This window comes from Xanthomonas sp. LMG 12461, from assembly GCF_009192935.1.
GTDB classification, from domain to species: Bacteria; Pseudomonadota; Gammaproteobacteria; order Xanthomonadales; family Xanthomonadaceae; genus Xanthomonas_A; species Xanthomonas_A sontii.
The window spans coordinates 1-54,428 of the sequence record NZ_NQYT01000036.1 but is presented as its reverse complement, the minus strand read 5'-3'; the positions used below and the strand labels follow the sequence as shown (position 1 = coordinate 54,428).

The following is a 54,428-nucleotide window of genomic DNA, read 5'->3' as shown; positions in this document are numbered from 1 at the left end:
CGAACTGCCCTTCGAGCTGGCGCGAGACCTTGTCGATCTTGGCCGGATCGTTCTGGGTAGAGGCGTGCAGGTCGAAGGGAGCGGCCGAGATACGCATGTCAGATCACCTCCAGCTCCGCGCTCAGGGCACCGGCCTGCTTGAGCGCTTCCAGAATCGCGATCAGGTCGCCAGGCGCGGCGCCGACCTCGTTGACCGCCCGCACGATCTGATCCAGCGAGGTGCCGCCCTCGAACTTGAACATGCGGCTGCCTTCGTTGGTGGCGGTGATGGTGGACTTGGGCGTGGCCACGGTCTGGCCGCCACTCAGCGCATTGGGCTGGCTGACCTGGGTGCCTTCGCTGATGGTCACCGTCAGCGAGCCGTGCGAGATCGCCGCCGGGCTGACCCGGACCTGCGAGCCGATCACCACCGTGCCGGTGCGGGCGTTGACCACCACCTTGGCCGGTGCCGCACCCGGCGACAGCTCGACGTTCTCGATCCGTGCCAGCAGGCCGATCCGCGCGCTCTGGTCGGTGGGCGAACGCACCGCCACGGTGGAGCCGTCCACCGCATGCGCGCTGCCGGGGCCGAAGGTGCTTTCCAGCGCCGAGACCATGCGCGAGACGGTGGTGAAATCGGGCTGGTGCAGGTTCAGGGTGATCTCGCCGGTGTTGCCGAACACGTCCGGCAGCGCACGTTCCACCGTCGCGCCGTTGGGGATCAGGCCGACGCTGGGCACGTTCACCGAGATCCGCGAACCGTCCTTGCCCTGCGCGCCGAAGCCGCCGACCACCAGGTTGCCCTGCGCGACCGCATAGACCTGGCCGTCGGCGCCCTTCAGCGGCGCCATCAGCAGGGTGCCGCCGCGCAGCGAGATGGCGTTGCCGATCGAGGAGACGGTGATGTCGATGGTCTGGCCCGGCTTGGCGAACGCCGGCAGCTGCGCGCTGATCGCCACCGCGGCCACGTTCTTCAACTGCGGGTTGACGTTGGCCGGCACGTTGACGCCCAGCTCGCCGAGCATGTTCTTCAAGCTCTGCACGGTGAAGGGCGCCTGGCTGGTGCGGTCGCCGCTGCCGTCCAGGCCGACCACCAGGCCGTAGCCGACCAGCGCGTTGTTGCGCACGCCGCCGACCTGGGCCAGGTCCTTGATGCGTTCGGCCGCGGCCGGCGCGGCCAGGCCGGCGCACAGGGCGACGGCGGCGAGCAGGCGGCAGGGCAGGGACAGGAGAGTCATGGCGGGCCTCAGTACGGCGAGATGCGCGAGTTGAAGAAGCGGCTCAGCCAGCCCATCGCGTTGGACTGCGCGACCGCGCCGCGGCCGCCGTAGGCGATGCGCGCTTCGGCCACCTTGCTGGAGGGAATGGTGTTGTCCGGGGCGATGTCGGCGGCGCGGACCACGCCCTGCACCTGCACCAGTTCGTCGCCCTGGTTCAGCCGCAGGTTCTTCTGGCCCTGGATCACCAGGTTGCCGTTGGGCAGGCGCTGCATCACGGTCACGGTGATGCTGCCCTGCATGGTGTTGCTCTGCGCGGTGTTGCCCTTGCCGGCGAAGCTGCGGTCGCCGCTGGTGGAGTTGTTGAGGATGTTGGTGCCGTTGACGGTGAGCGGCGCGCCCAGCAGCGTCGGCGTGGCCATGGTCACCGCATCCTTTTTGCTGATGCTGGTGTTGGCGGTGCTGCTGGCGTTGGTGCTTTCGACCAGGGTGATGGTCAGCAGGTCGCCGACGTCGCGGGCGCGACGATCGGAGTACAGCTGCAGGCCGGGGCCGGCGGCGTAGATCGCACCCGCGGTCGGCTGCGCCTGCGGCGCCATCACCGGCACGATCGGCGCCATCGGCGCGTACGGACGCACGTCGCCGGCGGCCACGCCCAGACCGGCGCAACCGCCGAGCAGGACCGGCAGCAGCAGCGCGGCGGAGAAGGAGAGAGAGGACAGGCGCGACATGGCGGATTCCGGAGGCGAGGGGATCAGACGTTGTTGTTCAGATAGCCGAGCATCGAGTCGGTGGTGGAGATGGCCTTGGCGTTCATCTCGTAGGCGCGCTGGGTCTCGATCATGCTCACCAGCTCTTCCACCACATTGACGTTGCTGCCTTCCAGCGCGCCCTGCGCGATCTTGCCGAGGCCGTTGAGGCCGGGCGTGCCGTTCGTCGCCGGCCCGGAGGCGGCGGTTTCCACGTACAGGTTCTGGCCCTGGGCCTGCAGGCCGGAGGGATTGATGAAGTCGGTCAGGGTCAGCGCGCCGACCTGCAGCGCCGCGGCGGTACCGGCGACTTGCACGCTCACCGTGCCGTCGGAGCCGATGGTCACCGACTGCGCGCCTTCCGGGATCTGGATGCCCGGCTGGATCGGGTAGCCGCTGTTGGTGACCAGCTGGCCCTGCGCATCGATCTGGAAGCTGCCGTCGCGGGTGTAGGCCGAGGTGCCATCCGGCATCTGCACTTCGAAGAAGCCGCGGCCGTTGACCATCACGTCCAGGGCGCGATCGGTCTGCTGCTGGCTGCCCTGCTCGAAATCCTTGGCGGTGGCGACCACGCGCACGCCGGTACCCACCTGCAGGCCCGAGGGCAGCTGCGTCTGCGAGGAGCTGGCGCCGCCGGGCTGCCGCAGCTGTTGGTACAGCAGGTCCTCGAAGTTGGCGCGGTCGCGCTTGAAACCGGTGGTGTTGGTGTTGGCCAGGTTGTTGGAGACGACCGACATGCGCGTCTGCTGCGCATCCAGTCCGGTCTTGGCGACCCACAAAGCCTGATTCATGACCCGAGTTCCTCTGATGGTGGCCCCGGCACGACGCGCCGGGGGCGCAGGGAGTGATGCATGTGCCGTGCCAAACCGGCGCCGCTGGCGCCGAGGCTCGTCTTAGCCGTTCAGACGCAGCAGGGTGTTGGCCGACTGCGCGTTCTCGTCGCCGTTCTTGATGACCTTCACCTGCATTTCGAACTGGCGCTGCAACTGGATCATCTGCACCAGCGCGCCGGCGGCATCGACGTTGCTGCCCTCGAGTACCCCGGTTCGCAGCGAATTGCCGGTGGCCGGCGCAAAGGCCTTGGCCGGATCGTCGCTGACATTGCGCATCAGGCCGTCGGGCCGGCGCGTGAGCTGGTCCGCCGGCGCCTGCACCACCTTCAGCGTGGCGATGGTGCTCATCGCGGTGGGCGCTTCGCCCAGCGGCACGATCGACACCGTGCCGTCGTTGCCGATCTCCAGCGACTGGTGCGGCGGAATCGCCACCGGATTGCCCTGGTCGTCGAGCACCGCATGGCCGCTGGCGGTGACCAGCTGGCCGTTCGGGGTCAGCGCCAATTCGCCGCCGCGCGTGTACGCCTCCTTGCCGTCGGCGGACTGCACCGCCAGCCAGCGATCGGCATCCAGCGACAGATCCAGCGGATTGCCGGTCTGGTGCTGCGCGCCGACGTCGCGGTTGAACCCCTGGTCGATGTGCAGCGCATCGATCCGCGACGGATAACCGGCGCCAGGAATCCGATAGGCCTCGGTATTGGCCAGCGCCGCCTTGAACCCGGAGGTCTCGACGTTGGCCAGGTTGTGCGACACGGTGGCCTGCGCCTGCAGCGACGCGCGGGCGCCGGTCATGGCGACGTAGAGGGCTTTGTCCATTGGAGGGAACCGGGAATGGGGAATCGGGAATGGCGGAAAGCGGGAGGTCGGTGGCGGGAACCGCGTTTACGATTCCCGATTCCCCGTTCCCGATTCCCGGCGGTCGTCAACGCATATTGATGATGGTCTGCGTGACCTGATCCTGGGTCGAGATCACCTGCGAGTTCGCCTGGAAGTTGCGCTGGGCCACGATCATGTTGACCAGCTGCTCGGTCAGGTCGACGGTCGAGGATTCCAGTGCGCCGGACTGCACGCTGCCGAAGTCCGAGGTCGCAGGCGAGCCGGTGCGGGCGATGCCCGAGGCCGAGCTTTCCGCCCAGGCGTTGTCGCCGAGCGAACTCAGGCCCTGCGGATTGACGAAGTTGGTCACCGCGATCTGGCCCAGCGCCTTGTCGGCGTTGTTGGAGTAGCGCGCGTAGACGATGCCCTTCTCGTCGATGCTGATCGAGTTGAGCTTGCCGCTGGCGTAGCCGTCCTGGGTCGCGCCGCGCAGGGCGAAGGCTTCGCCGTACTGGGTCGACCCGAACACGTTGAGGGTCAGCGACAGGGTGCCGGCGCCGGTGGCGGGGGTGAAGGAACCCAGCGGAATCTTGCCGTCGGCCGGGCTGACCAGCGCGCCGCTGTTGGAGAACTGCAGCGTGCTGGCGCCGCCGGCGGCGACGCCGTCCACGTAGTTGTAGACGGTCCACTGGTTGGGCGTGGCGGTCTTGACGAAGTACGAGGTCTGCACGTGGGCCACGCCCAGCGAGTCGTAGACGGTGGTGCCGCCGCTGGAGTTGTTGTAGCTGTTGGCGTCGTTCGGATCGAACGTGGCCACGGTCGGCGGCTGGGTGTTGCCGGGCAGGGTGAAGGTCAGGTTGACCGTGCTGCTCTGCTTGGGCGGGCTGTCGGTGGTCAGCAACTGCAGGTCGGTCAGCGTACCGGCCGCAAAGCCGTTGCCGTTGCTCGCCGGCGGGAACACCTGCAGCCGCGCGCCCTGCGGATTGACCACATAGCCGTTGGCGTCGGTCTGGAAGTTGCCGGCGCGCGAGTACACGCGGGCGCCGTTGTTGGACAGGGTGAAGAAGCCGGAGCCGGAGATGGCCAGGTCCAGGCTGCGCCCGGTCGGATCGATGGTGCCCTGCGAGAACTGCTGGGCGACGTTGCTGACGCGCACGCCCGAACCCACCGCGTTGCGCGCCAGGCCGTAGCCGTTGAGCGTGAACTGGTCGGCGAACTCGGCGCGCGAGCCCTTGAAGCCGGTGGTGTTGGCGTTGGCGATGTTGTTGGCGGTGACGTTGAGGTCGGTATTGGCCGCCCTGAGGCCGGACAGCGATGTATTGAAACCCATGGTGGACTCCTGTGGATGTCGGCGTGGCGTTAGCTGACGCGGAGGACGTTGGTCAGCGGCGTGGTGCCGAGCCCGGTCAGATCGAGATAGATGCCGTCCGATCCGATGATGGCGCTCTCGACCGGCGCCTGGACGTAGGTGGACAGGGACAGTTGGTTGCCCTGGGCATCGGTCTGCCCAGCGGTGATGCTGTAGCTGCCGGCCGGCATGCGCTTGCCGCTGGCGTCGGTGCCGTCCCAGGCGAAATCGAGCTGGCCGGCCTTGTCGGCGGTGAGGCTGATCTTCTTGATCGGCTGGCCGGTGGCGTCGCTGACGGTGACGTCGACCACGCCGGCGGCCTTGGCCGCGACCAGGCCGCCGGTGCTGCCCTCGGCGCCCAGCGGCAGCGTCGCCGACGGCACCAGCACCTTGTGTCCGATCAGGTTGGCGCCGCGCAGCACCTGGTCGGTGCTCATCGACGAGGACAGCGCGGTGACGGTCTTGTTGAGGTCGCCGATGCCCTGCACGGTCGACAGCTGCGCCATCTGCGCGACCATCTGGCTGTTGTCCATCGGCTTGAGCGGATCCTGGTGCTGCAACTGCTCGGTCATCAGCTTCAGGAAGTCCGCCTGCTGCAGCGCCTTGTTCTTGGTGGTGCTGGTGTTGGCCGAGGCGCTCAGGCCCAGGCTGGAATAGGTGTCGGTGGAGGTGGTGACGCTGCTCATGGAAGCGGTCCTGGGACGTGACGCGGCGGAAGGAGGGCGGATCAGCGGCCCATGGTCAGAGTGGCCAGCGCCAGTTCCTTGGCGGTGTTGAGCACCTCCACGCCGGCCTGGTAATTGCGCGAGGCGGAGATCAGGTTGACCATCTGCGAGACCGGGTCCACATCGGGCGAATAGATGTAGCCCTCGGCGTCGGCGAGCGGATGGCCGGGTTCGTAGCGCTTGATCGGCGGTGCGTTGGTCTGGGCGATTTCCTTGACGTTGACCGAGGTCAGGCTGCTGTCGTGCGGGTTGCGCACCGCCTGGAAGATCGGCTCGATCGGCTTGTAGGCCGCCTCGGCCGAACCGGCCACCGAATCGGCGTTGGACAGGTTGCTGGCGATGGTGCTCATGCGCACCGACTGCGCCTGCAGCGCGGAGCCGGCGACGTCGAAGATCGGCAGGTTGCTCATGCTTATTGGCCCGTGATCGCGGTGAGCATGCTGCGCACCTTGGATTCGAGGAAGCTCAGCGAGGCGCGGTACTCCAGCGCGGCGCGGCCGTAGGCGGCGCGTTCGGCGTCCGGATCGACGGTGTTGCCGTCCATGCTGGGCTGGCTGGCCGCCCGGGTGATCTGGAACGGATTCAGGCCATCGCCGCCGACCGCGATGTGGCGGCTGTCGTCGACCGCGAGCTGGGTGCCTTCGCGCTGTCCCTGCGCGGCACGCATCGCCGCGTCGAAATCCAGGTCCTGGGCCTTGTACCCGGGCGTGTCGACGTTGCTGAGGTTGCTGGCGATCAGCTTCATGCGCTGCTCGCGCAGCGGCAGGGCGTCGCCATGGACGCCGAAGTAGGCTGTGATCGGATTGGACATGGCACGATCCCGCGGTTCGTTGCCGAAACCACAGGCAAGGCGCGTGCCAAAGGCGGGCGCGGGGGCCCGTGAGATCAGGGGTTGCCTCGGGAGGCGGGGGACGCCCGCGCTCTATTAGAACGTCAGGCAGGCCGCGCAGCGAGACGCGGCGCCCGGGTCAGGCGGCCGCTTGCGCTGCCGCGGCGACCACCCGCAGCCGGGTCAGCACGTACTCGGCCAACTCGTTGGGGCTGTACTTGGCAACGAAGGCATTGGCGCCCACGCGCTCGACCATCGCATTGTTGAACACGCCCGACAGCGAGGTGTGCAACAGCACGTACAGGCCGGCCAGCCCGGGGTGACGGCGGATTTCCGTCGTCAGCGTGTAGCCGTCCATCGCCGGCATCTCGATGTCAGAGATCACCATGGCGTAGCGTTCGGCCGGATTCTCGCCGGCGGCGTGGATCTGCAAGAGATGGTCCAGGGCCTGGCGGCCGTCCGACAGCAGGGTCGCGCCGACCCCGAGCTGGTCCAGTACGCTGCGGATCTGCTGCCGCGCCACCCGCGAGTCGTCGACCACCAGCACCTGCAGCTGCGGGCCGGTGAGCGCCAGCGACGGGTCCAGGTTGGCCTCGACCCGGGTCTGGGCGATGTCGGCCAGCACGCTTTCCACGTCGATCACCTGGATCAGCTCGCCCTGGAAACGGGTCACCGCGGTCAGGTAGCTGGACTCGGCGCCCAGTTCCGGCGGCGGATGGATGTCCTCCACCGCGATGTTGACGATGCGTTCCACGCCGCTGACCAGGAAGCCCTGGACCGAGCGGTTGAACTCGGTCACCACCAGATAGCCTGGGGCGGTGTCCGCGTTCGGCTCGCGCTCCGGATGGCCGATGGCCAGGCCCAGGTCGAGCACCGGCACCGAGCGCCCGCGCACGTCAGCGACGCCGGAGAATTGCAGCGGCAGCCCCGGCACCTGGAACAGCTCCGGGCGGCGCAGCACTTCCTGCACCTTGAAGACGTTCACGCCAAAAAGCTGACGACCGCCCAGCCGGAACAGCAGCAGGGCAAGCCGGTTGTGGCCCGCCAAGCGGGTGCGCTGGTCGATTCGGTTGAGAAGGTCATGACTCATGGCGTTCATATCGGCGCCTGCGCGGCGGAACTTGAGGGCGCGGTCCGGATCGGACGTGCGGTTTGCGGCACGGCGTTTGCATGGTGCCGGCGACCTTTCCCAGAGAGACGGCCATGCGCCCGATCCTATTGCTGGTCCTGCTGGCGGCGACGCCGGCCTGGGCTGCGGACTTCCAGCCGGTGGAGTCGATCCGCGCCGCGGCGTTGTCGCTGGCCGGGGCCGACGCCGATGCCGAGGCGACCCTGGACCCCTCGGTGCGGGTACCGCTGTGCCCGGTGCCGCTGCAGGCGCAGCCGACCGGCACCACGACCGTGGAGGTGAGTTGCCCGCGCGAGACCGGCTGGCGGCTGTTCGTCCCGGTGAAGGTGCGGCGCATGCAGCATGTGCTGGTGCTGGCGCGCGGCCTGTCCGCTGGAGAAACCATCGGCGCGGCCGATATCGTCCCCGAGAAACGCGACGCGGCGCGCATCGTCGGCGCCGCGATGACCGAGCCGGAAGCGGCGATCGGCAAGGTGGTGCGGCGAACCCTGCCGGCCGGCACCCTGCTGTCCGCCACCGACCTGGTCGCGCCGCGGCTGGTCCGGCGCGGCGACAATGTGGCGCTGGTGGCACGCAGCGGCGGCCTGGAAGTGCGCATGTCCGGGCGTGCACTGGGCGATGCGGGCGAAAACGAGCGGGTGACCGTCGAAAACCTGTCGTCCAAGCGCATCGTTCAGGGAACTGTGTCACAAAATGGCGACGTTTTAGTGACGCGCTAAGAATCCGGCTAAAGTTCTCCGACGCTGTGCCGTTACCTACACCGAACCCGTAACAGGATGTCCGTCATGACCCAGAAAATTGAAGGGAGTTTGCCGAGCCCGGCCACCCTTCGCACGTCGTCCGTCTCGACCAAGGCCGCCTCCGGCGCGTCCGAGGAAGGCAAGGAGCGTGCGGTCGGTGCGGCCGCAGCCACCGATAGCCTGCGCCTGACCGGCGAAGCGTCCGGTCTGCAGACCCTGCAACGCCAACTGTCGGCCGCGCCGGCGGTGGACAGCAGCCGCGTCGATGCGGTGCGCTCGGCGCTGCAGAACGGCAGCTACAAGATCAACCCCGACGCGATCGCCAGCCGCATGATCGACATGGATCGGCAACTCGGCGCATGAACATGTCCGTGACCAACCCCCTGCAGCAGCTCAGCGACGCGCTCGCCGGCGAGCGCCAGGCGTTGTTGGATCACAACGTGGAGGGCCTCATGCAGGCGACCAGCGCCAAGCTGGCGGCACTGCGCGCACTCGAGGCCGACGTGCCCGCCGGCGCCGAGGCCGAACTGCGGCTGCGTGAGCTGGCCGATGCCAATCGCGCCAACGGCGCGCTGCTGTCGCGGCGCCGACGCGAGGTCAACTGGGCGCTGCGCCACCTCGGCCGCAGCGAGAGCGCGTCGTCCTACGACGCCAACGGCGAGTCCAGCACGCCGCTCTCCCAGCGTCCGCTGGCGGTCGCCTAAGCCGCGGCGCAGTCCCACTGCGGGACGCGCATCCGCCGGCGGCAACGGCGTATATTGGGCATCCATCTATCGCCCGCCGCCTGTCGTGAATTTCGCCGAAATCAATCCCAACGCACCGCTCGTCCTGCCCGCACGCGAGAACCTGCTCGCCCTGAGCGAACTGCTGTACGAAGGCGTGGTGCTGTTCCGCGCCGACGGCCAGTTGCTGCTCGCCAACAGCGCCGCGCGCCGCCATCTCTCCTCCAGCGCCGACACCGGCGCATTGGCCTCGCATCTGGCGCAGTGGCTGCCGGGCGACGCGCTGTCGCAGGCGCGCAGCAGTGGCCGCTGGAGCGGCAGCCTGCCGACCGAGCAGCACGTGGTGCTGGCGCACCTGTACTTCCACGCCGACGCGGACGGCGGCCATTACCTGATGCTGATCCAGGGCATCGAAGGCCAGCAGGACTACGAACAGGAACTGCAGCAACGCCACGCCGAGCTGCGCCAGGCCTACCTGCGCCTCAACGGCGCCCAGGAAAAACTGCTGCAGTCGGAGAAGATGGCCTCGATCGGCCAGCTCGCCGCCGGCGTCGCCCATGAGATCAACAACCCGATCGGCTACGTCCATTCCAACCTGGGCAGCCTGCAGGAATACCTGCGCAGCCTGTTCACCCTGATCGAGGCCTACGAACGCGCCCTGCGCGCGCCGGATCCGAAGGCGCTGATCCCGGAGATCGACGACATCCGCAACCGCTTCGACATCGACTTCATCAGCCGCGACCTGCCGCAGCTGATGGCCGAATCGCGTGAAGGCATCGAGCGGGTCACCCGCATCGTCCGCGACCTGAAGGACTTCTCCTATTCCGGCCGCGAGGAGTCGTGGAAGCTGGTGGACCTGCATTCGGGCCTGGAATCGACGATCAACATCATCTGGAACGAGCTCAAGTACAAGGTCACCCTGGAGCGCCACTACGGCAACCTGCCGCTGGTGGAGTGCCTGCCGTCCGAGCTCAACCAGGTGTACATGAACCTGCTGCTCAACGCCGGCCAGGCGATCGGCGAGCGCGGCACCATCGTGGTCAGTACCGGCCAGGACGGCGAGGAGGTGTGGATCGAGTTCAAGGACTCCGGCGCCGGCATTCCGGCGGACCTGCTGCAGCGCATCTTCGACCCGTTCTTCACCACCAAACCGGTCGGCAGCGGCACCGGCCTGGGCCTGTCGATCTCCTATGGCATCGTCAACAAGCACCACGGCCGCATCGATGTCAGCAGCGTCGTCGGCGAGGGTTCGACGTTCCGGATCGTGATTCCGGTTAGGCAGCCGAAGTAGCTGGGAATGGGGAATCGGGAATGGGGAATCGGAAAAGCGGGAGCGCTGACGCTGTTCGCTTTCCGTGCCGCCGATGTCGCCATATTGACCTGACCTGAAAAAAGAAAAGCCGCAATGCGGCTTTTCCCATTCCCGATTCCCCGTTCCCGATTCCCGGCCCCTCAGGACCCCGCATCCCGCTGCTGTTCAAGGCTCGACGTTCCGGATCGTGATTCCTGTTAGGCAGCCCTAATAGCTGGGAATGGGGAATCGGGAATGGGGAGTAGGAAAAGCGGGAGCGCTGACGCTGTTCGCTTTCCGTGTCGCCGATCTCGCCTCAGTGACCTGACCTGAAAAATGAAAAGCCGCGATGCGGCTTTTCCCATTCCCGATTCCCCGTTCCCGATTCCCAGCCCCTCAGGGCCCCGCATCCCGCCGCTGTTCGTCGTGCGTGCGGAAGGCCTGGCGGATGTGTTCGCGCAGTTCGTCGTCGTTCCACGGCTTGGTCAGGAAGCGGTAGATCGCGCCGCGGTTGATCGCGTCGGTGACGGTGGCCAGGTCGGTGTAGCCGGACAGGACCAAGCGGATGGTGTCGGGGTAGAGCATCTTCACCCGGCCCAGGAATTCGGTGCCGCTCATGTCGGACATGCGCTGGTCGGACAGGATCACCTGCACGTCGTTGGTGGCGAGCAGGTCGAAGGCGTCGCGGACGTTGCCGGCGGCGAGGATGCGGTAGCCGTCGCGGCGGAACAGCCGCACCAGCGAGCGCAGCACGTTCTCTTCGTCGTCGAGCAGCAGCAGGGTGCGGTCCGGTCGGGTCTCGGTGAACGATTCCGGGCGCAGGTAGCGCCGGCGCAGGGCCATGCCGGCGGCTTCGGCGGACATCGGTTCGCCGAACAGGTAGCCCTGGAAGATGTCGCAATCGTTACGGCGCAGGAAGCCGAGCTGCGCCTGCGATTCGACGCCGTTGGCGATCACCACCATGCCCAGCTGGTGGCCCATGGCGATGATCGCGCGGGCGATCGCCGCCTCGCGGTTGCCGGCCGGCGCGCTCTTGATGAAGCTGCGGTCGATCTTCAGCTTGTCCACCGGGTAGCGCACCAGTGCGCTGAGGCTGGAATCGCCGGTGCCGAAGTTGTCCAGGCTCAGGCTGATGCCTTCGCGGCAGAGATTAGCCAGGGTCTCGTGGACGAAGTTGACGTTGTTGGTCAGCGCGCTCTCGTTGATCTCCAGCACCACCATCTGCGGCGGCACCCCGGCCGCCTGCAGCGCCGACATCACTTCGTTGAAGAAGGTCGGGCGCAGCAGCTGCAGGGTGGAGACGTTGACCGCGATGGTGAAGTCGTCGAAGCCCTGATCGCGCCACAGCCGCGCCTGGCGCAGCGCGCCTTCCATCACCCAGGTGCCGATCTGCACGATCACGCCCAGGCGCTCGGCGGTGCGCATGAAGCGCTCCGGCACCAGGATGCCCAGGGTCGGCGACTGCCAGCGCAGCAGCGATTCCATGCCGACCACGCGGCCGTCGCGGGCGCTGACCATCGGCTGGTAGCGCAGGCGCAGCTCGCCGTTGGGAATGGCGTCGACGATCTGCCGCGAGATGATGCTCTCGCTGTGCGCGCTGGGCGGGCCGTCGGCGGCGTACAGGCGCACCAGGTTGCCGCCTTCGCGCGCGGCCTGGTAGACCGCGTCCTCGGCGAAGTCGAGCAGGGTCGACAGCCGCGTGGAATGCTCCGGGCACAGGCTCACGCCGATCTTGCCGGTCATGAACAGGGTGTACGGCAGCACCGACAGCGGCAGCTCGATCTGCTGCCGGATCTCCTCGGCGAAGGCTTCCGGCGGCGGCACGTCGGCGGTGCGCGGTACCGCCATCACCAGTTCGTCGCTGCCATGGCGCCACAGCAGGCCGCGGCCGCGCAGGTGCGCCTGCAGCCGGTGCGCCAGCAGCGCCAGCGCCTGGTCGCCGACCTCCGGGCTCATGTTCTCGTTGATCGAGGCGAAGTGGTCGATGTCGATGTGCAGCAGCATCACCCCCGGCCCGCCGGCGAGCGCCTCGGCGATCATGCCGGTCAGGGCGGGATGGCCCGCACCCAGGCGCGACGGCAGTTCGTCGTCCACGGGTACGGCGCTGGCGGGATTCCACATCGGCTCAGGTTCCAGGCGGGGGCGACGGTGGTGCCGCGGTGGTGTAGGGCAGGCACAGCGTCACCCGGGTGCCGGCGCCGGGCGCGGTGTCGATCTGCAGGGTACCGCCGGCGCTCTGCGCGCGCTCGCGCATCACGATCAGGCCCAGGCCGCGCGGCCCGGCCGGATCGAAGCCGTCGCCATCGTCGACCACTTCCAGGCGCAGGCGCTGGCGTTCCTCGTCGCCGAGGGTCATCCGCACTTCGCCGGCGCTGGCATGGCGCAGCACGTTGGTCAGGCTCTCCTGGGCGATGCGGAAGCAGGCCTGTTCGACCTCGCCGCTGGGGCGCTCGGGCAGGGTGGCGATGTCCAGGTGCAGGCGCACCGGCGACGCGCGGAACAGCATGCCGGCCTGCCAGCGCAGCGCCGCTTCCAGGCCCAGCGCGTCCAGCTGCGGCGGCCGCAGCAGCGTGGAGAGGTTGCGCAGCTTGGTGATGCTGCTGTCGGCCAGGCTCACGATCTCGCTGAGATCCTCGCGGCGGCGCTCGGCGTCGGTCTCGTCCAGCGCCGCGTGCGCCGACAGCTTCATCGCGGTGATCGCCTGGCCGATGTCGTCGTGCAGGTCGCGCGAGATCGCGCGGCGCTCGTCTTCCTGCAACGAGAACAGGCGCCGCGCCATCGCCTGCAGTTCGCGGTTGCTCTGCGCCAGCGCGTCGCGCATGCGCTCCGGTTCGCTGAGGTCGCGCACGATCAGCAGCTTGCAGTCGCGGCCGCTGTAGCGGACGTTGCCGAACGACAGCCCGGCATGGAACAGCGAGCCGTCGCGGCGGCACATGCGTGCGGTGGCACCGCGTTCGCCCTTGGCCCCGGCCGCGCCCATCCGTTGCCGTACCAGCGCCAGGTCGGCGCTGTCGACCAGGCCCTGCAGCGGCTCGCCGAGCAGGTTCTCGCCCTCGAAGCCGAACTGCCCGGCGCAGGCGGCGTTGGCGTACAGCACGTGTTCCTGGTGCAGGATCGCCACGCCGTCCGGCAGCACCCGCACCAGTTCGCGGAACTGCTCCTCGCGCTCGTGCAGCAGGCGCCGCGAGCGCTCGTGCTCGGTCACGTCCTGCAGGGTGCCGTGCACGCAGGCGCCGCCTGCGTCGTCGCTGGACGATTCGGCGCGCAGATGCAGCATGCGCGCCTGGCCGTCGGCGGCCAGCACCGGCAGCAGCATGTCCAGTTGCAGCGGCGCGCTGCCGCACAGGTCCTCGATCACCCGCTGGATGCGCGCCTGCGACGCCACGTCGGGCGGGACCAGCAGTTCTTCCAGGCGGTGCTGGCGCGGTTGGTCCGGCACGCGCCGGCCGAGCATGCGGTAGACCTGCTCGGAGTAACTGCCCAGGCCGCTGGCACGGTCCAGTTGCCAGGAGCCCAGCCGCGCGATCGATTGCGCCTCCTGCAGATGCTGCAGGGCCTGGTCGCGGCGGCGCTGCGCGTCGTACTCGGCGCTGCGGTCGCTGATCACCACCAGCCGCGCCTGCCGGCCGTGGTAGTCCAGGCTGGTACTGCGCGCCTCGGCCATGCACTGGCTACCGTCGCGCAGGCGCAGCGGCTCGGCCACCACGCAGGTCTTGGACGGGGTCTGCCGGATCGTCTCGATCACCTCGGCCAGGCGGGCGCTGGCGCTGGGCGGCCACAGTCGCGCCAATTCCAGTCCGACGAACTCGTCGTGCGACCAGCCGAAGAAGGCGACCGCGGTGGGGTTGACGTCGAGGATGCGCAGGCTTTCCAGGTCGTAGACCAGCATCGGGCTGGGATTGGCGTGGAACATCTGCCGGTAGCCGGCCTCCGACAGCGCCAGCCGGGTGTGCGCTTGCACGGCGGCGCGCACCAGCGGGCGCAGCAGGTAGTACAGGGCGATTGCGGTCAGGGTCAGGAACAGGGCGTCGTTGACCAGCTGCAGGACGATCAACGTGCGGGGATCGTCTACGAAATGCGCCAAAACCAGGTCGCTGCCGATCGACAGCGCCAGCCCCAGCAGCACGTACAGCAGCACCACTCTCCAGATGCCACGGTCCAGGCGCTGCGCCAGGCGCATGCCGGAGGTCGCCTGATGGGGCAGGGAGCTGTCGCGTTGTGGTTGCATGCCCCGGCAGCCTGCTGCGGTGGTCCGTGTCCGGCGGACATCTTAGCCGCTGACGGCCGCCGCGGCCCATGGTCGGGCGGTGCGGGCGCTCAATTAATGCCGCCGGGTGCCGTTATCACCTTCGACCGCTGGCCTTCAGGGCGGCGAAACGGAGCATCTCGGCGTGGATCAAGGCGTCATCGCAAGCTTGCTGCAGCACCCGCTCACCTCGGCGCTCGTCCTGTTGGACGCCGACGGCAGGCCGCTGGCGGCGAACCGGGCAGCGCAGGCACTGGAGCTGCCGCGCACCGTGGAGGCGTACGCCGAGTTGTTGCGTGCGGCCCGCGAGCGCCTGTTCGGCGGCGAGACCATGCTGGCCTGCGCCTTGCCCGGCACCGCCGGGCGACGCCTGGACGGCTGGCTGCGCGCGGTGCGCGACGACAGCGGCGGCCTGCTGGCCTACACCCTCAGCGTGCCCGAACCGGTCGGCAGCGACGGCGCCACCCGCTGGGAGATCGCCCTGGACAGCGCCGAGCACGGGCTGTGGGACTGGGACATCCCCAGCGACACCATCTTCCGCTCCGAGCGCTGGAAGCGGATGCTCGGCTACGCCGGCGATGCCCCGGCCGACGGCCTGAACGCGTTGCTGCCGCTGGTCCACGGCGACGACCAGGAGCGCCTGCGCCAGGCGATCCGCGCGCATTTCGAGGGCCGCACCGAAACCTATATGTGCGAGTTCCGCCTGCGCCGGCAGGACGGGCAGTGGCACTGGATCCTGGACCGCGGCCGCATCGTCGCACGCACCGCCGACGGCAGCCCGCTGCGCATGATCGGCACGCATACCGACATCCACGAGCAGAAGCTGCTCGAGCAGCGCCTGCGCGACCAGCAGACCCTGCTGCGCGAGGCGCAGCGCATGACCCGCATGGGCAGCTGGTCCTGGGATCCGCTGCGCGACCGGGTGTGGTGCTCCCGCGAATTCCTGCGCGTCACCGGGCTGGACGAACAGCAGGCGCCGAGCAGCCGCGGGTGGCTGCGCCTGCTCAGCCGCGATTCGATGGCGCAGCTGATCTCGGTCTGGCGGCGCATGGCCCGCGAGGCCAAGCCGGCCAACTTCGAGGTCGAGCTGGTGTGTGGCAGCGAGTCGCCGCTGCACCTGCGGGTGTGGGCGCAGCCGCAGGTGGAGGCCGACGGCCGCATCCAGCGCGTGCTCGGCCAGGTGCAGAACATCACCGAGCAGCGCCAGACCGACGCCCTGATCCGCTGGCGCACCGAACTGCTCAACCGCGTCTCGGCGCTGGGCAAGATAGGCGGCTGCGAGATCGAGGTCGGCACCCGGCGCATGCAGTGGACCGAGGAGTGCTACCGCATCCATGGCCTGCGCAAGGAGGCCATCGATCTGGATCACGCGCTGGCCTTGTACACCCAGGACTCGCGCGATGCGTTCGAGTCGGCGCTGGTGCGCATCACCGAGGGCGGCCTGCCGGAGCAACTGGACCTGTGCTTCCACCGCCCGTCCGGGCAGCGCATCTGGGTGCAGGTGCTGATCGAGCTGGACGAACGCGACGGCCTGCCGCCGCGCTTCGTGGTGCTGTTCCGCGACATCACCCGCGAACGCGAGGCCAGCGAGCGCATCGAGCTGCTGGCCCACTACGACCTGCTGACCGGCCTGCCGAACCGGCAGCTGCTGCGCGAGCAGGCCGAGAAGGCGATGCACGAGGCGGTGGAGCGCGGCACCACGCTGGCGATGCTGTTCGTCGACCTGGACGGCTTCAAGAGCATCAACGATTCCTTCGGCCACGCCACCGGCGACGCGCTGCTGAAGCTGGCGGCCACCCGCATGCATCAGCAACTGCGCACCAGCGACCTGTTCGGCCGTTTCAGCGGCGACGAGTTCGTGGTGGTGCTGCGCGACCTGGCCGAGCCGGGCGACGCCGGGCACGTGGCGCGCAAGCTGATCGCGGCGCTGGCCGAGCCGCTGCACAGCGGCGAGAACGTGATCAAGATCGGCGCCAGCATCGGCATCGCGCTGATGGAGGAGGCGCGCCAGGACTTCGACGGCCTGCTGCGCGCCGCCGACGCGGCGATGTACGCGGCCAAGGAGTCCGGACGCAACACCTGCCATTACTACAGCCAGGACGTGCTGCTGCGCGCGCAGAGGCGCCTGGAGATCGAGCATGCGCTGCATGGCGCGCTGGACCGCGAGGAGTTTTCGCTGGTGTACCAGCCGCTGGTGCACGCGGCGGGCGAGCGCGCGCCGGCGGTGGAAGCGCTGCTGCGCTGGCACCGCCCCGGCCACGGCCATTGCAACCCGGCCGAGTTCATTCCGATCGCCGAGGAATGCGGCGAGATCGTGCGCCTGGGCGACTGGGTGATCGGCGAGGCCTGCCGCCAGGCCGCGGCCTGGGATGCGGCGGGGCTGAGCTTCGACCGGGTCTCGGTGAACGTTTCGGCGATGCAGTTGCGCGACCGCGGCTTCGCCGAGCGGGTGATCGAGCTGTGCCAGCGCAACGGCTGGTCGCCGAAGCGGCTGGAACTGGAACTCACCGAGTCGGCGCTGATCCGCGACAGCGAATCGCTGCGCCGCTGCTTCGAACTGTTCGAGCAGGAAGGCGTGCTGCTGGCGGTCGACGACTTCGGCACCGGCTTCTCCAACCTGCATTACCTCAATCGCTTCCCGGTGCAGCGCCTGAAGATCGACCGCAGCTTCGTGCAGGACATGCTGCACGACAGCGGCACCGCCAAGGTCACCCAGGCGATCGTGCAGCTCGGCCACGCGCTGGGCATGCAGGTGGTGGCCGAGGGCGTGGAAACGGTGCAGGAAGAGGCCTTGCTGCGCGAGCAGGGCTGCGACGAGATCCAGGGCTATCTGCACTCGCGGCCGCTGCCGCCGCGCGAGCTGGCCGCTTGGTTGCGCGCGCGCCAGCAGGTGGCGCCGGCCACGCACCCGCGGCTGGTGCTGGCTGCGCAGTGAATGTGCGGCGCCGCGTGCGCCGCACGGGCTTGCGGCGACGCAGCAGCTGGCTATACTGCGCGCGCCCATCGTTTTCCGGCCAGAGGCCACCTTCCTTGGACAGTCATCCTAGACCGACGCTGCAGCGACAGAGCTGACAGGACCGCCACGGTCTGGGTCGTCCCAGATGGGTCCCGTCCGCTCAGGACGGGATCGTTCGCCAGCCCCGCGCGGTGCTGGCCTTGATTCCGAGAGTGCGCAAGCCCGATCCGCGAGGACTCCGAGCGTAGCCCCTGGCGTTGCCCATCGTCGGAGCCGCCCATGCGCCTGCCATCGCCATCCTCCCTGAGCCGTCCGTCGTTGCGCGGTTGCGTCGTGTGGCGACGGCGTGCGTGCAGCGCATTGTCTGGGGACACCCGCGCGGCCGGCAGCGGCTGACGCACGCCGTACATCTTCCCCGGTCACACTGGGCGGTCCGCTTCGCGACTCGCGCCAGCGTCCTTTTTCCTGCGGCGTTCGCTGCCGCTCCTGCCGGATCTTCCCATGCTGCCATTCGCCCGCGACCGCTCCGCGCCCGGACAGCTCGCCGCACGCCCCGGCGTACTGCCCAACCTGCACGATCTTGCGGTGTTCGCGCTGCTGCTGGGCCTGGGTGCGTTGCTGCTGCACGGCGCATCCGACATGCGCGCGCCGCTGCCGCCGGCCGGCACCGCCGCGGTGTCGCTGGACCTGTGGCAGCTCCCCGAATACGGCCTGCGCACCACCTTGCGCATGTTCGCGGCGATGGCCGCCTCGCTGGTGTTCACCTTCGTGGTGGCGACCCTGGCCGCCAAGAGCCGGCGCGCCGAGCGGGTGATCGTGCCGGCGCTGGACATCCTGCAGTCGGTGCCGGTGCTGGGCTTCCTCACCTTCACCGTGACCTTCTTCCTGGGCCTGTTCCCCGGCCGGCAGATCGGCGCCGAACTGGCTTCGATCTTCGCCATCTTCACCAGCCAGGCCTGGAACATGGCGTTCTCGTTCTACCAGTCGCTGCGCAACGTGCCGCGCGACCTGGACGAAGTGTCGCGCGGTTTCGGGCTCAGCGCCTGGCAGCGTTTCTGGCGGCTGGAGGCGCCGTACGCCACGCCCTCGCTGATCTGGAACATGATGATGTCCATGTCCGGCGGCTGGTTCTTCGTGGTCGCTTCCGAGGCGATCAGCGTCGGCGACCACACCCTGGAATTGCCCGGCATCGGCTCGTATCTGGCGCTGGCGATCGCGCAGCGCAACTTCGCCGCGGTCGGCTGGGCGGTGGTGGCGATGGCGGTGCTGATCGCCCTGTACGACCAGTTGCTGTTCCGCCCGATCGTGGCCTGGTCGGACAAGTTCCGCGCCGAACTCACCGCCTCGCAGGACAAGCCGCAGTCGTGGCTGTACGACCTGCTGCGGCGCACGCGCCTGGCCAAGCGCCTGGTCGCGCCGCTGGCCTGGGTCTGGCAGCGCGCCATGCTGGTGCGCTGGGCGCCGCGGCAGCAGCCGCAGCCCGTGGCGGCGCCGCGCGCACCGGGCCGCAGCGGGGTGTGGGGCGATCGGCTGTGGAGCGCGGCGCTGGCCCTGGCCGGTGCGGCCGCGGCCTGGTTCGCCTACGACTATGGCCGCCGCCACCTGGGCCTGCACGACCTGGCCGAGGCCTTCGGCGGCGGCCTGGCCACGCTGCTGCGGGTGGTGGTGCTGATCGCCCTGGCCAGCGTGGTGTGGGTGCCGATCGGGGTGTGGATCGGGCTGCGCCCGAAGGTGGCGCAGCGGGTGCAGCCGCTGGCGCAGTTCCTGGCCGCGTTCCCGGCCAACGTGCTGTTCCCGTTCGCGGTGCTGGCCATCGTCAGCACCGGCGCCGATCCCAACATCTGGCTGTCGCCGCTGATGATTCTCGGCACCCAGTGGTACATCCTGTTCAACGTGATCGCCGGCGCCAGCGCGTTTCCCACCGATCTGCGCGAGGCCGCCACCGTCTACCACCTGCGTTCGTGGACCTGGTGGCGGCGGGTGATCCTGCCCGGCATCTTCCCGTACTACATCACCGGTGCGTTGACCGCGTCGGGCGGTTCCTGGAACGCCAGCATCGTGGCCGAACTGGCCAGTTGGGGCCACACCCAGGTGCAGGCCTACGGCCTCGGTGCCTACATCGCCCGCGCCACCGCCGCCGGCGACGGCCCGCGGGTGCTGCTCGGGGTGGCGGTGATGTCGCTGTTCGTGACCCTCTTCAACCGTGCGGTCTGGCGACGTCTGTACGTCTTCGCCGAACGCCGCCTGCGTTTCGACTGATTCCTGGAGACCGACCATGAGCTATTCCGCAAGCGTGCCCGAGCGCGCCCCGCTGGTCCGCGTGCAGGGTGTGCGCAAGACCTACGACAAGGGCGGGGCGACGCCGCTGGTGGTGCTGGAGGACGTCGACCTGACCTTGCATTCGGGGCAGATCGTGGGCCTGCTCGGCCGTTCCGGCTCGGGCAAGTCGACCCTGCTGCGCGCCATCGCCGGGCTGCTGCAGCCCAGCGCCGGCAGCATCGCCTTCCGCGATGCCGCGCCGGGCCAGGTCGCCGACGACATCGCCATGGTGTTCCAGAGCTTCGCCCTGTTTCCGTGGCTGACCGTGCTGCAGAACGTGGAAGTGGGCCTGGAGGCGCGCGGCGTGGCCGCCGACGAGCGCCGCCGGCGCGCCCTGGCGGCGATCGATCTGATCGGCCTGGACGGCTACGAGGGCGCCTACCCGAAGGAACTGTCCGGCGGCATGCGCCAGCGCGTGGGCCTGGCGCGGGCGCTGGTGGTGCGACCGAAGCTGCTGCTGATGGACGAGCCGTTCTCGGCGCTGGACGTGCTGACCGCCGAGACCCTGCGTACCGACCTGCTGGACCTGTGGTCGGAAGGGCGCATGCCGATCGAATCGATCCTGATGGTCACCCACAACATCGAAGAAGCGGTGCTGATGTGCGATCGCATCGTGATCTTCGGCGCCAATCCGGGGCGGGTGATCGGCGAGATCGAAGTGACCCTGCCGCAGCCGCGCAATCGCCTGGCGCCGGCGTTCCGCGCCCTGGTCGACGACATCTATGCGCGCATGACCGCCAGCCCGCAGCGGCCGCAGACCCGCGAGGGCGTGTTCCCGGGCAGCGGCATCGCCATGGTGCTGCCGCGCGTGTCGAGCAACCTGCTGGCCGGCCTGATCGAAGCGGTGGCGGCCGAGCCCTACCACGGTCGTGCCGACCTGCCGCCGCTGGCGGCCGGCCTGCAGCTGGAAGTGGACGAACTGTTCCCGATCGCCGAGACCCTGCAGCTGCTGCGTTTCGCCGTGTTCGAACAGGGCGACCTGCAGCTGACCCCGGCCGGGCAGCGCTTCGCCGAACTCGGGACCGATGCGCGCAAGCAATTGTTCGCCCAGCACCTGGCCACCTACGTGCCGCTGGCCGCGCACATCCGCCGCGTGCTCGACGAACGCCCGGCGCATCACGCGCCGGCGCGCCGCTTCCGCGACGAACTGGAAGACCACATGTCCGAGGCCTACGCGGCGGAGACCGTGCAGGCGGTCACCAGCTGGGCGCGCTACGCCGAGTACTTCGCCTACGACAAGCAGGCGGACCTGTTCTCGCTGGAGAATCCGAGCTGATCGCGGGGATTTCAGGCTGTGCGCAGTTTCGGCTTCAGCCGCGACCCGACGGCCAACATTGCAGGAACGGCGTCAGGCATGACCTTGGCTCGCCGCTCACTGCGCCTTGCAGCAACGATGTCGCGATCTGGTCGGAGTCGTTGTGGGAGGGACTTCAGTCCCGACTGCATGCGGCCGGCCAGGCACGTGTCGCTCGCGTTTCGCGACCGAATGGCATCGCGCATCGCTGCTTGTTGTCGTGGTTCAGTGAAACCAGCCGTCGCCTCGCAAGAGCGGCTTCAGCCGCGACAGGAGCATTTCCGGTATCGCCTTTAGCGGCTGAAGCCGCTCCTGCAGCCGCGAAGAATGCACGGGCTGCCCGGCCTCCTGCAGCAAGCAAAATCGAGAGATTGGGGCCGGGTGACTCTCTAGCGCGGCGCCCCGAGCGCGCTGCCACATCAGGCACCGCGCGATGCCAACGCAACCGCCGCGATCGACTCAATCGCCGTCGTACAGCGGAAAGTGCACCAGCGGCGCCGGCGTGCCGGCAGCGGCGACCGCGCTGCCGTTGAGGCCCATGTCCCAGGCCAGGCCGGCCCAGACCGGGTCGGCGATGCGCGCGTCCTGCTGCGCCGGTGCGCGTGCGATCAGCAACTGCCGCAGTTCGGCCTGGGCCAGCGTTTCCAGCCGTCGCAGGGCGTGGCCGGGCTGGCGCGGTGCGGTCACCGGCCGGATGCCGGGTGCGGCCACCGGCTCGGACGCAGGCACGTGCGCGCCGCTGCTGTCATCGCAGGACATGGCCGCAACTCGGGACAGGGACTGGAGATGCATCGACATCGACGGGGCCGGACGGGAAGGGCAGAGACGACAAGCCCCGGCAGGGGCCGGGGACTCGTCGGTTCATGGCGCGGAGCGCGACAAGGCGGACTTAGAACAACTCGACCGTGCCGGCACCCATGCTCTGCTGCGCCACCGGCTTGTGCGGCGGACGCTCCCACTCGGTGCGCATGTCGCGCAGGCGGTTGCCGACCCGCTGCAGGGCGTCGAGCAGTTCGTGGTCGAACACGCCGCCATTGCGGTGCAGCAGTTCCTGCAGCGCCACGGCCTCGCGGTTGATCGCGGTCAGGCGGTCCAGGTGGGTGTGCACGCCGCCCAGGGCCTGGGTGGCGATGTCCTCGAACTGCAGGGCGCGCACCGCTTCGGCGACGCTGCTGTCGATGGCGCGGCCGCACTCGGAGATCTCGCGCATGCCGTCGCCCAGCGAGTGGTTGATCGCGGCCACGTTGTCCAGCATCGCCGCGGCCTCAGCCCGCGCCTCGCGGGAGCGGTCCATGTCGCGGGAGGCCATGTTCGAGACCGTCTCGCGGACCTTGGCGATGGCGTCCTTGGAGCTGTGCGCCAGCTTGCGGATCTGCTCGTTGAAGGTGGTCGAGCGCTCGGACAGGTTGCGCACCTCGTCGGCCACCACCGCGAAGCCGCGGCCCGCCTCGCCGGCGCGCGCCGCTTCGATCGCCGCGTTCAGCGCCAGCAGATTGGTCTGGTCGGCGATCGACTTGACGTCCTCCAGCAGGGCGAAGATGCCGTCCAGGTGCTGGGACATGTCGTCGATGTAGTGCACCGTGGTGCTGCTCTGACCGCTGACCTGCTCCAGCGCCTCCACCAGCTGCTCCATGCGCTGGCTGGCATGCTGGGCGAAGCGGGCCACGTCCACCCCGGCGCCACCGTCTTCGCCGGCGCGGTCGACGATGCGGGCCAGCGCCACGCTCTGCTGCCGCGACTTGCGGTTCATCGCCTCGAAGCTGCCACCCAGGCCGCTGACCGCCTGGCGGATCAGTTCGCGGGCACGTTCGATCTCCGAGCGCGAGCCCTCGATCTCGTTGCCGACGAAGCTGCGCAGCTCGGTCAGCAGGTGGTCCTGCTCGCGCATGACCTTGGCCTGCTCCGGCGAGCGCCGGCTCTGGCTGTACGCGGTCCAGCCGGCGAAACCGAGCCAGCTCAGCGTCATGGTGGTGAGGATGGCCCAACGGACCGGGGCCGGCCAATCGAAGCCGGCGGCGATGGGGAACAGCAGCGTCAGGGCGAGCGGGGCGGCCAGACGGATCAGGAGGCGTGAGTACATGGAAGTTCTCGGCAGATTCACGATTGCTGTATCGGCCGCCCCCCCCGGGTCTTTAGCAACGCGGTGCGCGGATCATCGAAACCTGCCGACATTCGTACGATCTGCGTCGCAGAACCACCGCGGGCGGCGCGCTGCCGGCCCGGCGCCGGCACCCCGGGGACTCAGCGCAAGGCGCGGTCCACGGTTTCGCGCATGCGCCGCTTGACCAGCAGGAAATCCCACAGGCTGCCGCCCATCTGCCGCCACAGCACCGCCGAACGCACCGCCGCCAGCAGCAGCGCGCGGATCTCCGCCACCACCCCGGCCTGACCCAGGTAATGCGGGTTGCCCTGCACCATCACCCGCGGGCGCAGGTGGCTGATGGTGTCGGCGTAGAGCTGGCCCAACGCCGCGATCACCTCGGGGTGGGTGCTGTCGGCATGGCGCTCCAGCAGCGGCGCGATCCGGGCCAGGCCGGCATCGACCTTGGCGTCGGTCTCGGCATCGCCGGCGAAGCGCCGTTCCAGTTGGATCACCGCCAGCGCCAGCCGCGGCAGCACCTCGTCCTGGCCCTGGTTGCGGAAGTAGTTGTGCAGCAGGCGCAGCCCCGGCGCCAGGTCGGCGCGGCGGCCATAGACCGCTTCGGGGCTGGGCGCGTCGATGCGGAACACGCTGTCGAGCAGGGTGCGCACCAGCGACGCCTCGGACTGGCCGGTCTCGGCGATGCGCCGCACCTGCTGCAGGGCCTGGGCCATGCCCGCCAGCGCCAGCATGCGCGCGTCCATGGAATCGGTCATCGAATCGGGTCCTCGTGTACGGCGGGGGCCTGCTGCGCCAGGCGGCGCTCCAGCGGGGCATCGGTGGTGGCGATCACGGCGCCGCCCAGGCATTCCTCGCCCTGGTACAGCACCAGCGACTGCCCGGGGGTGACGGCGCGCTGCGGGCGCGCGAAGCGGACCGACAGGGTGCCGTCGTCGCCGACCTCGACCGTGCAGGGCTCGTCGGCCTGGCGGTAGCGGGTCTGCGCGGTGCACTCGAAGCGCCGTGCCGGCGGCGCACCGGCGATCCAGTGGGCGGCCTCGGACTGCAGCCCGTTGGCCATCAGGTAGGGGCTGTCGCGGTCCTGGTCGACGTACAGCACGTTGCGGGCGACGTCCTTGCCGACCACGTACCACGGCGCCGCGGCGCGGCCGCGTACCCCGCCGATGTTCAGGCCCTCGCGCTGACCCAGGGTGAAGTAGAACACCCCCGGATGCTCGGCCACGACCTGCTCGTGCGGGTCGCGGATCTCGCCGCGCCGCGCCGGCAGGTAGCGACCGAGAAATTCGCGGAAATCGCGTTCGCCGATGAAGCAGATGCCGGTGGAATCCTTCTTGGCGTGGGTCGGCAGGCCGGCTTCGCGGGCGATGCGGCGCACCTGTTCCTTGGGCAGTTCGCCGACCGGGAACAGGGTCGCGGCCAGTTGCGCCTGGCCCAGCTGGTGCAGGAAGTAGCTCTGGTCCTTGTTGCGGTCCAGCCCGCGCAGCAGCCGCCAGCGGCCGCCGAGGCTGTCCACCCGCGCATAGTGGCCGGTGGCGATGCGCTCGGCGCCGAGCTCGCGCGCCGCGTCCAGGAAATGCTTGAACTTGACCTCGCGGTTGCACAGCACGTCCGGGTTGGGCGTGCGCCCGGCGGCGTATTCGGCCAGGAAGTGCGCGAACACGCCTTGCCAGTACTCCTGCGAAAAGTCGCGGAAATGGAAGGGGATGCCCAGTCGCCCGCACACCGCCACCGCATCGCGGCGGTCGTCGTCGGCACGGCAGTCGCCACTGCCGTCGTCGGCCCAGTTCTGCATGAACAGGCCGGATACCGCCGCGCCCTGCTGGACCAGCTGCCAGGCCGCCACCGACGAATCCACGCCGCCGGAGACCCCGACCATGACCGCTGCGCCGCTCATGCCACCTGCCGCAGCAGATCCAGCGGGTAGCGGCGCCCGGCCAGGAAATCGGCCACCACCTGCCACACCAGCGGGCTGCGCCAGCGCGGCGCTTCGGCCTCCAGTTCGGCCGGGGTCATCCACAGCGCGCGCACGATGCCGGTGTCCAATGGCCGCTGCGCATCGTGCGCGACCGGATCGGCGGCGAAGGCGAAGCGCAGGTAATGGCGGCCGGTGTCGGCCTTCCACTGGTAGGCACCGATGAACGCGGTCGGCTGCACCTGCCAGCCGGTTTCCTCCAGCGTCTCGCGCACCGCGGCCTCGATCAGGCGCTCGTCCGGCTCCAGGTGGCCGGCCGGCTGGTTCAACACCAGCGCCCCGGCGATGGCTTCCTCGACCTGCAGCAGGCGCCCGTCGCGCACCACCACCGTGGCCACGGTCACGTCCGGCTGCCAGGGTTCCGCGGCCGCCGTCATCAGAACAGGTCCTTGCCGCCGTTCAGTTCGGCGTCCATCGCGTCGGCGCCGCGCGCGGCCGCCTCCAGCGCCTCACGCAGCGCCGCATCGTCGGCATCGGCGGGGATCTTGACCACGAACACCGCGGTGCCGCCCTGGCGCACCCAGCCGCCGAGGATGTCCGACTGCGCGTCCTCCAGCAGCCGGTTGGCGACCTTGGCGGGCAGGCTGTCGCCCTGCGCCTGGTAGGCCGGCGACCACACCTCGCGGATGCGGTAGCTGCCGAAGGTCTCCACCGGCGAGCGCACATAGGTCAGCTGCTTGCGCTCCTGCCCGTGGTCGCGCAGGCCGAACAGCACCTGATAGTCGCCGTCCTCGTCCGCCTGTACGTCGTAGCCCAGCGCCTGCAGGCGCTTGCCCAGCGCCGCATCCGGCGTCTCGGCGGCGGCCGGCAGGGCGGCGGCGAGCAGCGCGGCGAGCAGCGGAAGCTTGGGGAACATCGTCGAATGCATGCGGAGCGCCATCGAAAGGAGGGGAATTGTGCGGGCAGGGCCGACGATCGTCCAATCCTGGCCGGCGGCCCCCGTATATAATGGGCGGATGCCCCGCAAGAATTCCCCCGAGCACGATCATGGCGTCATGGTGGAGACCGGCAAGCCGGAAGTCGCCCGCCCGCCCATGTATCAGGTGCTGCTGCTGAACGACGACTACACCCCGATGGACTTCGTGGTGACCGTGCTGCAGCAGTTCTTCTCCCTGGACCTGGAGCGCGCCACCCAGGTGATGCTGCACGTGCATACCCGCGGCCGCGGGGTGTGCGGGGTCTATACCCGCGAGGTGGCTGAATCCAAGGTGGCTCAGGTGAACGAGTTCTCGCGGATGAACCAGCATCCCCTGTTGTGCACGATGGAAAAAGCCTGATAGTGGGAGGCGTCGGTCACCGGTTTGCCCGGACTAACGCGGTGTGAACACACTGATCCGATAGGGTTGTGGAAATTCGCAACTCAAGCCACATATTGTCGGCAACAGACGTCGGAGTACACCATGTTCAGCAAAGATCTCGAGCAGACCATCGGCCAGTGCTACAAGCGCGCCCGGGAAGCCCGTCATGAGTTCATGACGGTGGAGCACCTGCTGTTGGCATTGCTCGACAATCCCTCCGCCCAGGCCGTGCTCAAGGCCTGCGGCGCCGACGTCGACCGCCTGCGCGGCGACCTGGAACAGGCCATCGAAGCCTCGGTGGCGCGCCTGGCCGACGACGATGGCCGCGACACCCAGCCCACCCTGGGCTTCCAGCGGGTGCTGCAGCGGGCCGTCTACCACGTGCAGTCCTCGGGCAAGAAGGAAGTCAGCGGCGCCAACGTGCTGGTGGCGATCTTCGGCGAGAAGGACTCGCACGCGGTGTACTTCCTGAACCAGCAGGACATCACCCGCCTGGACATCGTCAACTACCTGTCCCATGGCATCGCCAAGATGGGTGAGGACGGCGAGCACGCCGCGCCGTCCGACGGCGAGCCCAAGGGCGAGGCGGGCGAGGGCGAGCCCAAGGGCGACGCACTGGCCGAGTACGCCACCAATCTGAACGAGCAGGCCCGCAATGGCCGCATCGACCCGCTGGTGGGCCGCGCCGACGAGATCGAGCGCACCATCCAGGTCCTGTGCCGCCGCCGCAAGAACAACCCGCTGTACGTGGGCGAGGCCGGTGTCGGCAAGACCGCCATCGCCGAGGGCCTGGCCAAGCGCATCGTCGAGGGCACCGTACCCGAGGTGCTGGCCGACGCGGTGATCTTCTCGCTCGACCTGGGCGCGCTGGTCGCCGGCACCAAATACCGCGGCGACTTCGAGAAGCGCCTGAAGGGCGTGCTGACCTCGCTGAAGAAGGTGCCCAACGCGGTGCTGTTCATCGACGAGATCCACACCATCATCGGCGCCGGTTCCGCTTCCGGCGGCACCATGGACGCGTCCAACCTGATCAAGCCGGCGCTGTCTTCGGGCGAGCTGCGCTGCATCGGTTCGACCACGTTCCAGGAATACCGCGGCATCTTCGAGAAGGACCGCGCCCTGGCGCGGCGCTTCCAGAAGATCGACATCGTCGAGCCGACCGTGGGCGAGACCTTCGAGATCCTGCAGGGCCTCAAGCCCAAGTACGAGGCGCACCACGGCGTGACCTACGCCGACGATGCGCTGCAGGCGGCGGTGGACCTGTCGGTCAAGCACATCGGCGACCGGCTGCTGCCGGACAAGGCGATCGACGTGATCGACGAGGCTGGCGCGCGCCAGCGGCTGCTGCCGGAAGGCCAGCGCAAGGAACTGATCGACATCGAGGAGATCGAGACCATCGTCGCCAAGATGGCGCGGATCCCGGCCAAGCAGGTCAGCGCCACCGACAAGGACGTGCTGCAGCACCTGGAGCGCAACCTGAAGATGGTGATCTTCGGCCAGGATCCGGCCATCGAGACGCTGGCCTCGTCGATCAAGCTGGCGCGCTCGGGCCTGGCCAACCCGGAGAAGCCGATCGGCAACTTCCTGTTCGCCGGCCCCACCGGCGTCGGCAAGACCGAGGTCACCAAGCAGCTGGCGCTGCAGCTGGGCATCGAGCTGGTGCGCTTCGACATGTCCGAGTACATGGAGCCGCATTCGATCAGCCGCCTGATCGGCGCGCCCCCGGGCTACGTCGGCTTCGACCAGGGCGGCCTGCTGACCGAGAAGATCGTCAAGACCCCGCACTGCGTGCTGCTGCTGGACGAGGTGGAGAAGGCGCACCCGGACATCTTCAACATCCTGTTGCAGGTCATGGACCGCGGCGTGCTCACCGACACCAACGGGCGCGAGGCCAACTTCAAGAACGTGATCCTGGTGATGACCACCAATGCCGGTGCCACCCAGGCCTCGCGGCGCTCGATCGGCTTCACCCAGCAGGACCACTCCACCGATGCGATGGAGATCATCCGCCGCAGCTTCACCCCGGAGTTCCGCAACCGCCTGGACGCGGTGGTGCAGTTCCAGCCGCTGGCCTTCAGCCACATCCTGCGCGTGGTCGACAAGTTCGTGATCGAGCTGGAGATGCTGCTGCAGGAGAAGCACGTGTCGCTGTCGGCGACCCCGACCGCGCGCGACTGGCTGGCCCAGCACGGCTTCGACCCGCTGATGGGCGCGCGGCCGATGGCGCGCGTGATCCAGGATAAGGTCAAGCGCCCGCTGGCCGACGAACTGCTGTTCGGCAAGCTGGTCAACGGCGGCCGCGTCACCATCGACGTGCGCGACGGCGAGCTGGTGGTCGATACCCAGGCCGAGCCGGAGCGCCTGCTGCCGGCGACGGTGGACTGAGGCCGGACCAGGCGACGGGCACGACGAAAGGCGGCTGCAGAGGCTGCAGCCGCCTGGCGAGGTCACCGTCGTTCCATCGTTGCAGACGCGAAAGGCGGCCAGTGGCCGCCTTCTTCATGTCCGCCCGTGGCGGATTACTTCATGCGGTAGGTGATGCGACCCTTGGTCAGGTCGTACGGGGTCATTTCGACCTTCACCCGGTCGCCGGTCAGGATGCGGATGTAGTTCTTGCGCATGCGGCCGGAGATGTGGGCGATGATTTCGTGCCCGTTTTCCAGCTTGACCCGGAACGTGGTATTGGGCAACGTCTCGCTGACGGTGCCTTCGAATTCGATGGAGTCGTCTTTCGACATGTAATCCTGTGCGATTCGGAACGGCCAAAGGCCTGAAGAGCGAGGATTTTACTCGCCTGGGCCGCGCCATGCAAAGTTTGCGTTAATCCCGCTCAGCCCTGGGCCAGTTCCGCGGCCGCCAGGGTGCCGAAGCGCAGCGTCCACGGCGCGGTCTCGGCAGTCGCCGCCACCAGCGGCGCGATGGTGTCCAGGAACCGCGCACGCGGCCAGCGCTCGGCGCCCAGGCTGAGCAGGTGGTCGTTCTCCACCTGCGCGTCGATCAGCGGCCAGCCCCAGCCGTGCAGGCGCCGCGCCAGTGCCGCCAGCGCGACCTTGGAGCCGCCGCTGCGCGCACTGAACATGCTCTCGCCGAAGAACATGCGCCCGCGCGCCACTCCATAGATGCCGCCGACCAGCTCGTCGCCGTCGAACACTTCCACCGAATGTGCGTGGCCGGCCTGGTGCAGGGCCAGATAGGCGTCGCGCATCGGCGCGGTGATCCAGGTGCCGTCCTGGCCGCGGCGGGGGAGTTGCGCGCAGGCATCGATGACCTGGGCGAAGGCGGTGTCGGCGCGCACGGTCCACGGACAGCGGCGCAGGCTGCGGCGGAAGCGCGAGGACAGGCGTACGCCGTCGCTGCGGAACACGGTGCGCGGGTCCGGACTCCACCACAGGATCGGCTCGCCGTCGGAGTACCAGGGGAAGATGCCCTGGGCGTAGGCCGCGAGCAGGCGCGTCGGCGACAGGTCGCCGCCGACCGCGAGCAGGCCGTCCGGCTCGCGCAGGGCGCTGGACGGCGGCGGGAACGGGGCGGCGGGATCGGCCGCGAGCAGGACAGGGAGACGACGCATCGCCGGCAGCGTAGCCGATGCCTCAGGCGTCGTGGCGGAATGGCGAGTGGCGCTGCAGCGCCGCCGCGTGCTGGCGCACCTCGGCGCGTTCCTGCGCGCACCAGTCGGCCAGCGGCACACGGAAGCCGGGGTCGGCGATCCAGTGGCGGCTGCGCACCAGCCGCGGCAGGAAGCCGCGGGCGATCTTGTGCTGGCCCTGCGCGCCCGGCTCGAAGCGGGTCAGGCCCTCGCGCAGGCAGTACTCGATGCCCTGGTAGTAGCAGGTCTCGAAGTGCAGGCCGGGCAGGGGCTCGCCGCCCCAGTACCGGCCGTACAGGGTGTCGCCGCCGCGCAGGCAGAACGCACCGGCCACCGGCGCGCCGTCATGCATGGCCAGGAAGATCAGCAGGTTGCGCGGCATCATTCGCGCAAGATGCGAGAAGAAGTCCAGGGTCAGCGCCGGCGAATTGCCGTAGTCGTCGAAGGTGCGCAGATAGAAGCCGTACATCGCCTGCAGGTCGGCGGCGCTGGCCTCGTCGCCGTGCAGCACGCGGAAGCCGATGCCGGCGCGCTGCACCTTGGCCCGCTCCTGGCGGATGTTCTTGCGGTGCTTGTGGTCCATCGCGCCCAGGTAATCGTCGAACCCGGTCCAGCCGGCGTCGTTGTGCCACTGGTACTGCACGTCGTTGCGTTCCAGCCAGTCGGTGCCGAACGCGGCGTCCTCATCGGCGCGGTGGAAATTGACGTGGGCCGAGGACAGGCCGGTGCGCTCGGTCAGCGCCTGCATGGCCGCGAGCAGTTCCTGCTGCGCCGCCAGGTCGCGGGCGAGCAGCCGCGGCCCGGTCACCGGCGAGTAGGGCACCGCGCACAGCCACTTTGGGAAGTAGTCCTGGCCGTAGCGCGCATAGGCATGCGCCCAGGCATGGTCGAACACGAATTCGCCGTGCGAGTTGCTTTTGACGTAGCCGGGCGCCGCCGCGACCAGCGTCTCGCCGTCCCACACGGTGAGATGCAGCGGGCTCCAGCCCCAGTCCGGGCGCAGGCAGCCGTGCTGTTCCAGGCCGGCCAGGAAGGCGTGGGCGACGAAGGGGTTGCGACCGTCGTGCAGGGCGTCCCAGTCGGCGGCGGCGACCGTATCGAGCTGGTGCAGCCAGCGGATCCGGCTCATCGCCGGCGCTGCTCGCGGTGGAAGGCGGCGCAGCGGCCGCCGGCGTCATCGGCCGCGCGCGCGGGCGCACGGCCGCTGCCGGCCTGACGCCGGCAGTTCAAGGCGTGCGCGGACTCAGGCACCCTTGTCCAGATAGCGCTCGGCGTCCAGCGCGGCCATGCAGCCGAAGCCGGCCGAGGTGATCGCCTGGCGGTAGTGCTGGTCGGCGACGTCGCCAGCGGCGAACACGCCCGGCACCGAGGTCTCGGTGGCGGCGCCGCCCAGACCGGAGCGGATCTCCAGGTAGCCGTTGTGCATCGCCAGTTGGCCGTCGAACAGCTGGGTGTTCGGGTGATGGCCGATGGCGACGAAGAAGCCGTGCGCCTCCAGGTCGCGGGTGCTGCCGTCCTGCACCGACTTGACGCGCACGCCGGTGACGCCGGCCTCGTTGCCCAGCACCTCGTCCACCTGGTGATGCCAGACGGTCTCGATCTTGCCGGCGGCGACCTTGGCGAACAGCTTGTCCTGCATGATCTTTTCCGCGCGCAGGGTGTCGCGGCGGTGCACCAGATAGACCTTGCGGGCGATGTTGGACAGGTACAGCGCCTCTTCCACGGCGGTGTTGCCGCCGCCGACCACGACCACGTCCTGGTCCTTGTAGAAGAAGCCGTCGCAGGTGGCGCACGCGGACACGCCGCGGCCCTTGAACGCCTCTTCCGAGGGGATGCCCAGGTACTTGGCGGTGGCGCCGGTGGCGATGATCAGTGCGTCGCAGGTGTAGTCGCCGCTGTCGCCGCTGAGCCGGAACGGGCGCTGCGACAGGTCGGCGGTGTGGATGTGGTCGAAGATCACTTCGGTCTCGAAGCGCTCGGCATGCGCCTGCATGCGCGCCATCAGGTCCGGGCCCATCAGGCCGTGCGGGTCGCCGGGCCAGTTGTCGACCTCGGTGGTGGTCATCAGCTGGCCGCCCTGCTGCAGGCCGGTGATCACCACCGGCTTGAGGTTGGCGCGCGCGGCGTAGACCGCGGCGGTCCAGCCGGCCGGGCCGGAACCCAGGATCAGCAGGCGGGAATGCTTGGCGGAATTGGCGGCAGAGGGGCTCATGTATACTCGCGAACAGGGTGAAATGGCGGCGGAAACGCGGCATTGCGCGGGTTCCGGCGAAGGCGCATAGAGTGGCGGCCGGCCTGGAACGAATCAAGCCGCGTGGCGGAAACGCTGCGGCCCGCGGCGACAGACTTCGGGTTTCGCGCGTCGTTGCCCGCCTCGATCGGGCGCTGCCAGCATCGGCCTGCGCAAGTCCGGACGATTCAGGTACCGCCTGCTGAAATGCAAGGGCGAGTCGTTTATTATCAATCACTAACGATGCATTTCTAAGGTCTGGTCATAGCGTGGCGAAGCAGGTTCCGGAACGCGGCAAATCCCAGGGCGCCAATGCGGCGGCACGCAAGCAGGGCGCCGCGCCCAACCCACGCCGGCAGAAGCTGTGGCGCGATCTGGCGCTGATCGCGATCGCGCCGCTGCTGCTGTACCTGCTGGCCAGCCTGGCCACGTACTCGGCGACCGATCCGGGCTGGTCGCATACCGGCAGCGTGGTCGCGCCGGTGCACAACATGGGCGGCAAGTTCGGCGCCTGGATCGCCGACGTGCTGCTGCAACTGTTCGGCTACGTGGCCTTCCTGCTGCCGGTGGTGATCGGCGCGATCTCCTGGATCGCGCTGTTCGGCATGGACCAGGACGGCGATGGCGAGGCCGACCTCGGCCCGGCGCTGCGCCTGGTCGGCATCGTCGGCTTCCTGATCGCCGCCACCGGGCTGCTGCACCTGCGCCTGTTCGCCGGCGACGTGGCCGGGGCTGGCGGCATTCTCGGCAAGCTGGTCGGCAATTCGCTGGGCGCCGGCTTCGGCGCGCTCGGCGCCAATCTGTTCGTGCTGGTATTGCTGCTGGTGTCGGTGACCCTGGCCACCGGGCTGTCCTGGTTCGCGGTGATGGAGCGCATCGGCAAGGCGGTGATGACCCTGCCGGCGCTGGCCCGGCGCGGCACCCAGCAGGCCAACAAATGGCAGCAGACCCGCGCCATGCGCGAGGAACGCGAGGAAGTGCGCAAGGTCGACGCGGTGCAGCGCGCCAAGCGCGAGCCGGTCAAGATCGAGCCGCCGCCGGCGCCGGTGGTGGAGAAGAGCGAGCGCGCCAAGCGCGAGCAGCAGATCCCGCTGTTCCACGGTACCGGCAGCGACCCGTCCGGGGTGCCGCCGCTGGCCCTGCTGGACGACCCCAAGCCGCAGGCCAAGGGCTATTCCGAGGAGACCCTGGAAACCCTGTCGCGGCAGATCGAGTTCAAGCTCAAGGATTTCCGCATCGATGCGCAGGTGGTCGGGGCCTATCCGGGCCCGGTCATCACCCGCTTCGAGATCGAGCCGGCGCCGGGCATCAAGGTCAGCCAGATCAGTTCGCTGGACAAGGACATTGCCCGCGGCCTGTCGGTGAAGTCGGTGCGCGTGGTCGACGTGATCCCGGGCAAGTCGGTGATCGGCCTGGAGATCCCCAACGTCAGCCGCGAGATGATCTATCTCAGCGAGCTGCTGCGCTCCAAGGAATACGACAAGTCGGCCAGTCCGCTGACCCTGGCCCTGGGCAAGGACATCGCCGGGCGTCCGACCGTGGCCGACCTGGCGCGCATGCCGCACCTGCTGGTCGCCGGTACCACCGGCTCGGGCAAGTCGGTGGCGGTCAACGCCATGGTGCTGAGCCTGCTGTACAAGGCCTCGGCCAAGGACCTGCGGATGCTGATGATCGACCCGAAGATGCTCGAACTGAGCGTCTACCAGGGCATCCCGCATCTGCTGGCGCCGGTGGTCACCGACATGAAGGAGGCCGCCAACGGCCTGCGCTGGTGCGTGGCCGAGATGGAGCGCCGCTACAAGCTGATGAGCGCGGTCGGCGTGCGCAACCTGGCCGGCTTCAACAAGAAGGTCAAGGATGCGCAGGACGCCGGGCAGCCGCTGATGGACCCGCTGTTCAAGCCCAACCCGGACCTGGCCGAGGCGCCGCGGCCGTTGGACACGCTGCCGTTCATCGTCATCTTCATCGATGAATTCGCCGACATGATGATGATCGTCGGCAAGAAGGTCGAAGAGCTGATCGCGCGCCTGGCGCAGAAGGCCCGCGCCGCCGGCATTCACCTGATCCTGGCCACCCAGCGCCCGTCGGTGGACGTGATCACCGGCCTGATCAAGGCCAATATCCCGACCCGCATCGCCTTCCAGGTCAGCTCCAAGATCGACTCGCGCACCATCCTCGACCAGTCCGGCGCCGAGACCCTGCTGGGCCACGGCGACATGCTGTACCTGCCGCCGGGCACGGCGATGCCGGACCGCGTGCACGGCGCCTTCGTCAGCGACGAGGAAGTGCACCGGGTGGTCGAGCACCTCAAGGCCAGCGGCCCGGCCGACTACATCGAGGGCGTGCTGGACGAAGTGCAGACCATGGGCGACGGTACCGTGATCGGCGCCACCGGCCTGCCCGAAGCCGGCGGCGGTGGCGGCGACGAATCCGATCCGCTGTACGACGAGGCCCTGCGCATCGTCACCGAGACCCGCCGCGCCTCGATCTCTGGCGTGCAGCGGCGGCTGAAGATCGGCTACAACCGCGCCGCGCGGCTGATCGAGGCGATGGAAGCCGCCGGCGTGGTCAGCCCGCCCGAACACAACGGCGACCGCAGCGTGCTGGCGCCGCCGCCGCCGAAGTGAGGCACACCGCGCCGTTCGCCGGCCGTGGCCGGCGTCTGCCTGACCGGAGGCCTGCGCGCGCCGCGCGCTGGCTGTTCGGCGCGGCGCTGCTGGCGCTGTCCGGACTCGCCGGCGCGCAACCGGCGCCGGCCGCGCATCCCGATGCCGACCAGGCCACGGCCACCGCGGCCGCACCGGTGGTCAGCAACAACTACAGCTACGTGCGCTACCGCGCCGACTACGAGGTGCGCGAGGACGCCACCAGCGTCGAGACCGACGAATACGAGCTGCTGCTCAAGACCAAGGCCGGCGTCGACCAGTTCAGCCAGGTGCGGCTGGGCTACAGCGAGAAGCTGGAGACGCTGGAGGTGCTGGCCGCCTACACGCTGACCCCGGATGGGCTGCGCCACGACGTGCCGGCCGACAAGATCTATACCCAGGAGAGCTATTCCAGCGCGACGGCGGCGATGTACGCCGACCGCAAGGTCAAGGTGGTGGTGTTCCCCAACCTGATGCCCGGCGCGCGCCTGGTGTACCGGGTGCGCCGCACTCAGAACGTGCCGTACTTCCCGGGCTATTTCAGCCTGTGGGAGACCTTCAGCGTGTTCTCCCAGTACGACGACGCCACGGTGACCCTGGTGGCGCCGCGGCGCCTGCAGATGCACCTGTACACGCGCGGCGTGCAGGGCAGCGATACGCCGACGATCGACGGCGAGCAGGCCCGCTGGGAGTGGCGCTACAGCCGCCGCGAGCCGATGAAGAGCCAGAACTGGTCGGCGGCCACTTGGGAATTCAGCCCGACCATCATGGCCAGCAGTTTCCGCCGCTGGCCGCAGATGGCCCAGGCCTACCAGCACAGCAGTGCCGCCGCCGCGCAGGTCACGCCCAAGGTGCGCACCCGCGCCGAGCAGATCACCGCCGGCATCGTCGATCGCCGCGCGCAGGCCGCGGCGCTGTACGAGTGGGTGGCGCGCAACATCCGCTACGTGGCGGTGTACCTGGGCAACGGCGGGCTGCAGCCGAACAGCGCCGACAGCATCCTCGACAACCACTACGGCGACTGCAAGGACCACACCGTGGTGCTGGAAGCGCTGCTGGCGGCCAAGGGCATCGCCAGTACGCCGGTGCTGATCGGCGCGCAGGGCGGGCCGACCCTGCCGGAGGTGCCGGTGCTGGGCCGCTTCAACCACGCCATCACCTATCTGCCCGAATTCAAGCTGTACGTGGACTCGACCAGCCCATACGCGCGTTTCGGCCAGTTGCCGGCCGGCGATCTGGGCGCGCCGGTGCTGCACACGGCCGACGGCACCGTGGCGCGCACGCCGCCGGACGACGCCAAGCGCAACCGCTACCTGGCCGAGACCGACTACCGCTTCGACGCCGACGGCGGCGTCAGCGGCATCACCCGGCTGGATAGCGGCGACGTCGGCGAGGTCGGCCTGCGCACGATGTTCGTGCAGCTCAACGCGCAGAACCGCACCCGCATCGAGGAATCGATCGTCGCCGCGTCCGGCTTCGACGGCAGCGGCGAGTTGCTGCTGCAGGGCACGCCGCAGGACCTGAGCCGGCCGTTCGGCTACGCCTACCGCTTCCAGGCCCACGACTACGTCGACTTCGGCGTGGTCGGCGGCATGAGCCTGCCGCTGATGCCCGGCGCCGACTCGGTGCGCGGGGTCTACAGCACCGCCTCGGCCGAGCGCAACCTGACCCCGTTCTATTGCAACGACAACGCGCGCAGCGAGACCTACCGGCTCACCTTCCCGGACAGCGTGCCGATCATCGCGATTCCGGCCGACACGCATTTCCGCAACGCCGCCGGCGAGTACGCTGCGACCTGGGTGCGCGACGGGCAGACCGTGACCGCCACGCATACGCTGCACCGCCGCGCGATCCACGGCCCGGCGGCGCTGTGCCAGCCGCAGGACTACGCCGCCTTCCGCGAGCTATACCAGCAGGTGCGGCGCGGCTTCCGCGGCCAGATCCTGTACGGCGACCTCGGCCGGATGCAGACCGGGCCGTAGACCTGGCGCGGCCGGCCATCCTCTGATCGCCTATTCAGGCGCGGCGCGTCACACTTCCCACACTCCATCCGGAAACCCATCCGCATGCTTCGCACACTCCGCTACACCGTCCTCGCCACCGCGCTGCTGGCCGGCTCCGCCTTCGCCGGCGCCCGCGAGGACCTCACCGCCTTCACCCGCGGGCTGAAGGGCCTGGACGGCCAGTTCGCGCAGAAGGTCTACGACGGCAAGGGCACGCTGAAGGAAAGCTCCAGCGGCCGCGTCGCGCTGTCGGCGCCGCGCCTGTTCCGCTGGGAGTACCGCAAGCCGTATACCCAGCTGATCGTCGCCGACGGCAGCAAGGTCTGGGTCTACGACCCGGACCTGAAGCAGGCCACGGTGCGCGCGCAGGGCAGCGAGGAACAGAACAGCCCGCTGACCGCGCTGATCGACCCGGGCCGGCTCGACCGCCAGTACGACGTCAGCGAAGAGGCGGTGGCCCGCGACGGGCTGCAATGGCTGACCATGACCCCGAAGGTGGACACCGAGGCCAGCTTCCAGATGGCCAAGCTCGGCTTCGACCGCGCCGGCCTGGCGCGCATGGAAGTGGTCGATCCGGTCGGCCAGCGCACCGACATCAGCTTCAGCGACTGGAAGCGCAATCCGGCCTTCGCCGCCGGCACCTTCCGCTACGTCCCGGACAAGGACGTGGACGTGGTCGGCGACCGCTGAGCCAGCGGCCCCGCCGCCGCGCGCCGGGTCGGTGCGCGGCGGCCTTTCCGCTCAGTTGGGGCAGGTCTGTACTTCGATACTGACGTGGCCCAGCGTGGCCACGCCCTGCAGGCGGGCGTGGTAGAACGCCGCCGGCCGCGGCTTGTGCGTCACCAGCGACACGATCGCCGCATGCTGGCCGGGGCCGACCCGCCACACGTGCAGGTCGGCGATGCGCTCGTCGTCCTGCTGCAGGCGGTCGCGGATCTGCGCCTGCAGCGCCGCCGGCGCCGAGGCGTCGAGCAGCACCGCGCCGGTGTCGCGCAGCAGCGCCAGCGACCAGCGGGCGATGACGATGGCGCCGACGATACCCATCAACGCATCGGTCCAGGTCCAGCCCAGGTACTTGGCCAGCAACAGGGCGACGATCGCCATCACCGAGGTCAGCGCGTCGGCCAGCACGTGCATGTAGGCCGAGCGCAGGTTGTGATCGGCGTGCGCGTGGCGGTCGTGGCTGTGCGTCGGCGCAGGCGCGGCATGGGCGTGCGCATGCCCGTGGTGATCGTGCGGGTGGTGATGGCCTTGACCGTGCGCGTGATCGTGGTCGTGGTCGTGCCCATCTTGGTGCGCGTGCGCATGGTCGCCATGCCGGTGCGCGGCATGAGCGTGGTCGTGATGATGCCCGTGCCCGTGCCCGTGGCCATGGCTATGCCCATGCCCGTGATCGTGGTGGTGATCGGCGCCGAGCATCCAGGCGCTGAGCAGGTTCACCAGCAGGCCCAGCGCCGCGATCCACAGCGCTTCGTCGTAGGCGATGTGCACCGGCTGCGCCAGGCGCAGCGCCGACTCCACGCCGATGCCCAGGGCGATCAGCGCCAGGATCAGCGCGCTGGAAAAGCCCGCCAGATCGCCGACCTTGCCGGTGCCGAAGGTGAAGCGCGGGTTGTGCCGGTGCCGGCGCGCAAACCAGTACGCGAAGCCCGCCAGCGACAGCGCCCCGGCGTGAGTGGCCATGTGCAGACCGTCGGCCAGCAGCGCCATCGAGCCGGTCCACCAGCCAGCGACGATCTCCACGAACATCATCGCGGCGGTCAGCGCCACCACCGACCAGGTCCGGCGCGCATTGCGCTCGTGGCGGGTGCCGAGGAAGTCGTGCTGATGGGTAAAGGCGTCCAGGGTGTCGTGGTGGCTCATGGCGGGGGCGGCCGGGCAGGGAGGCGCCGCGATTCTAGCGCCGGCGTCGGCGCCACGCAGGCCTGCGGCACGGCGTGCACGGGCCGCGGCGATAGAATGGGCAGATGGCCAAACGCAGACCCTTCGCTTCCGATACCCCCGACCTGTTGAGCGTCGACCGCGAGGCCATGCGCCCGCTGGCCGAGCGCATGCGCCCGCGCACGCTCGACGAGATGGTCGGGCAGAAGCGCCTGCTGGCGCCGACCAGTGCGCTGCGCCGTGCGGTCGCGTCCGGCCGGGTGCACTCGATGATCCTGTGGGGGCCGCCGGGCTGCGGCAAGACCACCCTGGCGCTGCTGCTGGCGCAGTACGCCGAGGCCGAGTTCAAGGCGATCTCGGCGGTGCTGTCCGGCCTGCCGGAGGTGCGGGGGGTGCTGGCCGAGGCCGCGCAGCGTTTCGCCGACGGGCGTCGCACGGTGCTGTTCGTCGACGAGGTGCACCGCTTCAACAAGGCGCAGCAGGACGCGTTCCTGCCGCACATCGAGCGCGGCACCATCCTGTTCGTCGGCGCCACCACCGAGAATCCCTCGTTCGAGCTGAATTCGGCGCTGCTGTCGCGCTGCCGCGTGCACGTGCTGGAGGCGGTGTCGCCGCAGGACATCGCCGAGGCGCTGCAGCGGGCGCTGCACGATTCCGAACGCGGGCTCGGCGCCGAGCCGTTGCGGGTGTCCGATGCGGCGCTGCTGGAGATCGCCGGCGCCGCCGATGGCGACGTGCGGCGCGCGCTGACGCTGCTGGAAATCGCCGCCGAACTGGCCCAGGACGAGGGCGGCGAGATCACCGCGCAGACCCTGCAGCAGGTGCTGGCCGACCGCACCCGCCGCTTCGACAAGGGCGGCGAGCAGTTCTACGACCAGATCTCGGCGCTGCACAAGTCGGTGCGCAGCTCCAATCCGGACGCGGCGCTGTATTGGCTCACGCGCATGCTCGATGGCGGCTGCGATCCGTCCTACCTGGCGCGGCGGCTGACCCGCATGGCGATCGAGGACATCGGCCTGGCCGATCCGCGCGCGCAGTCGATGGCGCTGGAAGCCTGGGATATCTACGAGCGCCTGGGCAGCCCCGAAGGCGAACTGGCCTTCGCGCAACTGGTGCTGTACCTGGCCAGCACCGCCAAGTCCAACGCCGGCTATGCCGCGTTCAACCAGGCCAAGGCCGAAGTGCGCGAGACCGGCACCCAGGAGGTGCCGCTGCATCTGCGCAACGCGCCGACCAAGCTGATGAAGACCCTGGGTTATGGCGCCGACTACCAGTACGACCACGATGCCGAGGGCGGCATCGCCCTGGACCAGACCGGCTTTCCCGATGCGATGGGCGAGCGCGTCTACTACCGGCCGGTGGAACGCGGCCTGGAGATCAAGCTCAAGGACAAGCTGGATCGCCTGCGCGCCGCGCGCGAGCAGGCGCGGGCTGACAAGGCCGGGCGATCGGCTTCATAATCGGCGTACAGGAGATGGCATTCCTCCTCGAACCGCCCGCAGCATTGCGCGCTGATGATGCCTGCCCAACCCCCGCCGGGGTGGCAGGCGTGCGCCCCGGCATCGTCCTTGTGGAGAATCCGATGCCCGTTCCTTCTCGTTTTTCTGCTGCCGCTCCCGCGTTCGTTTCGCGGAGGCGCGCATGAACCTGACCCTGTGGTGGCAGCAATTGCTGCTGGCGATGGCCGGCGGTGCGGTCGGCTCCGGTCTGCGTTTCGCGGTGGGCAGTGCGCTGCTGCAGCGCTACGGCGCCGGCTTCCCGTGGGGCACGCTGGCGGTGAACCTGGCCGGCGCCTTCGTCGGCGGCTTCCTGCTGGTGTGGATCGAGGGCCGCGGCGCCAGCGCACCGTACTGGCGGGCGCTGCTGATCGTCGGCCTGGTCGGCGGGCTGACCACGTTCTCCTCGCTGATGATGGAAAGCATGGTGTTCGTGCGCAACGGCCGCCTCGGCATGGTGCCGCTGTACCTGGCGATCACCCTGGCAGCGGGGCTGGTGCTGGTGTTCGCCGGCGCGCGCACCGCGGCCGAACTGCGGCCGCCGACGCTGACCGCCGACCGCTGAGCGAGGCGGGGCGCCTAGCCTAATAGGGCCGCGCCCACGCCCAGCGGCGGCGCCAGCAACGCCAGCGGCACGATCAGCCGCGGCCGGTACGGCAGCAGGCCAAGGGTCAGCAGCGCCGCGCTGGCGCTGAGCGAGCCCACCCACAGCACCGGGCCGATGCCCCAGCCGCGCGCGGCCACGCAGCAGGCGAACGCCGCGCCCAGCAGTAGCCAGCCGGCGGCGCGCAGTTGCCGCAGGCGCGGCGCGGTGGCGCGGCGTGCGCCGTACAGGTCGAGCTGGTGCTTCTCCATGCCCAGGCACAGCGCGACGAAGCCGGAGAAGGCCAGGCACAGGCCGAGGACGGTCATGCGCCCTCCGTGGCCAGGACCGGCTTGCCGGATCCGCCGCGGTCGCGGTCGCGGGCGCGGCGTTCGGCCGCCGACAGCGGCGGTTGCCAGCGCTGCATGCGCCGCGCGGCCAGCGCCAGCGCGATACCGAGGAACAGGCAGACCAGGTCGAATCCGGCCAGCGCCCAGTCGCCGGCCAGCAGGCTCACCCCCAGGTGCGCATCGGTGGTGACGGCGTTGAGCAGCGGCAGCAGGCCGAACAGTGCCGCGCCCGCGTACAGTTGCCAGGCCCACATCGCGCGCTTCGGCCACACCTGCGCGGCGACCAGGGCCGCGGCCCAGGCCAGGAAGAACACCGCCGCTTCGCTTTCCGGGCGCGATTCCAGGTGCAGCGGCAGCAGCCGGTTGCCCCAGAAATAGGCGGCGAAGGCGATCGGCAGCCCGGCCACGGTGCCGATGTTGAGCGCGTCGACCAGACGCAGGCCCAGGCCGATGCGGCCGGCCTTGGCGTGCTTGGGCCGCTCCTTGACCGCCCACAGGATCGCGCCGCTGGCCACCATCAGGCAGCCGAGCAGGCCGCAGCCGAAGAACAGCCAGCGCAGCCAGGGACCGGCGAAGTGCGCCAGGTGCAGGCCGTACAGGGTGCTGCGGGTTTCCGCGGCGGCGCCGAGTTCGCCGCTGCGGCCGAGGATCTGCCCGCTTGCCGCGTCCAGCAGCAGCGACGGTGTGCTGTAGCCCAGGCGCTGGCCGTCGCCCTGGCGGATCTGGATCGCCGCGGCAGCGTCGCCGGCGTTGTACACGGAGAAGCCGGCGATCGGCGCCTGCGCGCCCCATTCGCGGCGGGCCACGTCCAGCAGTTGCGCGATCGGCAGCATGTGCCCCGGCGTGCCGCTGGCCTCGCGCAGGTTCTGCGGCTCCTGGAAGGCCTCGGCGTAGAACGCCTGCTCGGCGTCCGGATAGGCGGTCTGGATGCCCCAGGGCAGGTACATCAGCATCAGCGTGACCAGCCCGGTGTAGGTGATCATCGCGTGGTAGGGCAGGGCGAGCACCGCGCTGGCATTGTGGAAGTCCAGCCACGAGCGCTGGCCCTTGGCCGGGCGGAAGGTGAAGAAGTCCTTGAAGATCTTCTTGTGGGTGATCACGCCGCTGATGATCGCCACCAGCATGAACATCGCGCAGAAGCCGACGATGTAGCGCGCCCACAGCGCCGGGATGTAGTGCAGGTCGAAGTGCAGGCGGTAGAAGAAGTCGCCGCCGCGGGTCTCGCGGGTCTGGCTGGCCTCGCCGCTGACCGGGTCGAGCAGTGCGTTGCCGAACAGTTCCTTGCGGCTCGGGCGGCTGCCGTCGGCCGGCGGCGGATTGCGCCAGAACAGGTCGGTGAACGGCGCGCGCGGGTTGGCCAGCGACACGAACCATTGCGGCGACCGTGGCGCCTCGCGCTGCAGCAGCGCCACCGCGCGGGCGGCGACCACGTCGGTGCTCGGCTGCGCACGCGGCAGTTCCGGACGCATCCACCGACTGATCTCGTTGCGGAAATAGCTGGCGGTGCCGGCCATGAAGATCAGCAGCAGCACCCACGACACCAGCAGGCCGCTCCAGGTGTGCAGCCAGGCCATCGATTGGCGGAATCCCTGCTTCATGGCGCGTGCTGCTGCAGCCAGGCGATGGCCAGCGCCATCGGCGCCAGCAGCGCGGCGATACCCAGCCAGGCGCGCCCGGCGCTGCGCGCGGCGAACGCCCACAGCGCGGTGCAGGCGCAGACCAGGATGCCCAGCATCATGCCGCTCAACACCGCCTGCGCACGCACCGATGGCCACAGCATCGGCAGCAGCACGGAGGTGGCCGCGGCCAGCGCATAGCCGCCGACGATCGCGGCCAGGGTCCGCGCCAGCACGCGCAGCCAGGGCGGCCAGGTGCGCCCTGGCGGCTTGGCCGAAGCGTCAAGATCGCGAAGCGAAGTGGAAGAAGACATGCAGGCCCGTGGTAAAGGCACCGGCTGGGCAGCGAGGCAGCGCGTGGCGACGGTGGTGGATGGCAGTTTGTTAATGATACTCATTCTTATTATTGCGGCGCAAATGTGGAGTGAACACCGTCCCGGTAGCGAATGCGGCAACACAGAGGTCGCGGTACGCCGCCGGGCAGGGATGCATCGTTGCGTGTCCCGTGATCGCGCCTCGTTGATGCGCACGTGCGGCGCATATGCACGGGCGACCAGCCAGTTGACGATGGCGGTGTCCGCCGGACTTCTGCACCATCGACAACGCCATTTACCAAACGGGTGCATGTCATGAAAATTTTGATAGTCGGTGAAAACCGAACGATGCGGCGCATCACTCGCCATCTATTGCGCCAGCTCGGCTACGAGGACGTGGTGGAAGTGAGCGATGGCGAGGCAGCGCTGGCAGCAATGCGCGCGCAACGGATTGATTTGGTCATTGCCGACGCAAATACGGAGCCGATGAGCGGCCTAGAGTTGTTGCAGTGGGTTCGCTACGACGCAGGACTGAAAGACACGCCGTTCGTGATGCTAGTAATGGACGATCGCAGCGAGAAAATTATCTCAATCCGCGAGGCCGGAGTGAGCGCGTACCTCGTCAGGCCGTTCACGGCGGACACGTTGAAGCAGACCCTGGACTATTTCGTTTGAACGGACCGCCGGCGTCCATTCGGTCGATGCGACGATTTCAACGCGGCTCGGTGCTAGCCGCTGGGACGGGCGTGGTGACCATCGCTTCTGCAGCGGCGATCTTCTGCGTCACCGCCTCGCGCAGTGGCGACGACGCCGGCAGCAAGGTCGACAGATGGTGCCAGTCGCCGGCTGCATCGGCATAGCGCTGCTGCTGGAAGGCGGCGATGCCACGCATCCATAGGGCGCGCTGGTTGTCCGGCTGCTGCGCCAGCACCCGGTCGAGCATGGCGCGTGCGGCGCTGCCCACCGTGAGATCGGCGCGTTGCGCCATGTCGGTCTCGGCCCAGCCGAGCAGGGCCTCGACGTTGTCCGGGGCGATCCGCAGCGCCTGCGCATAGGCCTGCTGCGCTTCGTGCGGGCGCTGCGCCTGTTGCGCATCCCAGGCCTGCTGCAGCCAGCCTTGCAGCAGTTGCGCGGTCTGGTCCGGCGCGGGCGGCGGCAGCGGTTGCAGCGGGACGCCGGCCAGGGCCGTAGGTGTGCCGACGCGCCAGTACAGGCCGGCACCCAGCAATGGCAGCAGCAGCGCAAGCAGCAGCGCGACGCCGCGTTGCCGACCTGCGCCGGAACGCTGGACGAGCAACGGGCGCAACACCGCGAACAGGGCGATGCCCAGCATCGTGGCGGCGGAGAGCAGAAAGCCGGGCGTCACCAGGCGTCCTCCGCTTCCGTCGTGACGGCGCCAAGGGCGCGGCGGCGATGCCGCAGCGTCGCCAGCACCATCGCGGCACCACCCAGCAGCAACAGCGCCGGCCCGAACCACAGCAGCCAGGTGCCCGGCGCCAGCGGCGGGTCGTACAGCACGAAGGCCGAATAGCGATCGACCATGTACTGCTTGATCTGCGCATCGCTGCGCCCGGCCTGCAGTTGCGCGAACACCTGGTGGCGCAGGTCGCGCGCCAGCGTCGCGTCGGAGTCGGCCAGGTTCTCGTTCTGGCACACCAGGCAGCGCAACTGCGCGGTCAGGTGCTGGAAGCGCTGTTCCTGCGCGCGGTCCTTGAACGGGAGTGGGTCCACTGCCTGGGCGAAGGCCGGCAATGCACCGCCCAATAGCCACAGCAGCACCAACAGCCGCCACCACGGCGTGCGCCTGCGCGTCCGTGCGACCAGCACGCTCATCGACGTGCTCCGTCGAGCGCGGCAATCGCCGGACGCAGTTCGTCGGCCAGCACCTGCGGCGTCAGTACGCCGACGTGCTTGTAGCGGACCACGCCGTCGGAATCGATCAGGAAGGTTTCCGGCGCACCGTACACGCCCAGGTCGATTGCCCGCTGGCCATCGGCGTCCACCAGCACCAGCGCGTACGGATTGCCGCGCTCCGCCAGCCAGGCGGCGGTGTCGTGCGGCGCGTCGCGGTAGGCGTAGCCGACCAGGGGCACACCCAGTTGCCGGGCCTGTGCAATAAGCAGCGGATGCTCCTCGCTGCAGGCCATGCACCAACTGCCGAACACGTTGAGCAGATACGGGCGGCCGCGCAGTTCCTGGCTGCCGCTGCGCAGGTCCGGGCGGTCCAGGCGCGGCAGCGCGAACGCCGGCACCGGCTTGCCCAGCAGCGGCGAAGGGACCTCGCGCGGGTCGTGGCTGCGGCTCCACCAGAGGCCGAATCCGAATAGCGCGGCCAGCAGCGCGAACGCGGCCAGCGGCAGCAGCCGGCTCATGGCGCGGCTCCGGCGAGCGCGGCCGGCGCGGTAGCGCTTGTCGCAGCCGGCTGCGCACGCAAGCGGCGCGCGCCGGCGCTGACGAAACCGCCGAGCATCATCAGCAGGCCGCCGGCCCAGATCCAGCGGATGAAGGGCTTGTCGTACAGGCGCAGGGTCCAGCCGTATTCGATGTGCTGGTCGTCGACCGGCTCGCCGAGCGCGACATACAGGTCGCGCAGCACGCCGGCGTCGATCGCTGCCTCGGTCTGGATGCGTTCGCTGCTGTACAGACGCTTCTGCGGGTGCAGCACCGCCACGACGGCGCCGTCGTGCAGCACGCTCACCGTGCCTTGTTCGGCCTTCCAGTTGGGGCCATCGATCAACTGCACGCCATCGAAGCGAAAGCTGTGCGCGCCGATCTGCGCGCTCTGGCCGGGATCCAGGCGCACGTCACGTTCCACCGACAGGCTGTCCGACAGCAGCACACCGGCCACGAACACCGCGACCCCGGCATGCGCCAGCAGCATGCCGGCCAGTTCGGCGGGGAAGCGGCGGCCACGCGGCGCGCTGCGCCAGCGGGTCAGCGCATAAAGGGCAGTGCCGACGCCAACCCAGGCCGCGGCGGCGACGCCGGCCACCGCGCGCAGCGTGCCTGCGCTCAGCAGCCACGCCAGCAGCGCGCAGGCCAGTGCGGCCAGCCCGGCGCGCGCGGCCACCGCGCGCAGTGCGCCAGGTTCGGTGCGGCCCCAGCGCAGGTAGGGACCGAACGGCAACAGCAGCACCACCGGCAGCATCAGCAGCGGGAACAGCAGGCCGAAGTAGGGCGGCCCCACTGAAATCTTGCCCAGCCGCAGCGCATCGCCGAGCAGCGGGAACAGCGTGCCCAGCAGCACCATCGCCGCGGCCACGCTGAGCATCAGATTGCCGACCAGGATCGCGGTCTCCCGCGACAGCGCGGCGAACGGCTTGCCGGCGGCCAGGCGCGGCGCACGCAGCGCGTACAGCAGCAGCGAGCCGCCGACCACCAGTACCAGGAAGCCGAGGATGTACAGGCCGCGGCGCGGGTCGGCGGCGAAGGCGTGCACCGAAGTCAGCACGCCCGAGCGCACCAGAAAAGTACCCAGCAACGACAGCGAGAACGCCAGGATCGACAGCAGCAGGGTCCAGGCGCCGAGCGCGCCGCGTTTCTCGGTGACCGCCTGGGTGTGGATCAGCGCGGCGCCGACCAGCCAGGGCATGAAGCTGGCGTTCTCCACCGGGTCCCAGAACCACCAGCCGCCCCAGCCCAGCTCGGCATAGGCCCACCAGCTGCCGGCGACGATGCCGGCGCTGAGGAAGCCCCAGGCGACGTTGGTCCACGGCCGCGCCCAGCGCACCCAGGCCTGCTGTTGCTCGCCGCCGAGCAGGGCGGCGATGGCGAAGGCGAAGGCCACCGAGAAGCCGACATAGCCGGTGTACAGCACCGGCGGATGCAGCACCATGCCCGGGTCCTGCAGCACCGGATTGAGCTCGCTGCCGTCGCGCGGCATCGGTGAGAGCCGCACGAACGGATTGGAGGTGAACAGGACGAAGGCCAGGAAGCCGCTGGAGATCAGCCCGAGCACGCCGAGTACGCGCGCGGCGAACGCCTCCGGCAAATGCCGGCCGCTGCGCGCCAGCGCCACCGTCCACAGGTTGAGGATGGCGATCCACAGCAGCAGCGAGCCTTCGTGCGCGCCCCACACCGCGGCCAGCCGGTAGTACCAGGGCTGCGCCAGGTTGGCGTTGGCGGCGACGTAGCGCACCGAGAAATCCAGTTGCAGCAACACGTAGCCGAGCAGGCCGAAGGCCAGCCAGGCGAAGCCGGCCTGGGCGTAGGCGGCCGGCCGCGCCACCGCCATCCAGGCGCGCTGGCCGCGCCAGGCACCGAGCAGCGGCAATACGGCCTGCACCAATGCCAGCAGCAGGGCCAGGATCAGCGCGCACTGGCCGAGTTCGGCGCTCATCGCGCGTCGTTCCCGGCGCGGTGTGGCGCGCTCGGCCTCATGGCCGTGCCGTCGCTGCAGCTGCCGCCGCGGTGTTGCCGACGTGGGCGCGCTCGGCATGCGCCTGCGCCATCGCGTCCTTCAGTTCCTGCGGCATGTAGGTCTCGTCGTGCTTGGCCAGCACTTCGGTGGCCACGAAGCGCGCGCCCTGCATCGAGCCGGTGGCGATCACCGCCTGGTTGTCGCGGAACAGGTCGGGCAGGATGCCGGTGTAGGCCACGGCGGTGGCGCCGGCCTTGTCGATCACGGTGAACTGCACCTGCAGCGCATCGGCGCTGCGCGTGATCGAGCCGGCCTTGACCATGCCGCCGAGCCGGAACACCCGGTAGTCCCTGGCCGCGCCGGCCTGCACCTGGCTGGGCGTGAACAGGTAGCTGACGTTGTGCTGCAGGGCCAGCACGAACAGGCCGGTGGCCAGCGCCGCGGCGCCGAGCAACAGCAGCACCAGCAGCAGGCGGCGCTTACGGGTGGGATGCATCGCGCGCTCCGTTGGTCGCAACGTTGCCGCGGGCACGGCGTGCCTGTTCGCGCGCCACTTGCGCACGGATGCCGGCGAGCAGGCGGCGCTGGCGGCGGCGCGGCAGCACGCTGTCCAGAATCAGCACCAGCAAGGCCAGTGCGTACGCGCTCCACACGTAGACGGCGTAGCCGCCCATCGCCCAGAACCCGCTCATGCCGCGTGTTCCGCAGGCAGCGGCACGACATCGGCGGGCGTCGCCGGCACCGGCGCGGCCTGCAACGCGATCGCACGCACCCAGGCCTTGCCGCGCTCCAGCGCCAGCAGGTCGGTGCGCATGCGCCCGCACAGGCTGGCGACGTAGTAGCACTTGCTGGCGACCACGCCGGTCAGCAGCGGCCACAGCATCGACAGCGGCATCGTCGACGGGCCGAGCACGCGCACCGTCGAGCCCTGGTGCAAGGTGTTCCACCACACCACCGAGTAATGCACGATCGGCAGGTTGATCAGCCCGACCAGCGCCAGCAGCGCGGCGGCGCGCGCGCCCTGGCGCGGATCGTCGATGGCACGGTGCAGGCCGATCACGCCCAGATACAGGAACAGCAGCACCAGTTCCGAGGTCAGCCGCGCGTCCCAGGTCCACCAGGTGCCCCACATCGGCCGGCCCCACAGCGAGCCGGTGCACAGGGTGACGAAGGTGAAGGCCGCGCCGATGGGCGCCGAGGCCATGCAGGCGATTTCGGCCAGTTTCACCCGCCACACCAGCGCGACCAGGCCGGCCAGGCCCATCGCGGCGTAGACGAACAAGCTCATCCACGCGCACGGCACATGCACGAAGATGATGCGGTAGGCATCGTGCTGCTGGTAATCCGGCGGCGCCAGCACCAGCCCGCCGTAACCCGCCACGGCGCCGAGCAGCAAGGCCGCGGCCAGACTCCACGGGCGCACGGCGCCGGCCGCGCGGTAGAAGGTCGGCGGCGCGCCGAGCCGGTGCAACCAGAGCGGGATCCAGGAACGCATGGTGGCCTTCAGCGGGCGAGGGGCGCGCTGCGCGGCAACGCCTGTACCGCGGCGGCGGCGTCGACCTGCAGCAGGCCGTCGCGCGTGCGGCTGGTGCGCAGCAGCAGGTCGTGCACGCTGCGCGCGTCCAGTTGCGGCGCCAGCGCCAGCAATAGCGCGACCACGCCGCTGACGTGGGCAGTGGCCATCGACGAGCCGGAAGTGAAGTCGTAGCCGCCGTTGGGCTGGGTGGTGAGGATGTCCTCGCCCGGCGCGCTGAGCACGCCCGCCGGCGCCGGGGCGGCGGCACTGCTGCGCACCACGATCACCCCGGGAATGCCGTCGGGAAACCCGTCCAGGCGGCCGTTGGGCGGCATCGCCGCGACCACGATGCGGCCCTCGCGCAGCAGCTGTTCCAGCAGCTTGCGCAGCAGCGGGTCGGCCGGGCCGCCGAGGCTGAGATTGATGATGCGGGTGCGGGTGTCGCCGATCGCCGCCAGCGCCTTGGCCAGGGTGAAGGAGTTGCAGCCGGCGCCGGCGCCGGGGCGCTGCGGATACCAGCAGGCCTTGTACACGTCGAGCATCGCCTTCGGCGCGATGCCGACGATGCCCTGGTGGTTGTTGCTGCCGGCGGCGATGATGCCGGCGACCTCGGTGCCGTGGTGGTCGCGATTGAACGCGCCCGGGTCGGCGGCGACCAGGTCGCGGGTGTTGCGCAGGCGCCCGCGCAGGTCCGGGTGCGCGGTGTCCACGCCGGTGTCGACGATCGCCACGTCCACGCCCTGGCCCTGGCTCAGCGCCTGCGCGGTGGCCGCGTTGGTGGCGGCGAAGCCGCGCTGCATGTCCACGTAGGGATCGTTGTAGCGCAGCGGCTGCGCCGGTGCGGCCGCAGCCTGGCTGTCGGTCGAATAGGTGCCGAAGTCCTGCAGCGGCTGCGACAGCGCCACCCGGTCGTCCTTGGCCAGTTGCGCCAGCAGCGCGGCGCGGTCGCTGCCCGGCGCCGGCTCCAGCACCACGCAGTACAGCCCCAGCGCCTTGATCGGCCAGCCGGCGACCTGGCGCAGGCCGTAGCGCTTGTTCAGCGCGTCCAGGGTGGCGACCGCCTGGGTGCCGGCGCCGTAGTAGCGGGCGGAGGCGTAGCCGAGCAGGTTGGAGCCGGCGTGGCGGCTCGGCGCGGCCATCGGGTTGGCCACGGCGAGGACGATCTGGCGCTGGCTGTCCAGCGCCGGCGACGGATCCAGGCTCGGCGCCTTGGCGTCCGTGGCGGGCGCCGGATCGGCGACGGCCGCCGGCGCGGCATGGGCGCAGGCGCCCAGGCCCAGGCAGGCGAGGAGCAGGCTGGCGAGACGCAGCTTCATGGCGCGGCGATCGGCTCCGCCAGGCGGATGCCGGCGGTGGCGCGCAACTGCTGCACGCTGCGCTGCGGCTGCGCCGGCGACCCGGCCTGGGTCGGCACCACGGTGTAGGCGCCGGCGGCGTTGGGGCCGCCGATCACCCGCAGCTGCAGCTTGCGCAACAGCGCGTCCCAGTCGGCCAGGGTCATGCGCGCGTCGGGCACCACCCGGATCGCATCGGCCGCCAGCGGCTGCGCGGCATCGCTGAGGGTGCGGTAGGCGGTGCTGCGCTCGTGCTCGGCGGACAGGCGCATGCCCAGCACGCCCAGGCCCACCGCCTGCAGCAGCGCGGCGGCGACCAGCGCCCGCGTGGTCCAGCTGGCGCGGCCGCGCTGCGGCGGCGCCTGCGGAACCGGCGCGTCCAGGCGCTGCAGCAGGCGCTGCAGCCCGGCCTCGGCGTCCACCGGCACGTCGCTGGGCAGGGTCATGGCCATGCGCAGGCGGCTCTGCTGCGCGAACTCGGCGCTGCAGTGCCGGCACTTGGCCAGGTGTGCGACCAGCCACTCGTTTTCGGCTTCCGTGGCGCTGTCCTGCAGCACCCACGGCATCAGGTCCCAGGCATGCGCGCACTCGTTGCCCGGCTCGTTGAAGCCCGTTTTCATCACGCGCTCTCCGTCAGCGTGGACGCATCGCCGGCCAATCCCGGCAACACGTTGCGAAGTTTGACCCGGGCATGGAACAACCGGGCCTTGATGGTGCCCACCGGGCACTGCATGATCGCGGCGACCTCTTCCAGCTTGTGGCCGAGGCCGTAGACCAGTTCCACCACCAGGCGCTGGTCGGCCGACAGGCGTTCCAGGCCCTTGCCCAGCCAGTCGCGCAGCTCGCGGTCCTCGTCCGGGTCGGCCGCCGCGGCGTGGTCCTCGGCGGCCACGCCGTCGTCGATGGCGTCGTCGCTGTGGTGGCGGATCGCCTTGAGCCCGCAGCGGTAGGCGATGCCCATGATCCAGGTCGAGACCTGCGAATCGCCGCGGAAGTCGCCGGCCTTCTGCCAGACGATCCAGAAGCAGTCGTTGATCGCTTCCTCGATGATGTCCGGGCGCCGGGTCAGCCGCGACAGGAACCGGCACAGGCGCCCGTGGTAGGCGCGGTACAGGCGGGTCAGCGCCTCGCGGTCGCTGGCGGCCATGCGCCGGAGCAGCATGCGGTCGGTGGCATCGCCGAGCAGGTCGGTGTCGTTCATGGGAGCAGGTGTGGCAACGGGCACCGGTATGTGCCGGGGCGGCACGGAAAGGTTGCGCTCGCCTCAGAAGCTGCGGGAGACGCTGGCCACCCACGGCCACAGGCCGCGGTCGGCATAGCCGGTACGGGCGTTGCTGAACACACGGTCCACCTCCAGGCTCCAGCGCCCGGCGTTCCAGATCAGCCCGGCGTGGCCGTAGCGATAGTGCGCCGTGTACTCCAGTCCGTACAGCGCCGGCGGCGCCTGGCTGACGCCGGCGCCCACCGACAGCGACAGTGGGCCGGTCAGCGGCTGGTGCGCGGTCAGGTCCAGCGCCCCGTACCAGCGCTGCTGCAGGCCGCTGTCGGGCATGCGGAAGGCGGCCAGCGACAGGCTCAGGCGGTCGCGGTAGCTCCAGCCCAGGCTGACCTCGTCGCGGTTGAACAGGCGGTTGGCGCGCGCGCCGGGGTAGCGGTACAGCAGCACCTCGGCCTGCAGTTGCCAGCTGTCGGACACGGTCCAGCTGCGCGACAGGCCGAGGCTGCTCATCAGCACCGTGCCCGGCGCGTCCAGCGCCACGCTGGCCGAGCCGCTCAGCGACCAGCCCGGCGCCGGCAGCCAGAACAGCGCGCCCTGCAAGGTCGGGGTAGCGCGGGTCACGGCGATGCCGCGGTCGACCAGTTGCGAGCTGATCCCGGCGGCGCCGCCGATGTCGCCGGCCGTCGCCGCCGGGGCGTGCAGGGCGGCCAGCGCCAGGGCCAGCGCCGCGCCGGCGCACGGATGCACTGACCGCCGGGCCGCGGTGCCGGTCCTGCAACGCTGGGCGACGGCGGGTGGCCGGGACGAGGCACCGCGGACGGCAGGCAAAAAACGCACGGTGACTCGATGCTCGCAGGTCAGGAATCGGGCACGGGCGCGGCACGCTGGCCGGCCCGTCGGGCGCCGAATATGACCGGATCGGGCAGCGAGTTCAATGCAGGCTGTGCAGGTAGGCGATCAGGTCCTGCAACTGCTTGGCATCGTCCAGGCCGTCGTACTTCATCTTGCCGCCGGGCAGCGCCTTGGACGCCGGTTGCGAGAGGTAGCTGCGCAGCTTGTCGTCGCTCCAGGTCCACTGGCTCTGCTTCATCGCGTCGGAATAGGCGTAGTCCGGGACGCTGCCGGCGCGGCGCCCGGCCACGCCGAACAGGGTCGGGCCCTTCTTGTTCTTGGCCGGCGCGGCGCTGTGGCATTCGGCGCATTCGCTGGCGAACACGCCGGCGCCGGGCATGCCGCCGGCGGCCCGTGCGGACGGCGCCACCACGGCGGCCAGCGGCAGCAGGCCGGCCAGCAGGGTGCACAGGGGGAGGGCATGGGTGCGTTTCATGGGGGAAGCTCCGTGCGGGGGAATCAGAAAGCGAGGCTCAGGCTCAGCGCGAACTGGTTGAGGTCGCGCGGGCGGGTGACCGGGGTAGCCCCGAACACGTTGCCGGTGCTGCCGTTGAACTTGCTGAAACGGAACCAGGTCGCGGACAGGCGCAGGTTGGAGATCGACGAGTAACTGTCGTCCTTGCCGAACGGTGCCCACGAGGCGCTGATCAGGTTGCTGGTGGTGTCCGGCGCGCCGTACGGGCGGTAACGGAACGGATCGTCCGAGCCGGTGTTGATGAAGTGCGCCAGCAGCAGGCTGTAGCTCTGCTTGTAGGTGTAGTTGAGGCTGATCGACTGGTCGCGCACGCTGGCCCGGCGCGGGCCGGCCAGGGCCGGGTTGGTCGGGTCGATCAGTGCGCTGCCGTAGCGGCGGCGCTCGTAGATGTTGAGGTAGCCGAGCTTGAGGATGTGCTCGCGCGTGCCCAGGAACTGGTAGTTGAGGTCGTAGCCGAGATCGGTGAAGTCGTCGCGCGGGCCGGTGCTGCGCGGCAGCTGCCGGCGCGTGGTCAGCGCGACCACGCCGGCCGAGAAGAACTGCCGCTTGAGGTCCTTCATGTAGCTCAGGCGCAGGTAGCCGGTGTCGCTGAGCTTGCCGGGATCGCCGCCGATGGCGTAGCCGAGATCGTCCTGGGTCGACACCGGCAAGGCGGTGTAGGTGCCGACCTCGCCGTACCAGTTGCGGTCGTACAGGCCGTAGACGCTGGTGCCGATTACCCGGTTGGACAGCGACGACTGGTTGAGCAGGGTGGTCGAACTGGCATAGGCCGAGGCCGGACCCAGGCCGGAGGCGTTGGGCAGCATGCCGATCGGATCCTGGCTGCCGGGATTGTTGTTGACGCTGACGCCGAGCAGGGTGTCCTTGCCGCCGAGCTGGAAGCTCTTGACCACCGCGCGCAGGTCCACGTTGTCCAGGCGCGTGGTGTAGTCGTTCTTGCCGTTGTTGGTCCTGGCGACCTTGACGTAGCCGCCGACGTTGTCGGTGATGCGTCCGGCCAGGTACAGGTCGGCTTCGCTGAAGCGGGTGCGGCTCTCGCCGCGCGCCGGCACGCTGCGGGTGGCGGTGAGCTGTGCGGAGACCGGGATCTTGGTGCCGTTGCCGTCGCTGTCGGTGTAGCCGCCGAGCTTGAAGCGCATGCCGTACGGGGTCAGCGCCGGGCCGTAGGCGCCGATGTGGCAGTCGGCGCAGGACGAGCCGGTCTGCCGCGCGAATGCCGGCACCGCGGCTGCGCGCGGGCTCAGCACCAGCAGCAGCGAACCGAGCGCCGACCACAGCAGCGCCTGCTCGGCGCCGCGCGTCCTGTCGCTGCGGGAGAAGGTGGAGGGGGACGACGGGGCCTGGTGCATGCGGAAAGTCCTTTGG

54 protein-coding genes and 1 riboswitch (1 of these 55 running past the window's edge) are annotated in these 54,428 nt (G+C 69.7%); of the genes, 15 read left to right on the top strand and 39 right to left on the bottom strand.

The genetic code is table 11. The features are described from left to right. The 10 genes from flgJ to CEK68_RS10065 all read right to left on the bottom strand — a co-directional run. Nucleotides 1-97, bottom strand: partial view of a flagellar assembly peptidoglycan hydrolase FlgJ gene (gene flgJ, locus CEK68_RS10110; RefSeq protein WP_148828686.1) — the beginning only. 1,112 nt of this gene lie to the left of the window's left edge; only the first 97 of its 1,209 coding nucleotides appear in the window; it begins with the start codon at nucleotides 95-97; the stop codon falls past the left edge of the window. Between the two features lies 1 nt (nucleotide 98). Continuing rightward, nucleotides 99-1,217: a flagellar basal body P-ring protein FlgI gene (locus tag CEK68_RS10105; RefSeq protein ID WP_017912877.1), complete on the bottom strand. Its 1,119-nt coding sequence runs from the start codon at nucleotides 1,215-1,217 to the stop codon at nucleotides 99-101. Nucleotides 1,218-1,225: 8 nt separating this feature from the next. Next, nucleotides 1,226-1,927 carry a flagellar basal body L-ring protein FlgH gene (gene flgH / locus CEK68_RS10100; RefSeq protein ID WP_017908575.1) on the bottom strand — a complete coding sequence of 234 codons (702 nt, stop codon included), beginning with the start codon at nucleotides 1,925-1,927 and terminating at the stop codon, nucleotides 1,226-1,228. Between the two features lie 23 nt (nucleotides 1,928-1,950). After that, a complete protein-coding gene (gene flgG, locus CEK68_RS10095; RefSeq protein ID WP_017908574.1) occupies nucleotides 1,951-2,736 on the bottom strand; it encodes a flagellar basal-body rod protein FlgG in 786 nt (261 codons plus the stop codon). 102 nt (nucleotides 2,737-2,838) lie between these two features. Next, nucleotides 2,839-3,594 (bottom strand): flagellar basal body rod protein FlgF, encoded by a 756-nt coding sequence (locus CEK68_RS10090; RefSeq protein WP_017908573.1) that lies wholly within the window; start codon nucleotides 3,592-3,594, stop codon nucleotides 2,839-2,841. Between the two features lie 106 nt (nucleotides 3,595-3,700). Then, on the bottom strand, nucleotides 3,701-4,924 hold the full coding sequence (gene flgE, locus CEK68_RS10085; protein WP_017908572.1) for a flagellar hook protein FlgE: 1,224 nt from the start codon (nucleotides 4,922-4,924) through the stop codon (nucleotides 3,701-3,703). A gap of 29 nt (nucleotides 4,925-4,953) precedes the next feature. Further along, nucleotides 4,954-5,628 carry a flagellar hook capping FlgD N-terminal domain-containing protein gene (locus CEK68_RS10080; RefSeq protein WP_017908571.1) on the bottom strand — a complete coding sequence of 225 codons (675 nt, stop codon included), beginning with the start codon at nucleotides 5,626-5,628 and terminating at the stop codon, nucleotides 4,954-4,956. A 41-nt stretch (nucleotides 5,629-5,669) separates the two neighbouring features. Next, nucleotides 5,670-6,077, bottom strand: coding sequence for a flagellar basal body rod protein FlgC (gene flgC, locus CEK68_RS10075; protein WP_017908570.1), 408 nt, complete (start codon nucleotides 6,075-6,077; stop codon nucleotides 5,670-5,672). Between the two features lie 2 nt (nucleotides 6,078-6,079). Next, entirely contained in the window at nucleotides 6,080-6,478 is a 399-nt protein-coding gene (gene flgB, locus CEK68_RS10070) for a flagellar basal body rod protein FlgB (protein ID WP_017908569.1), read from the bottom strand. Between the two features lie 157 nt (nucleotides 6,479-6,635). Further along, complete coding sequence (locus CEK68_RS10065; RefSeq protein WP_026143352.1) at nucleotides 6,636-7,586, bottom strand: chemotaxis protein; 951 nt, start codon at nucleotides 7,584-7,586, stop codon at nucleotides 6,636-6,638. Between the two features lie 113 nt (nucleotides 7,587-7,699). Here CEK68_RS10065 and flgA point away from each other — a divergent pair, with 113 nt between their 5' ends. The 4 genes from flgA (at nucleotide 7,700) to CEK68_RS10045 (ending at nucleotide 10,378) form a co-directional block, all read left to right on the top strand. Continuing rightward, entirely contained in the window at nucleotides 7,700-8,344 is a 645-nt protein-coding gene (gene flgA, locus CEK68_RS10060; RefSeq protein ID WP_148828688.1) for a flagellar basal body P-ring formation chaperone FlgA, read from the top strand. Nucleotides 8,345-8,410: 66 nt separating this feature from the next. Further along, the gene (gene flgM / locus CEK68_RS10055) at nucleotides 8,411-8,728 is read left to right on the top strand and encodes a flagellar biosynthesis anti-sigma factor FlgM (RefSeq protein ID WP_026143351.1); all 318 of its coding nucleotides are present in this window, start codon (nucleotides 8,411-8,413) and stop codon (nucleotides 8,726-8,728) included. 2 nt (nucleotides 8,729-8,730) lie between these two features. Further along, on the top strand, nucleotides 8,731-9,069 hold the full coding sequence (locus tag CEK68_RS10050; protein ID WP_026143350.1) for a flagella protein: 339 nt from the start codon (nucleotides 8,731-8,733) through the stop codon (nucleotides 9,067-9,069). 85 nt (nucleotides 9,070-9,154) lie between these two features. Then, a complete protein-coding gene (locus CEK68_RS10045) occupies nucleotides 9,155-10,378 on the top strand; it encodes an ATP-binding protein (RefSeq protein WP_017915057.1) in 1,224 nt (407 codons plus the stop codon). 396 nt (nucleotides 10,379-10,774) lie between these two features. Here the strand turns inward: CEK68_RS10045 and CEK68_RS10040 are convergent, their stop codons facing one another. Then, nucleotides 10,775-12,499, bottom strand: coding sequence for an EAL domain-containing protein (locus CEK68_RS10040; protein ID WP_010341742.1), 1,725 nt, complete (start codon nucleotides 12,497-12,499; stop codon nucleotides 10,775-10,777). A gap of 4 nt (nucleotides 12,500-12,503) precedes the next feature. After that, complete coding sequence (locus tag CEK68_RS10035) at nucleotides 12,504-14,606, bottom strand: PAS domain S-box protein (protein ID WP_225851616.1); 2,103 nt, start codon at nucleotides 14,604-14,606, stop codon at nucleotides 12,504-12,506. 163 nt (nucleotides 14,607-14,769) lie between these two features. Here CEK68_RS10035 and CEK68_RS10030 point away from each other — a divergent pair, with 163 nt between their 5' ends. The 3 genes from CEK68_RS10030 (at nucleotide 14,770) to CEK68_RS10020 (ending at nucleotide 21,175) form a co-directional block, all read left to right on the top strand. Beyond that, entirely contained in the window at nucleotides 14,770-17,559 is a 2,790-nt protein-coding gene (locus CEK68_RS10030) for a bifunctional diguanylate cyclase/phosphodiesterase (protein ID WP_152239288.1), read from the top strand. A gap of 522 nt (nucleotides 17,560-18,081) precedes the next feature. Beyond that, nucleotides 18,082-19,839 carry an ABC transporter permease subunit gene (locus tag CEK68_RS10025; RefSeq protein ID WP_152239287.1) on the top strand — a complete coding sequence of 586 codons (1,758 nt, stop codon included), beginning with the start codon at nucleotides 18,082-18,084 and terminating at the stop codon, nucleotides 19,837-19,839. Nucleotides 19,840-19,855: 16 nt separating this feature from the next. Next, nucleotides 19,856-21,175, top strand: coding sequence for a nitrate/sulfonate/bicarbonate ABC transporter ATP-binding protein (locus CEK68_RS10020; RefSeq protein ID WP_010341738.1), 1,320 nt, complete (start codon nucleotides 19,856-19,858; stop codon nucleotides 21,173-21,175). 477 nt (nucleotides 21,176-21,652) lie between these two features. Here the strand turns inward: CEK68_RS10020 and CEK68_RS10015 are convergent, their stop codons facing one another. From CEK68_RS10015 to CEK68_RS09990, 6 genes are all read right to left on the bottom strand, one after another. Next, nucleotides 21,653-21,952, bottom strand: coding sequence for a hypothetical protein (locus CEK68_RS10015; protein ID WP_017908266.1), 300 nt, complete (start codon nucleotides 21,950-21,952; stop codon nucleotides 21,653-21,655). A 130-nt stretch (nucleotides 21,953-22,082) separates the two neighbouring features. Beyond that, nucleotides 22,083-23,273 (bottom strand): methyl-accepting chemotaxis protein, encoded by a 1,191-nt coding sequence (locus CEK68_RS10010; RefSeq protein ID WP_017908265.1) that lies wholly within the window; start codon nucleotides 23,271-23,273, stop codon nucleotides 22,083-22,085. Nucleotides 23,274-23,434: 161 nt separating this feature from the next. Continuing rightward, nucleotides 23,435-24,049, bottom strand: a complete 615-nt coding sequence (hflD, locus tag CEK68_RS10005) for a high frequency lysogenization protein HflD (RefSeq protein WP_152239286.1) — start codon at nucleotides 24,047-24,049, stop codon at nucleotides 23,435-23,437. After that, nucleotides 24,046-25,188: a tRNA 2-thiouridine(34) synthase MnmA gene (gene mnmA / locus CEK68_RS10000; RefSeq protein WP_152182287.1), complete on the bottom strand. Its 1,143-nt coding sequence runs from the start codon at nucleotides 25,186-25,188 to the stop codon at nucleotides 24,046-24,048. Before mnmA ends, hflD begins: the two co-directional genes overlap by 4 nt. Then, nucleotides 25,185-25,643: an NUDIX hydrolase gene (locus tag CEK68_RS09995; protein ID WP_152239285.1), complete on the bottom strand. Its 459-nt coding sequence runs from the start codon at nucleotides 25,641-25,643 to the stop codon at nucleotides 25,185-25,187. Before CEK68_RS09995 ends, mnmA begins: the two co-directional genes overlap by 4 nt. Then, nucleotides 25,643-26,146, bottom strand: a complete 504-nt coding sequence (locus CEK68_RS09990) for a hypothetical protein (protein WP_017908261.1) — start codon at nucleotides 26,144-26,146, stop codon at nucleotides 25,643-25,645. The genes CEK68_RS09995 and CEK68_RS09990 overlap by 1 nt, the downstream gene beginning before the upstream one ends. Before the next feature lie 76 nt (nucleotides 26,147-26,222). Here CEK68_RS09990 and clpS point away from each other — a divergent pair, with 76 nt between their 5' ends. Together clpS and clpA are read left to right on the top strand one after the other, a co-directional pair. Beyond that, complete coding sequence (gene clpS / locus CEK68_RS09985) at nucleotides 26,223-26,543, top strand: ATP-dependent Clp protease adapter ClpS (protein ID WP_010341728.1); 321 nt, start codon at nucleotides 26,223-26,225, stop codon at nucleotides 26,541-26,543. A gap of 123 nt (nucleotides 26,544-26,666) precedes the next feature. Then, nucleotides 26,667-28,949, top strand: coding sequence for an ATP-dependent Clp protease ATP-binding subunit ClpA (gene clpA, locus CEK68_RS09980; RefSeq protein WP_017908259.1), 2,283 nt, complete (start codon nucleotides 26,667-26,669; stop codon nucleotides 28,947-28,949). A gap of 134 nt (nucleotides 28,950-29,083) precedes the next feature. Here clpA and infA read toward each other — a convergent pair whose 3' ends face one another. The 4 genes from infA to trxB all read right to left on the bottom strand — a co-directional run bounded on the left by infA (nucleotide 29,084) and on the right by trxB (nucleotide 32,362). Further along, nucleotides 29,084-29,302: a translation initiation factor IF-1 gene (infA, locus tag CEK68_RS09975; protein ID WP_004425677.1), complete on the bottom strand. Its 219-nt coding sequence runs from the start codon at nucleotides 29,300-29,302 to the stop codon at nucleotides 29,084-29,086. A 92-nt stretch (nucleotides 29,303-29,394) separates the two neighbouring features. After that, nucleotides 29,395-30,132: a leucyl/phenylalanyl-tRNA--protein transferase gene (gene aat, locus CEK68_RS09970; protein WP_152239284.1), complete on the bottom strand. Its 738-nt coding sequence runs from the start codon at nucleotides 30,130-30,132 to the stop codon at nucleotides 29,395-29,397. A 22-nt stretch (nucleotides 30,133-30,154) separates the two neighbouring features. Next, nucleotides 30,155-31,279 carry a GNAT family N-acetyltransferase gene (locus CEK68_RS09965; RefSeq protein WP_152239283.1) on the bottom strand — a complete coding sequence of 375 codons (1,125 nt, stop codon included), beginning with the start codon at nucleotides 31,277-31,279 and terminating at the stop codon, nucleotides 30,155-30,157. A gap of 114 nt (nucleotides 31,280-31,393) precedes the next feature. Then, a complete protein-coding gene (trxB, locus tag CEK68_RS09960) occupies nucleotides 31,394-32,362 on the bottom strand; it encodes a thioredoxin-disulfide reductase (protein ID WP_010341722.1) in 969 nt (322 codons plus the stop codon). A 287-nt stretch (nucleotides 32,363-32,649) separates the two neighbouring features. On the opposite strand from trxB, the gene CEK68_RS09955 reads away from it, so the two are divergent. From CEK68_RS09955 to lolA, 3 genes are all read left to right on the top strand, one after another. After that, on the top strand, nucleotides 32,650-35,007 hold the full coding sequence (locus tag CEK68_RS09955; RefSeq protein WP_152239282.1) for a DNA translocase FtsK: 2,358 nt from the start codon (nucleotides 32,650-32,652) through the stop codon (nucleotides 35,005-35,007). A 35-nt stretch (nucleotides 35,008-35,042) separates the two neighbouring features. Further along, complete coding sequence (locus CEK68_RS09950) at nucleotides 35,043-37,007, top strand: DUF3857 domain-containing transglutaminase family protein (RefSeq protein WP_193314161.1); 1,965 nt, start codon at nucleotides 35,043-35,045, stop codon at nucleotides 37,005-37,007. Nucleotides 37,008-37,091: 84 nt separating this feature from the next. Then, the gene (gene lolA, locus CEK68_RS09945) at nucleotides 37,092-37,718 is read left to right on the top strand and encodes an outer membrane lipoprotein chaperone LolA (protein WP_152239281.1); all 627 of its coding nucleotides are present in this window, start codon (nucleotides 37,092-37,094) and stop codon (nucleotides 37,716-37,718) included. 51 nt (nucleotides 37,719-37,769) lie between these two features. Here the strand turns inward: lolA and dmeF are convergent, their stop codons facing one another. Further along, the gene (dmeF, locus tag CEK68_RS09940; RefSeq protein ID WP_152239280.1) at nucleotides 37,770-38,891 is read right to left on the bottom strand and encodes a CDF family Co(II)/Ni(II) efflux transporter DmeF; all 1,122 of its coding nucleotides are present in this window, start codon (nucleotides 38,889-38,891) and stop codon (nucleotides 37,770-37,772) included. Between the two features lie 104 nt (nucleotides 38,892-38,995). Between dmeF and CEK68_RS09935 the strand changes: the two genes are divergently transcribed. Both CEK68_RS09935 and crcB read left to right on the top strand, forming a co-directional pair. Further along, the gene (locus CEK68_RS09935) at nucleotides 38,996-40,369 is read left to right on the top strand and encodes a replication-associated recombination protein A (protein ID WP_152239279.1); all 1,374 of its coding nucleotides are present in this window, start codon (nucleotides 38,996-38,998) and stop codon (nucleotides 40,367-40,369) included. 1 nt (nucleotide 40,370) lies between these two features. Beyond that, nucleotides 40,371-40,440, top strand: a riboswitch (Fluoride riboswitch). Between the two features lie 110 nt (nucleotides 40,441-40,550). Then, complete coding sequence (gene crcB, locus CEK68_RS09930; protein WP_152181340.1) at nucleotides 40,551-40,970, top strand: fluoride efflux transporter CrcB; 420 nt, start codon at nucleotides 40,551-40,553, stop codon at nucleotides 40,968-40,970. Between the two features lie 14 nt (nucleotides 40,971-40,984). Here crcB and CEK68_RS09925 read toward each other — a convergent pair whose 3' ends face one another. The 3 genes from CEK68_RS09925 to CEK68_RS09915 are packed head-to-tail and all read right to left on the bottom strand — an operon-like array spanning nucleotide 40,985 to nucleotide 43,268. Beyond that, the gene (locus tag CEK68_RS09925; protein ID WP_152239278.1) at nucleotides 40,985-41,317 is read right to left on the bottom strand and encodes a DUF3325 domain-containing protein; all 333 of its coding nucleotides are present in this window, start codon (nucleotides 41,315-41,317) and stop codon (nucleotides 40,985-40,987) included. Next, nucleotides 41,314-42,936, bottom strand: coding sequence for a PepSY-associated TM helix domain-containing protein (locus CEK68_RS09920; protein ID WP_152239277.1), 1,623 nt, complete (start codon nucleotides 42,934-42,936; stop codon nucleotides 41,314-41,316). Before CEK68_RS09920 ends, CEK68_RS09925 begins: the two co-directional genes overlap by 4 nt. Then, nucleotides 42,933-43,268 (bottom strand): DUF3649 domain-containing protein, encoded by a 336-nt coding sequence (locus tag CEK68_RS09915; RefSeq protein WP_226977834.1) that lies wholly within the window; start codon nucleotides 43,266-43,268, stop codon nucleotides 42,933-42,935. Before CEK68_RS09915 ends, CEK68_RS09920 begins: the two co-directional genes overlap by 4 nt. Nucleotides 43,269-43,583: 315 nt before the next feature. On the opposite strand from CEK68_RS09915, the gene CEK68_RS09910 reads away from it, so the two are divergent. Next, nucleotides 43,584-43,943 (top strand): response regulator, encoded by a 360-nt coding sequence (locus CEK68_RS09910; RefSeq protein ID WP_152236888.1) that lies wholly within the window; start codon nucleotides 43,584-43,586, stop codon nucleotides 43,941-43,943. Nucleotides 43,944-43,980: 37 nt separating this feature from the next. Here CEK68_RS09910 and CEK68_RS09905 read toward each other — a convergent pair whose 3' ends face one another. The 13 genes from CEK68_RS09905 to CEK68_RS09845 form a co-directional block, all read right to left on the bottom strand. Then, the gene (locus CEK68_RS09905) at nucleotides 43,981-44,634 is read right to left on the bottom strand and encodes a tetratricopeptide repeat protein (RefSeq protein ID WP_152239276.1); all 654 of its coding nucleotides are present in this window, start codon (nucleotides 44,632-44,634) and stop codon (nucleotides 43,981-43,983) included. Continuing rightward, nucleotides 44,631-45,101, bottom strand: a complete 471-nt coding sequence (locus CEK68_RS09900; protein ID WP_152236890.1) for a cytochrome c-type biogenesis protein — start codon at nucleotides 45,099-45,101, stop codon at nucleotides 44,631-44,633. Before CEK68_RS09900 ends, CEK68_RS09905 begins: the two co-directional genes overlap by 4 nt. Further along, nucleotides 45,098-45,640, bottom strand: a complete 543-nt coding sequence (locus CEK68_RS09895; protein ID WP_152236891.1) for a DsbE family thiol:disulfide interchange protein — start codon at nucleotides 45,638-45,640, stop codon at nucleotides 45,098-45,100. The genes CEK68_RS09900 and CEK68_RS09895 overlap by 4 nt, the downstream gene beginning before the upstream one ends. Continuing rightward, nucleotides 45,637-47,607 carry a heme lyase CcmF/NrfE family subunit gene (locus CEK68_RS09890; RefSeq protein WP_152236892.1) on the bottom strand — a complete coding sequence of 657 codons (1,971 nt, stop codon included), beginning with the start codon at nucleotides 47,605-47,607 and terminating at the stop codon, nucleotides 45,637-45,639. The genes CEK68_RS09895 and CEK68_RS09890 overlap by 4 nt, the downstream gene beginning before the upstream one ends. 37 nt (nucleotides 47,608-47,644) lie before the next feature. After that, nucleotides 47,645-48,124: a cytochrome c maturation protein CcmE gene (gene ccmE / locus CEK68_RS09885; protein ID WP_017914417.1), complete on the bottom strand. Its 480-nt coding sequence runs from the start codon at nucleotides 48,122-48,124 to the stop codon at nucleotides 47,645-47,647. After that, a complete protein-coding gene (gene ccmD, locus CEK68_RS09880; RefSeq protein WP_152236893.1) occupies nucleotides 48,108-48,320 on the bottom strand; it encodes a heme exporter protein CcmD in 213 nt (70 codons plus the stop codon). The genes ccmE and ccmD overlap by 17 nt, the downstream gene beginning before the upstream one ends. Next, nucleotides 48,317-49,123, bottom strand: a complete 807-nt coding sequence (locus tag CEK68_RS09875) for a heme ABC transporter permease (RefSeq protein WP_152236894.1) — start codon at nucleotides 49,121-49,123, stop codon at nucleotides 48,317-48,319. Before CEK68_RS09875 ends, ccmD begins: the two co-directional genes overlap by 4 nt. Nucleotides 49,124-49,131: 8 nt before the next feature. Continuing rightward, on the bottom strand, nucleotides 49,132-50,460 hold the full coding sequence (locus CEK68_RS09870) for a S8 family serine peptidase (RefSeq protein ID WP_152236895.1): 1,329 nt from the start codon (nucleotides 50,458-50,460) through the stop codon (nucleotides 49,132-49,134). Then, a complete protein-coding gene (locus tag CEK68_RS09865; protein ID WP_150409100.1) occupies nucleotides 50,457-51,098 on the bottom strand; it encodes a zf-HC2 domain-containing protein in 642 nt (213 codons plus the stop codon). The genes CEK68_RS09870 and CEK68_RS09865 overlap by 4 nt, the downstream gene beginning before the upstream one ends. Continuing rightward, nucleotides 51,098-51,679 carry a sigma-70 family RNA polymerase sigma factor gene (locus CEK68_RS09860; RefSeq protein ID WP_017913785.1) on the bottom strand — a complete coding sequence of 194 codons (582 nt, stop codon included), beginning with the start codon at nucleotides 51,677-51,679 and terminating at the stop codon, nucleotides 51,098-51,100. Before CEK68_RS09860 ends, CEK68_RS09865 begins: the two co-directional genes overlap by 1 nt. A gap of 63 nt (nucleotides 51,680-51,742) precedes the next feature. Continuing rightward, on the bottom strand, nucleotides 51,743-52,444 hold the full coding sequence (locus tag CEK68_RS09855; RefSeq protein WP_226977833.1) for a hypothetical protein: 702 nt from the start codon (nucleotides 52,442-52,444) through the stop codon (nucleotides 51,743-51,745). A gap of 184 nt (nucleotides 52,445-52,628) precedes the next feature. Next, nucleotides 52,629-53,024: a c-type cytochrome gene (locus tag CEK68_RS09850; RefSeq protein ID WP_017909882.1), complete on the bottom strand. Its 396-nt coding sequence runs from the start codon at nucleotides 53,022-53,024 to the stop codon at nucleotides 52,629-52,631. Nucleotides 53,025-53,047: 23 nt separating this feature from the next. Continuing rightward, a complete protein-coding gene (locus tag CEK68_RS09845; protein ID WP_017916197.1) occupies nucleotides 53,048-54,412 on the bottom strand; it encodes a hypothetical protein in 1,365 nt (454 codons plus the stop codon). Between the last annotated feature and the right edge of the window lie 16 nt (nucleotides 54,413-54,428).

What these genes read in the sequence shown, in the direction of transcription:
- CEK68_RS10105 (WP_017912877.1), bottom strand. Translation starts at nt 1,217, where the DNA reads ATGACTCTCCTGTCCCTGCCCTGCCGCCTGCTCGCCGCCGTCGCCCTG.
- flgH (WP_017908575.1), bottom strand. Translation starts at nt 1,927, where the DNA reads ATGTCGCGCCTGTCCTCTCTCTCCTTCTCCGCCGCGCTGCTGCTGCCG.
- flgG (WP_017908574.1), bottom strand. Translation starts at nt 2,736, where the DNA reads ATGAATCAGGCTTTGTGGGTCGCCAAGACCGGACTGGATGCGCAGCAG.
- CEK68_RS10090 (WP_017908573.1), bottom strand. Translation starts at nt 3,594, where the DNA reads ATGGACAAAGCCCTCTACGTCGCCATGACCGGCGCCCGCGCGTCGCTG.
- flgE (WP_017908572.1), bottom strand. Translation starts at nt 4,924, where the DNA reads ATGGGTTTCAATACATCGCTGTCCGGCCTCAGGGCGGCCAATACCGAC.
- CEK68_RS10080 (WP_017908571.1), bottom strand. Translation starts at nt 5,628, where the DNA reads ATGAGCAGCGTCACCACCTCCACCGACACCTATTCCAGCCTGGGCCTG.
- flgC (WP_017908570.1), bottom strand. Translation starts at nt 6,077, where the DNA reads ATGAGCAACCTGCCGATCTTCGACGTCGCCGGCTCCGCGCTGCAGGCG.
- flgB (WP_017908569.1), bottom strand. Translation starts at nt 6,478, where the DNA reads ATGTCCAATCCGATCACAGCCTACTTCGGCGTCCATGGCGACGCCCTG.
- CEK68_RS10065 (WP_026143352.1), bottom strand. Translation starts at nt 7,586, where the DNA reads ATGAGTCATGACCTTCTCAACCGAATCGACCAGCGCACCCGCTTGGCG.
- flgA (WP_148828688.1), top strand. Translation starts at nt 7,700, where the DNA reads ATGCGCCCGATCCTATTGCTGGTCCTGCTGGCGGCGACGCCGGCCTGG.
- flgM (WP_026143351.1), top strand. Translation starts at nt 8,411, where the DNA reads ATGACCCAGAAAATTGAAGGGAGTTTGCCGAGCCCGGCCACCCTTCGC.
- CEK68_RS10050 (WP_026143350.1), top strand. Translation starts at nt 8,731, where the DNA reads ATGTCCGTGACCAACCCCCTGCAGCAGCTCAGCGACGCGCTCGCCGGC.
- CEK68_RS10040 (WP_010341742.1), bottom strand. Translation starts at nt 12,499, where the DNA reads ATGTGGAATCCCGCCAGCGCCGTACCCGTGGACGACGAACTGCCGTCG.
- CEK68_RS10035 (WP_225851616.1), bottom strand. Translation starts at nt 14,606, where the DNA reads ATGCAACCACAACGCGACAGCTCCCTGCCCCATCAGGCGACCTCCGGC.
- CEK68_RS10025 (WP_152239287.1), top strand. Translation starts at nt 18,082, where the DNA reads ATGCTGCCATTCGCCCGCGACCGCTCCGCGCCCGGACAGCTCGCCGCA.
- CEK68_RS10020 (WP_010341738.1), top strand. Translation starts at nt 19,856, where the DNA reads ATGAGCTATTCCGCAAGCGTGCCCGAGCGCGCCCCGCTGGTCCGCGTG.
- CEK68_RS10015 (WP_017908266.1), bottom strand. Translation starts at nt 21,952, where the DNA reads ATGTCCTGCGATGACAGCAGCGGCGCGCACGTGCCTGCGTCCGAGCCG.
- CEK68_RS10010 (WP_017908265.1), bottom strand. Translation starts at nt 23,273, where the DNA reads ATGTACTCACGCCTCCTGATCCGTCTGGCCGCCCCGCTCGCCCTGACG.
- hflD (WP_152239286.1), bottom strand. Translation starts at nt 24,049, where the DNA reads ATGACCGATTCCATGGACGCGCGCATGCTGGCGCTGGCGGGCATGGCC.
- mnmA (WP_152182287.1), bottom strand. Translation starts at nt 25,188, where the DNA reads ATGAGCGGCGCAGCGGTCATGGTCGGGGTCTCCGGCGGCGTGGATTCG.
- CEK68_RS09995 (WP_152239285.1), bottom strand. Translation starts at nt 25,643, where the DNA reads ATGACGGCGGCCGCGGAACCCTGGCAGCCGGACGTGACCGTGGCCACG.
- CEK68_RS09990 (WP_017908261.1), bottom strand. Translation starts at nt 26,146, where the DNA reads ATGGCGCTCCGCATGCATTCGACGATGTTCCCCAAGCTTCCGCTGCTC.
- clpS (WP_010341728.1), top strand. Translation starts at nt 26,223, where the DNA reads ATGCCCCGCAAGAATTCCCCCGAGCACGATCATGGCGTCATGGTGGAG.
- clpA (WP_017908259.1), top strand. Translation starts at nt 26,667, where the DNA reads ATGTTCAGCAAAGATCTCGAGCAGACCATCGGCCAGTGCTACAAGCGC.
- infA (WP_004425677.1), bottom strand. Translation starts at nt 29,302, where the DNA reads ATGTCGAAAGACGACTCCATCGAATTCGAAGGCACCGTCAGCGAGACG.
- aat (WP_152239284.1), bottom strand. Translation starts at nt 30,132, where the DNA reads ATGCGTCGTCTCCCTGTCCTGCTCGCGGCCGATCCCGCCGCCCCGTTC.
- CEK68_RS09965 (WP_152239283.1), bottom strand. Translation starts at nt 31,279, where the DNA reads ATGAGCCGGATCCGCTGGCTGCACCAGCTCGATACGGTCGCCGCCGCC.
- trxB (WP_010341722.1), bottom strand. Translation starts at nt 32,362, where the DNA reads ATGAGCCCCTCTGCCGCCAATTCCGCCAAGCATTCCCGCCTGCTGATC.
- lolA (WP_152239281.1), top strand. Translation starts at nt 37,092, where the DNA reads ATGCTTCGCACACTCCGCTACACCGTCCTCGCCACCGCGCTGCTGGCC.
- dmeF (WP_152239280.1), bottom strand. Translation starts at nt 38,891, where the DNA reads ATGAGCCACCACGACACCCTGGACGCCTTTACCCATCAGCACGACTTC.
- CEK68_RS09935 (WP_152239279.1), top strand. Translation starts at nt 38,996, where the DNA reads ATGGCCAAACGCAGACCCTTCGCTTCCGATACCCCCGACCTGTTGAGC.
- crcB (WP_152181340.1), top strand. Translation starts at nt 40,551, where the DNA reads ATGAACCTGACCCTGTGGTGGCAGCAATTGCTGCTGGCGATGGCCGGC.
- CEK68_RS09925 (WP_152239278.1), bottom strand. Translation starts at nt 41,317, where the DNA reads ATGACCGTCCTCGGCCTGTGCCTGGCCTTCTCCGGCTTCGTCGCGCTG.
- CEK68_RS09920 (WP_152239277.1), bottom strand. Translation starts at nt 42,936, where the DNA reads ATGAAGCAGGGATTCCGCCAATCGATGGCCTGGCTGCACACCTGGAGC.
- CEK68_RS09915 (WP_226977834.1), bottom strand. Translation starts at nt 43,268, where the DNA reads ATGTCTTCTTCCACTTCGCTTCGCGATCTTGACGCTTCGGCCAAGCCG.
- CEK68_RS09910 (WP_152236888.1), top strand. Translation starts at nt 43,584, where the DNA reads ATGAAAATTTTGATAGTCGGTGAAAACCGAACGATGCGGCGCATCACT.
- CEK68_RS09900 (WP_152236890.1), bottom strand. Translation starts at nt 45,101, where the DNA reads ATGAGCGTGCTGGTCGCACGGACGCGCAGGCGCACGCCGTGGTGGCGG.
- CEK68_RS09895 (WP_152236891.1), bottom strand. Translation starts at nt 45,640, where the DNA reads ATGAGCCGGCTGCTGCCGCTGGCCGCGTTCGCGCTGCTGGCCGCGCTA.
- CEK68_RS09890 (WP_152236892.1), bottom strand. Translation starts at nt 47,607, where the DNA reads ATGAGCGCCGAACTCGGCCAGTGCGCGCTGATCCTGGCCCTGCTGCTG.
- ccmE (WP_017914417.1), bottom strand. Translation starts at nt 48,124, where the DNA reads ATGCATCCCACCCGTAAGCGCCGCCTGCTGCTGGTGCTGCTGTTGCTC.
- ccmD (WP_152236893.1), bottom strand. Translation starts at nt 48,320, where the DNA reads ATGAGCGGGTTCTGGGCGATGGGCGGCTACGCCGTCTACGTGTGGAGC.
- CEK68_RS09875 (WP_152236894.1), bottom strand. Translation starts at nt 49,123, where the DNA reads ATGCGTTCCTGGATCCCGCTCTGGTTGCACCGGCTCGGCGCGCCGCCG.
- CEK68_RS09870 (WP_152236895.1), bottom strand. Translation starts at nt 50,460, where the DNA reads ATGAAGCTGCGTCTCGCCAGCCTGCTCCTCGCCTGCCTGGGCCTGGGC.
- CEK68_RS09865 (WP_150409100.1), bottom strand. Translation starts at nt 51,098, where the DNA reads ATGAAAACGGGCTTCAACGAGCCGGGCAACGAGTGCGCGCATGCCTGG.
- CEK68_RS09860 (WP_017913785.1), bottom strand. Translation starts at nt 51,679, where the DNA reads ATGAACGACACCGACCTGCTCGGCGATGCCACCGACCGCATGCTGCTC.
- CEK68_RS09850 (WP_017909882.1), bottom strand. Translation starts at nt 53,024, where the DNA reads ATGAAACGCACCCATGCCCTCCCCCTGTGCACCCTGCTGGCCGGCCTG.
- CEK68_RS09845 (WP_017916197.1), bottom strand. Translation starts at nt 54,412, where the DNA reads ATGCACCAGGCCCCGTCGTCCCCCTCCACCTTCTCCCGCAGCGACAGG.